The sequence below is a fragment of the Sphingopyxis sp. GW821-FHT02C12 genome, assembly GCF_059421785.1.
Genome location: NZ_JBWKVQ010000001.1, coordinates 1253144 through 1310512, shown reverse-complemented (window position 1 = coordinate 1310512; position 57369 = coordinate 1253144). Strand labels below are relative to the sequence as shown.

Genomic DNA, 57369 nt, shown 5'->3' with positions numbered 1-57369 from the left:
GGCGGTGCTCAACGGCGCCGGCGATATCCAATATGTCCCGCGCCAATGGTATATGAGCGACCGACGCTTCACGATCCTGGCGCGGTTTACCTTCTAGGGGCGCATCCCGCCTCGCTTGGGGGCCGCCGCTTTCTGTGAAAGCGGCGGCCCTTCTTATGTCCGCGACAGCGAATCCGGCCGATAGGCGATGAACATCGTCGCGGTGAGCCGGCCGGCGCGCGGATCGCCCGGATGGTTGATCGCCGGATCGATGATGCCGGCATGCAGCGCGTTGCTGCGATAGAGGATCAACCGGTCGAACGCCGCCGCAATCGCGGCAACGCGGACATGGCCGGGCGTATCGGGGGAAGGATAAGCGGGACTCCCGGGCGCGGGCATCGCGGCGTCGCGCGCGTGGTCCCACGCCGCCTCGCGGGTCGGCGATATCGTCTCGAACCCCGTCGACAGCTGGCGAAAAAAGGCGGTGCCGCCGAAATGCGGCGGGCAGAGATAATGGACGGTCGCAAAATGCAGCGGGTCGCAGGTGTCGATATGCGGCACCGTCTGGAGCGGGACGAGCTCGGTCGCCGGGGTGGTGACGATCGAGAAGAAACATTCGGCGCGGACCAGCCGCACAGGCCCCAGCCGATGGACGCGGCGGATCAGCGGATCCAGCCGCGCCACCATCGCGCGCACATAGGCGAGCGGCATCGGCGCGCGCAGGCCGGGGTAGAGATTGCCCGTGACCGGCGCGAAAGCCACCGCGTCGGCGGCGAAAGCGACGAGCGCCTGCGGATCGGTGGTCACGCCGTCGATGCGGATCAGCGGCACCTGTTCGGCCCCGATCGCGAGGATGTCGATGACCGCGGCGTCGGCGGGCCTGCAATCGGGCGCGGCGTTCATGCGCCCGTTGTCGCGGTTATCGCGGCCGGGTCAAGCGCGCGGCGCGGCACCGGCGAGCAGATCGGCGAGCGCGGCGCGCATCGGATGCGGCCGGTAATCGTCGCCATAGGGGCAACAGCGCTGCGGCAGGCCGTCGGCGCGCGGGGCAAAACCCTGCAGCCAGCTGAACTTGTCGACCATGCCCCAGGCCAATATGTCGCGAAGCTGCGGATAGGACAGCATCACCTCCAGATAGGCGCGGGTGTAATTGGCGACCCCGGCGTCGCGCGCGGCATGGTCGGCGGGCAGGCCATTGTCCTTGACGTCGAATTCGGTGAGCAAAAGGCGGTAGCCCATGCCGGTGACGTCGTCGCAGAAGGCGCGCCATTCTTTCAGGTCATAGGGGCCGATACCCGTCGCGCGGTCGATCGTCCGCATCTCGATATGCGACTGGATGCCGAGCGCGTCGCACGGCACGCCGCGCTTGCGGAATCCTTCGAGGAGGCGGAGCACCGCGGCGCGATGGTTCGCATGGCCCGGCTCCCAGCTCATATAGTCGTTATAGACGAGTTCGGCGTCGGGCAGCTCGCGCCGCGCGGTGTGGAAGGCAAGGTCGACCACCGCCTCATGGCCGCCCATCGCGGTCGACATCGAGGTGTCGACGAAGGCGCCGCTCTGGTCGTCGAACAATTCGTTGACGACGTCATAGCTGTGGATGGTGCCGCGATAGCGCCGCGTCACGGTTTCGATATGACTGGTCACCAGCCGCGCCGCCTCGGTCGCGGGGCGGGTGCCATAGTCGTAAGTGTTGACCCACTCGGGCATCCATTTCGGGCGATGCCAGAGCAGGGTGTGACCACGGATATCGAGGCCCTTCGATTTCGCGTAGCGGACGATCGCGTCGAACGCGGCGAAGTCATAAGCGTCCGGCCCTGGGCGGATCGCCTGCCACTTCATCTCGTTCTCGGCGACGACCAGCCCGCACTCGCGCTCGACGACCGCTCGGTACGCCGGATTGCCGATCGAACCACTGTCCGACCCTTCCACCCCATAGCCGATCGCCGAACCGAACAGCAGTCCCTTGCGCGCCGCGATCCGGTGCAGGCCTTCGCCGGTGGCCGGCGGCGCGGCGGTGGTCAGCCCGGCGGCGCCCACGCAGGCGGTCAGCGACAACGCCGACAGGCCCGCCAACGCCTCGCGCCGACTAAACGCCGCATCGATCACGGCGTGACCACCAGCTTGACGCTCTGTACCTCGGCCGAATTGGGGCCGACCATGATTTCGAAATCGCCGGGTTCGATGACGCGCTTCATGGCGCCGTTCCACATCTGGAAGGCGGCGGGCGGCAGCGTGATCGCCACCGCCTTCGTCTCGCCGGGCTTGAGCGTGACGCGCCGGAAGCCCTTGAGCTCCTTGACCGGCCGGGTGACCGAGCTGATGCTGTCGCGGACATACACCTGCACCACCTCGTCGCCCGCGCGCGCGCCGCTGTTGGCGACGTCGACTGTCACCGTCACCGGCTGCCCCGCGGCGATCGACGGGGCCGACAGGCGCGGCGCGCCGATGGTGAATTTGGTGTAGCTGAGGCCGTAACCGAACGGGAACAGCGGCGCCTTGTCGTCGAACAGATAGCCGCGCCGCGCGGTCGGCTTGTGGTTGTAGAAAAAGGGCAGCTGTCCGACGTTGCGTGCGACCGTCACCGGCAGTTTGCCGCCGGGATTGCTACGCCCGAACAGCGCGTCGGCGATCGCATGCCCCTGCTGCTCGCCGCCATACCAGGTTTCGAGGATCGCATCGGCCTTGGCGACGACGCCGGGATAGGAGGGCGGGCGGCCGTTAACGAGGACGACGATCACCGGCTTGCCGAGCGCCTTCAGCGCGTCGAGCAACTCCTCCTGCTCGCCGACGATATCGATGTCCGACCGGTCGCCGAGATGGCTGTCGGCCCAGCCTTCGCGGCTCGTCTGTTCGGTGTCGCCGATGAACAGCAATATATGATCGGCGCCGCGCGCCGCCTCGACCGCCGCGGCGATGCGCTGGCGGTTGGCGGCGGGATCGGCGAGCTTGACCTCGTCAGCCCACCAATCGTCATTCTCGGTGATCTTGACGCCTTCGTTGTAGACGATCGTCGCCTTGTCGCCGACGAGCGCCTTGATGCCGTCGAGCGGCGAGACCGTCTTGGGCGGGATGCCGTAATAGCCGCCGAGCCGTGCCACCGCGGCATTGGGACCTATGACCGCGATGGTCGGCCTGGCGGCTGCGCCCGCCGTCGGCAGGGCGAGCGGAAGGACTCCGTCATTCTTGAGCAGCACCAGCGACTTGTCTGCGGTGCGCCGCGCCAGGGCGATCGCCTCGGCATCGTTGGTGACCGTCGTCGCCTTCATCGTCGCGAAGGGATTTTCGAACAATCCGGCGAGGAATTTGATCCGCAGCATCCGCGTCACCGCGGCGTCGATGTCGGCCTCCTTGACCTTGCCCGCGCGCACCGAGTCGACGAGCGTCGTGTACGCCGCACCGTTGGGCAGGTCGCTGTCGACCCCGGCGGCGAGCGCCTGGCGCGCGGCATCGGGCAAATCGACCGCGATCTTGTGCAGCTTGACCAGATCGTCGATCGCATAATAGTCGCTGACCACCGCGCCCCCGAAGCCCCATTCGCCGCGCAGCACGTCGCCGAGCAGCCATTTGTTGACGTGGCTGGGGACGCCGTCGATCTCGTTATAGCTCGCCATCACCGCCTCGATGCCGGTGCGCTTGACCACCGCCTCGAACGGCGGGAAAAAATCCTCGCGCAGCGTGCGTTCGGCGATCGGCGCCGGGCCGACGTTGGTGCCGCTTTCGGGCTGGCCATGGCCGGTCATATGCTTGAGCGTCGCGAACACCTTGCCCGGTGCGAGGGGGCCGGGGCCGCCCTTGCCCTGCAGTCCCTCCACCGCCGCGACCCCCATTTCGCTGACCAGATAGGGATCCTCGCCGAAGGTCTCCTCGATCCGCCCCCAGCGCGGGTCGCGCGCGACGTCGACGACCGGCGACAGCACGAACGGCACGCCGCGCGCGCGGACCTCGCGCGCGATGACACTGTTCACCTCGCGGATCAGGTCGGGGTCCCAGGTCGAGGCCATGGCGATCGATTGGGGAAAGCTTGTCGCGTCGCGCGCCGCGAGGCCGTGGAGCGCCTCTTCGTGGAACAGCACCGGGATGCCGAGCCGCGTATTCTTGGTCGCCCATGTCTGGACCGCATTCACATAGTCGACGCTTTCAGGGATCGAGCGCAATTTGTTGGTGCGCGGGCTGCTCGGCCCGCTGCGATCCGACGGGCGGGCGATCTGGCCGAGGCCGTTGGGATATTTCCGCGACGCCTTTGCCGGGTTCCACGTCGTGTCGGCGTCCTGCACCTCGGCCTTGCTGTCCCACAGCGTGATGATCTGCCCGACCTTTTCCTCGAGCGTCATCCGCGCCAGCAGGTCGGCGACGCGCGCATCGACGGGCAGGCTGGCGTCGCGATAGGGAGCGTTGGCGGGAGGCCTGGCGGTCGAGGCGGCCGATGCGGGGGCGGCCTGCTGGCCCATGACCTGCGCCAGCGGCAGCGTCATCGTCGTGGCCAACAGCGCGGCCGCCAAAGTCATGCGCATGATCGTCTCTCTCCCATTTTTGCTTGCGCGGATCGATTCCCCACGCCTATTGTTAGCGCTACCATGAAAGAAAGCGGCAGTGGCTGTCAAGCCATGGCAAAACGTCAGGGAGGGTGAACAACAAGGATGCGGAGCGTCGGGGCGACCCTGTCTGCGGCATGCGCGCTGCTGTTGCTCGCGGCGCCTTCCGCGCGGGCCGAGGACGGCTATGAGCTGTGGCTGCGCTATCGCCCGCTCACCCCATCCTATGCGACCAAGGTTGCCGCCATCGCGCCCGCACTTGTGGTCGATGCGCCACCCAGCCCAACAGTCGACGCCGGGACCGCCGAACTCGGCCGCGCCTTCGGCGTCTGGGCGGGCCACCCGCTCGCGATCGCCAGCGAGGATGACGCGGCGTTGCTCCTGTGCCGGCTCGACCAGCCCTGCGCCGCAGCACTGCCGCAGCGCAGCGTGCCCCCCCTGCCCGGTGCCTATCGCATCGACCGCGACGGTGGCCGCGTCGTCATTTCGGCCAACGACGACATCGGCCTGCTCTACGGCAGCTTCGCGCTGCTCCGCCACATCCAGCAACAGGCCCCGCTCGCCGAGCTGCCGCAGTCCGACGCCCCGCGCGTCGCGATCCGCATGCTCGACCATTGGGACAATGTCGATGGCAGCGTCGAGCGCGGCTATGCGGGGCGCTCGATCTTTCAATGGTGGCGCCTGCCGGGGTATGTCGATCCGCGGCTGACCGACTATGCGCGTGCCAACGCCTCGATCGGGATCAACGCGGTCGCGGTGAACAATGTCAACGCGCCCGCGACCTTCCTGACCCCGCGCTTCATCGCCAAGACCGCAGCGCTCGCCGATACGCTGCGCCCCTATGGCATCCGCGTCTTCCTGTCGGCACGCTTTTCGGCGCCGCGTGATCTGGGCGGGCTGGGCACCGCCGACCCGCTCGACCCCGACGTCCAGCGCTGGTGGCGGGCGAAGGCCGACGAGATTTACACCGCCATCCCCGATTTCGGCGGCTTTCTGGTCAAGGCCAACAGCGAAGGCCAGCCGGGGCCGCAGGATTATGGCCGCACCCACGCCGACGGCGCCAATATGCTGGCGCGCGCGGTGGGCCAGCGCGGCGTCGTGATCTGGCGCGCCTTCGTCTACGATCCCGACCCGGCGGTCGAACGCACGATGCAGGCCTATCGCGCTTTTCAGCCGCTCGACGGGCAGTTCGATGCCAATGTTGTCGTGCAGGTCAAGAACGGCCCGCTCGATTTCCAGCCGCGCGAGCCGGTGAGCCCGTTGTTCGGTGCGATGCCGCGAACCCGGCTCGGGCTCGAGCTGCAGATCACCAAGGAATATCTCGGCTTCTCGACCCACCTCGCCTATCTGGCGCCGCTGTTCGAAGAGGCGCTCGATACCGAAGGGCTGGGAGCGGACGGGCGCATGACGCTGGCGGACCTCGTCGCCGAACAGGGGCGGTCGGCGACCAGCCTGATCGCAGGGGTCGCCAATATCGGGTCCGACCGCAACTGGAGCGGGTCGCATTTCGACCAGGCCAACTGGTATGCCTTTGGCCGGCTGGCATGGAACCCCACCCTGTCGTCCGACGCCATCGCCCGCGAATGGGCGGCGCAGACTTTCGCCGCCGACCCGCAACTGGTCGACGCCGTCGCGGCGATGATGATGCCGAGCCGCCAGGCGGTGGTCGACACTATGACCCCGCTCGGCCTCGCGCATCTGATGGGCAGCGACCATCATTATGGACCCGCGCCGTGGGTCGACGATCTGGCCCGCCCCGACTGGAACCCGATCTATTACCACCGCGCCGATGCCGACGGGATCGGGTTCGATCGCACCGCGACCGGCAGCAACGCGCTCGCCCAATATCGCGCCCCGCTGGCGAAGCGCTACGCCGATCAGCGCGACCCTGCCCTGCCCTGGTTGCTGTGGTTTCACCGCAAGCGCTGGGACGACCGGCTGAGCACCGGGCGGACGGTATGGGACGAACTCGTCACGCGCTATGACCGCGGCGTCGCCGGGGTCGATGCGATGGCGGCGCGGTGGGACGGCCTGCACGGACTGGTGGACGCGCGGCGCCATTCCGAGGTCGCCGCACTGCTCGCAGTGCAGCAGGCCGAAGCGCGCTGGTGGCGCGACGCCTCGATCGCCTATTTCCAGTCGCTGTCGCGGCGTCCGCTGCCCGCGGGCCATGCCGCGCCGGCGCATTCGCTCGATTGGTACCGCGCCCAACGCTTCCCCGAGGCGCCCGGCATATGAGCGCGCCGCACCCCGCCCGATATTCGCCTAGCGCGGGCGGAAAAGAAGATTTAGGGACGCTGGCATGAGCCAAAAGAGCGCTACCATGCCCCGTCAGGGCCGCCGCCAGGGCAAGGCCCCGACCATTTCCGACGTCGCCGCCGCGGCGGGCTGTTCGCCGATGACGGTGAGCCGCGTGATCAACGGCGATTCCAACGTCCGCGCCGCGACGCGGCAGCAGGTGATGGAGGCGATCACCGCGCTGCGTTACATGCCGAACCGCGCCGCGCGCAGCCTCGCTGGCGGCGAGCAATTGCGGATCGCGCTGCTCTTCGACAATCCGTCGGCGTCGTACCTCAGCGAATTTCTGATGGGCGCGCTCGAAGAAGCGACGCGCAGCGATATCCACCTGATCGTGCAAAGCTGCCTCGACGTCGCCGACGCGCAGGCGCTGATGCGCAACCTGACGCAGGGCGGCATCAAGGGCTTCATCCTGCCGCCGCCCTTGTGCGACGACCAGAGCGTGCTCGACCTGGTCAGCGAACTCGATGCGATCGCGATCGCGGTCGGGCCGGGCAAGGCGACGGGGTCGCACGGCGCGGTGATGATCGACGATTTCCAGGCCGCGTACGACATGACCAAGCATATCATCGACCTGGGGCATGAACGCATCGGTTTCATCATCGGCAATCCCGAACAGGTCGCCAGCGGTCGCCGCTTGAACGGATATCGCGCCGCGATGACCGACGCGGGACTCGCCGTCCTCGACGAACTGATCGTGCAGGGGCGTTTCAGCTATCGGTCGGGAATGGATGGCGCCGAGCGGCTGCTCGCGGTCGATCCGCGACCGACCGCCATTTTCGCCTCGAACGACGATATGGCGGCGGCGACCGTCGCGGTCGCGCACCGGCGCCACCTCGACGTGCCGAACGACATCACCGTCTGCGGCTTCGACGATACCGCGATGGCGAGCACGATCTGGCCCGAACTGACGACGATCCGCCAGCCGATCCGCGAGATGACCGCCTGGGCGGTCGCCGCGATCGCCACCATCATGCGCGCGCGCAAGGCGGGCGAGCGCGCCGAGGAACAGCAGATGACCCTGCCCTATGCGTTGATCCGCCGCGAATCCGACGCGGCGCCGAGCCTCGCGACGCGCGCGGCAAAGGGTGTGGAGCGGCGGTGACGGCGCCCGACCAGCCCCCCCGATTGCGGTCACGCGACTGGTTCGACAATCCCGACCGCTGGGACATGACCGCGCTCTATCTCGAGCGCTTCATGAATTACGGCACGACCCCCGAGGAATTGCAGTCGGGCAAGCCGATCATCGGCATCGCGCAATCGGGCAGCGACCTGTCCCCGTGCAACCGCGTCCATGTCGACCTCGCCAGGCGTGTCCGCGACGGGATTCGCGATGCGGGGGGTATCCCGATCGAATTCCCGGTCCACCCGATCTTCGAAAACTGCCGCCGCCCGACCGCGGCGCTCGACCGGAACCTCGCCTATCTGGGACTCGTCGAGATTTTGAACGGCTATCCGCTCGACGCCGTCGTGCTCACCACCGGATGCGACAAGACGACGCCGTCGCAAGTGATGGCGGCGACCACGGTCGACATCCCGGCAATCGTGCTGTCGGGCGGGCCGATGCTCGACGGCTGGCACGACGGCGAACTCGTCGGATCGGGGACGGTGATCTGGCGCAGCCGCCGCGCGCTGTCGGCGGGGCTGATCGACGAGGCCGAATTCCTCGATCGCGCGACGTCGAGCGCGCCGTCATTGGGCCATTGCAATTCGATGGGCACCGCGTCGACGATGAACGCGGTCGCCGAGGCGCTGGGGCTGTCGCTCACCGGCTGCGCCGCGATCCCGGCGCCGTACCGCGAGCGCGGCCAATATGCCTATCGCACCGGGCGCCGCATCGTCGAAATGGTGCATGAGGATCTGCGCCCGTCGCGCATCTTGACGCGCGAGGCGTTCCTCAACGCGATCGCCACCGTCAGCGTGTGCGGCGGGTCGAGCAATGCCCAGCCGCATATCGTCGCGATGGCGCGGCACGCCGGGGTCGAGCTGGAGCCCGAGGTCTGGACCGACCATGGTTACGACCTGCCGCTGCTGGTCAACATGCAGCCAGCGGGGCAATATCTGGGCGAACGCTTCCACCGCGCCGGCGGGGTCCCCGCCGCGATGTGGGAATTGCTGAACGCGGGCAAGCTGATCGGCGACTGCCTGACGGTGACGGGGCGCAGCATCGCCGACAATCTGGCGGGGCACGAAAGCGGCGACCGCGAGATGATCCGCCCCTTCGCCGATCCCTTGCAGGCCAAGGCGGGATTCCTGACCCTCAAGGGCAATCTGTTCGATTTCGCGGTGATGAAGACGTCGGTGATCTCGGATGAGTTTCGTACCCGCTACCTGTCGCGCCCCGGTGCCGAAGGCGTGTTCGAGGCACGCGCGGTCGTGTTCGACGGGTCGGACGACTATCATCACCGGATCAACGACCCGGCGCTCGCCATCGACGAACATTGCATCCTGGTGATGCGCTCGTCGGGCATCCTCGGCTGGCCGGGGTCGGCCGAGGTGGTCAACATGCAACCGCCCGACGCGCTGATCCAGCGCGGCATATTATGGCTTCCCACCTTGGGCGACGGGCGCCAGTCGGGAACGTCAGACAGCCCGTCGATCCTCAACGCCTCGCCCGAAAGCGCGGCGGGGGGCGGGCTGGCGTGGCTGCGCGATGGCGATATGATCCGGGTCGATCTGAACGCCGGCACCTGCGACATGCTGGTCGACGCCGACGAGATCGAACGGCGCAAGGCCGACGGTCTGCCCGACATCCCGCCGAGCAATACGCCGTGGGAAGAGCTGTTCCGCGAAAAGACCGGCCAGCTTGGCGAGGGCGGGGTGATGGAATTCGCGCTCAAATATCGCCAGACGTCGAAGACGCTGCCGCGCCACAATCACTGACGCGCGGTCAGCGGATCGGGATCTCGAAGCTGGTGACGGGCAGGTTCGCGCCGTCGAACAGGTTGACGATCGGCGTATCGGCCCAGGCATAGCGGACACGCGTCGCCGGCTGGCCGTCGGCGGCGACCCGCACCGTCGCGCCGTCGGCAACGGCGGCGGCGAAGCGGCAGCTGCCCGCGGCGGCGTCGCACAGCTCGAAGCCGATCGCCCCGTCGCTACTCCAGCTGGCCAGCGCCCCGGTCACCTCGTCGAACCGCACAACCACCGCATCGCCCTGCCGCGACGCACCGGTGACGCGCGGCAAGGGCAGGCCGCCCGCCGCGCGGGCGAGCCGGTGTCCGAGTTCGATCTTGTTCGCGGGGTGGATATCGAGCCGTTCGCCGAGGTCGAGCGCCGGGACCAGCGTCACCGTCGTATCGGCATCGGCGGCGCGGCGCTGTTCGTCGCGGAGCAGCGCCCAGCCGCTCTCGGTCGGTTTCGCCGCCGGCGCGCCGAAATTAGCCAGGCCGACGACCAGCACGGGCAGGTCGGCGCGACCGAACTGCTGGCGCCAGCCGCCGATCAACGCCGCGAGGCGTGCGTCATATTTCGGTATGCCGACATCGGCCTCGCCCTGATACCAGGCGATGCCGTCGAGGCGGATCGCGCCGAGCGGCGCGACCATCGCATTGTGGATCAGGCCCAGCCCGGCGATCTGGTCCCAAGGCGGGCGCGGAGCGCCGCCCGCCTGCATCGTCGCGATCGCGTAGGACCAGCCGTCGCCGATCGGGATGGTGCTGCCATCGGCGAAGCTCAGCTTGAGCACGTCGGCGGGTCCCCGGAACCCGCCATTGCCCCAGCTGTCGCCGACGAGCACGACGATCTCGTTGACGCCCGCGCGCCAGTGTCCGGCGGGAACGGCATAATGGCGTGCGTCGGACCAGCTGAATGTATTGGCGACCACTTTGCCGTTGATGAAAGTCTCGTCGCTGTCGTCGATGACGCCGAGCGAGAGCGTCGCGCCTTGGGCGGCCTGTGCGGCGGTCAACGTGACGCTGCGCCGCGCCCAGACATAACCGTTGAAGGCCTTGAAGTCGGTCCCCTTCCATTCGTCCCAATAGGACATCGATGGAAAGGGCGTCCATGTCAGGCGATCGGGCTGGTTCCACGGTTCGTTCCCCGCCGCATCGCCGCTGAGTTTTCGCCACCAGTCGGCCCAGCGCGGAAAAAACGCCTGGTTCGCCGCAAGCGGATCGCGCGTGTAGAGTGCCAGCAAGTCGGCTTCGCCTTCACCATAGATGGCGCGCGTCGCCGCGGGGGCGAGCCAGGCCCGGATCTGCGTGCCGCCCCAGGTCGCGTCGATCGCGCCGATCGCGACCCCACGCGCCGCGCGCAGGTCACGCGCCATATAGTAACAGGCGGCGGAAAAATCGGGGACGCTGTCGGCCGACGCCGGCAGCCACGACGGCGCGGCGGAAAAGCGGGTTTGCGGCACCGTCGCCGTCGCCTTTTCGACCGTCAGCAGCCGCAGGCCGGAGTCGACAAAACCGCCCGCCTGGTTGTCGAAATCGAGCGCGCGGCGCACCGGCAATTCCATGTTCGACTGGCCCGAACAGAGCCAGACGTCGCCGAGCATGACGTCTTTCGCCGTCGCGACCGCGCGTCCGTCGGCGCCGCGAACGGTTAGATCATAGGGGCCGCCCGCCGAAAGCGCGGCCAGGCGCGCCTGCCACGCCCCGTCGCGGTCGGCGGTCGCGGTTGCCCTGTTACCGGCCAGTTCGACGGTCAGCTTTTCGCCCGGCGCCGCGGTGCCTGCGACCGCGATCGGCTGGCCGCGCTGGATCACGGCGTGGTCGGCAAAAGCGGGCGCCAGCGCGACTTGTGCCGCTGAAGGAAAAGCCACGAAGGCCGCGACCAAAGCGATCAGCGCGCGGCCGATCACGACGCGCGCACCAGCGGTAGCGGATGGCCACCGACCTTTGGACGGAATGCGAACAAGGCGCCCGCGAGCGGCTGCGCGGCGCGGTCGGCGTCGATCATTTCCTGATGCGCCGAGGTCGCATAGAGCGTCGCGAGGCCGGCGCCGCCAAAGGCGAGCTTGGTGATGTTGGCGGTCGGGAAATCAACCTTCGCAATCTCCTCGCCCGCCGGGTTGAAACAGCGCGCCGCCCAGCCGGCGTAGCAGCCGACCCAGAGATTGCCCGCGGCGTCGGTGATCGATCCGTCGGGGTGACCCATATCGCCGCTGAAGGTCACAAATGGTCGCAGCGCGCCGGGCATCCCGTCCGCCCCGATCGTCGCGGCCCAGATTTTCCCGGCCATCGTGTCGGTGAAATAGATCGTCGCCCCGTCGGGCGCGATGGCGGGGCCGTTGGTGATCGCGACCTTGCTCGGCCCGGCTTGCTCGACATGCCCCGCCGCCAGGCGATAGAAGCTGCCGGTTTCGGCAACGCACGCGTTATCCATCGACCCGAACCAGACCGCACCGGTGGCATCGGTGCACGCGTCGTTGAGGCGGTTGCCCGGCATGTCGGGCTCGACCGCGAGCCAGGCGGCGAATGCGCCGCTCGCGGGGTCGAACCAGTGCAGCCCGTCCTGCAATCCGCAGAGCAGCCGCCCGTCCTCCGCCGGCAGCGCCCAGCCGATTTCGCCCGGTGCGTCCCATTGGTCGAGTGTCGACGACGCGGGATCGAAACGGAAAAGCCGGCGCAGCTTGATGTCGACGAACCACAGGCGCTGGCGCGCGGCGTCCCAGACCGGCCCCTCGCCCAGCGACGTCGAGGGAAAGGCGACCGGTTCGGGCACGATCGCCATCAGCGCCAGCCCGCGTCGACCCAATAATCGTGACCGGTGCACATACGCGCGTCGTCGGAGGCGAGGAACAGCGCCATCGCCGCGATATCGGCAGGCTGGATGCGCGCCTTCAGACATTGCGCCGCAATAATTTCCGCCTCGCCCTCGGGAGTGTACCATTGCGCCTGGCGCGGGGTTTCGACATTGCCGGGGATGATCGTGTTGACGCGGATATTGTCGGCGCCGAGTTCGCGCGCCATCGACCGCGTCATGCCCTCGATCGCGGCCTTGGCGGTCTGGTAGAGGACAAGGTCGGGCAGCGCGAGATGCCAGCTGATCGACCCGAAATTGACGATCGATCCGCCCCCGGCGGCCTTCATCCCCGGGATCACCGCCTGCGCCGCAAAGAAGAGGTGGCGCAGGTTGACCGCGATCCTTTCGTCCCAATAGGCCGGCGTCACGTCGCCAATCGCATGGCGGTCGTCGCTCGCCGCATTGTTGAGCAATATGTCGAAATCGCCCATTTCGGCGGAAAGATCGGCGATATTGCGCCCGAGGCTGGCAAGGTCGGTGAGGTCGCACAGCGCGAAGCGCGGCGCCACCGCGACCGCGCCCGACAGCCGTTCGACCAGCACGGCGCCCGCGTCGCCCTGCATATCGAGGAAGGCGACATGCGCGCCCTGTTCCGCAAAGCCGGTCACCAGCGCTTCGCCTATCCCGGTCGCGCCGCCGGTCACCAGCACGCGCTTACCGGCGAGGCTGGGATATTTCGCCGCCGATGTGTCGATCATGGTCGCCCGAGTCAGCACGCTCAATCCCCCGTGTAGACCGTTTTGATCTGGGTGTAGAATTCGACCGCGGCAAAGCCCTGTTCGCGCGCACCATAGCTCGATTTTCGCGTCCCGCCGAACGGCACATGATAATCGACCCCGGCGGTCGGCAGATTGACCATCACCATGCCGGCGCGGACATGTTTGCGGAAATGGCGGGCGTGTTTCTGGCTGTTGGTGACGATGCCCGACGACAGCCCGAATTCGCCGGCGTTGGCGAGTTCGAGCGCGGCGTCATAATCTTTGACCCGCACCGTCGAGACCACCGGGCCGAACACCTCTTCGTTGTTGATCCGCATGTCGGGATCGGTATCGGCGATCAGCGTCGGCGCCATATAATAGCCCGGCGTCGCGCCCTTCACCGCATCGCCGCCGGTGACACAGCGCCCGCCTTCGTCAACGGCGATCTTCGCATAGCGCAGATTCTGTTCGAACTGCGCTTCGCTCGCGGCGGGACCGACCTGCGTTTCGGGGTCGAGCGCCGCGCCGACGCGCAGCCCCTTGGCCTTTTCCGCCAGCGCCGCGACGAAGCGGTCGTGGATCGCGTCCTCGACGATCACCCGCGACGAAGCGGTGCAGCGCTGCCCGGTCTGGAAAAAGCCGCCGTCGAGGGCGATTCCCACCGCCTTGTCGAGGTCGGCATCGGCGAGGATGACGAGCGGGTTCTTGCCGCCCATCTCCAGCTGCACCCGCGCCTGCCGCATCATCGCGGCCATGCCGACCTTGGCGCCGACCCCCTGCGAGCCGGTGAAGGAGATGGCGTCGACATCGGGATGATCGGCGATCGCTGCGCCGACCTGGCCCTGCCCCAGAACGAGGTTGAACACTCCCGGCGGCGCGCCGCATTCCATGATGATGTCGGCGAGCGCGCTTGCGGTCGCCGGCGTGACATTGGCGGGCTTCATCACCACCGCATTGCCGAAGGCGAGTGCGGGAGCGGCCTTCCACGCCGGGATCGCGATCGGAAAATTCCACGGCGTGATAAGGCCATAGACGCCGACCGCCTCGCGATAGGTCGCGACGTCGAGCCCGGGGCGCGTCGATTCGAGCGTCTGGCCGTGACGGCGCAGCGCCTCGCCGCCGAAATAGCGGAAGATGCGCGCGGCGCGCATCACTTCGCCCATGCCCTCGGCGCTGGTCTTCCCTTCCTCGCGCGCGAGCAGTTCGCCAAGCTCGGCGGCACGCGCCATGATCGTCGCCGCGACCTTGTCGAGCAGGTCGGCGCGGACTTCGGGTGAGGCATAGGCCCAGCCCGGCTGCGCGGCGCGCGCGGCGGCGACCGCGGCATCGACCGCGGCGGCGTCACCCGCCGGGAACAGCGCCACGACCTCGTCGGTATTCGACGGGTTCAGGCTTTCCAGCGCGGCGCTGTCGGCGCCGATGCGTTCGCCGTTTATCAAATGGCCAAGCTTCAAAGTCATTGTGCAGTCGGATCCTTCAGATGCGATCGATGAGCCCGCGGCTCGCCAGATTGCGGAACAGGGCCGCGATGCCCAGCGTCCAGGCGGGGGCATCGCGCGATGTGGTGACAATATTCTCCAGCGTCCCTAGTCGTTCGGCCGAGATCGTCACCCGGTCGCCGACCTTGTGGGTGAAACCGCCGCCGACGACGTCGCGGTCTTGGGTCGGTGCGAACAAGGTGCCGAGATAGAGCGCATAGCCGTCGGGATAATGATGCTCGCTGCGCGCCTGCGCCGCGAGGTCGAGCGGATCGCGGCTGATCTGCCCCATATGATTGTGGCCGGTCAGCACATAGCCGTCGGCGCCCTCGATACGCAGGTCGACCTCGGCACCCCGGACATCGTCGATGGTGAAGCCATCGTCGAACAGGCGGATGAAGGGGCCGAGCGCGGCCGAGGCATTATTGTCCTTCGCCTTGCCGAGCAGCAACGCCGAGCGACCCTCGAAATCGCGCAGGTTCACGTCGTTGCCGAGCGTCGCACCGACCGCCTGACCCGCGCCGTCCATGATCAGCGCGACCTCGGGTTCGGGGTTGTTCCAGCTCGAATCCGACCGCACGCCGATCGGCGCGCCATAACCGACCGACGATAGCACCGCCGATTTGGTGAAGACCTCGGCATCGGGGCCGATCGCGACCTCGAGATATTGCGACCACATGCCCTCGGCGATCAGCGCCGCCTTGAGCGCCGCAGCCTCCGGCGAGCCCGGAACCACCGATCTTATGCCCTGCCCGACATGCTGTTCCAGCCCGGCGCGGATGGTCGCCGCCTGCGAGGCGTCGCCGCGCGCGCGTTCCTCGATCACCCGTTCGATCGCCGAGACGGCGAAGGTCACCCCCGCCGCCTTGATGCACTGCAGGTCGATGGGGCTGAGCAAGGTCGCGCCATCGGGCAGCGTCGGGGCGTCCGCGTCGAGTTCGGCCAACACATTTCCATGTTCGGGCAGCCATTGTCGCCGCGCGATCGCCGCCGATACCGTCGCGGCGCTGGGGGTGAGGTCATGGAGCGTGCCGCCGTCGATCAGCACGGGGGTCGGCCCCGCACCAAAATCGACTCGCCCGAGCAGGCGCGCGGTGCGCCAATCGGACGGCAAAACGGCCTTCAACGCAAAACCCATTGACCTGAAACCTCCCCGCAGCCATTGTTGTGATAGCGCTACCATCACGCTCTAGGGGATCGTGTCAAGGTTGGCGATAGAAAATCATGCGCCGCGAGGAAGGGATACCCGACCGGACGCATGGGGCGGGAGGAACGGGTTGCCAGGTTGGCGCAATATTGCTTGGCCGGCGCCAGCGCTGGTGTTGGCGCTGGCGACCGCACCGGTCGCCGCGCAGGGTGCCGCCGCGCCGGTCGCTCGCTTCGACTATGTCGCCTATTCGGGCACGCCCGATGCCGAATCATCTGCCCTGAAACCCGGCGAATTCGCCAATCCGGTGCTCCCGGGGTTCCAGCCCGACCCGTCGGTCGTCCGGGTCGGCGACGATTTTTATCTGGTCAATTCGACCTTCAGCTGGTTCCCGGGCCTGCCGGTCTATCACAGCCGCGACCTCGTCCACTGGCGCCAGATCGGCAATGCGATCGACCGGCCCGGCCAGCTGACGATCGGCAAGGTCGGGGTGACGCGCGGCCTGTTCGCGCCGGCGATCAGCCACCACGGCGACCGTTTCTATATCGTCAACACCTGCATCGACTGCGACGGCAATTTCATCATCACCGCCGACGATCCCGCCGGACCCTGGTCCGACCCGCATTGGCTCGAATTCGGCGGGATCGACCCGTCGCTGTTCGTCGATGACGATGGCCGCGCGTGGATCGCCTATAATGACGCGCCGCCCGGCGAGCCCGAATATGACGGCCACCGGGCGCTGTGGATCCAGCAGATCGACCTTGCCGCGATGAAGATGGCCACGACGCGCACCCTGCTTGTCGACAAGGGCGTCGTGGCCGCCGACAAGCCGGTTTGGGCCGAGGGGCCGCATATCTACAAGGTCGGGCGCTTTTATTATCTGACCGCGGCCGAGGGCGGCACCGCCGACCGGCACAGCCAGACGATCTACCGCGCCGAGACGGTGACCGGGCCCTATGTCGCGGGTCCGCACAATCCGATCCTGACCCAGCGCGACCTGCCCGAGAGCCGCGCGTGGCCGGTGCAGGCGACCGGCCATGCCGACTTCGTGCAGATCGCTGACGGCAGCTGGTGGGCGGTGTTCCTCGCGACGCGCCCCTATACGGGCCAGCAGACCAATTTGGGGCGCGAGACGTTCCTGTTGCCGGTGACATGGCAGGACGGCTGGCCGGAGATATTGCCGCCGGGGGCGGCGATACCGCCGACCGCCAGGCGCCCCGCCCTGCCGGCGTTCGCGGGCGACAGCCTCGACGACTGGCGCGACGAATTCGACGACAGCCGGCTGGCGCTCGAATGGATGATGCTGCGCACGCCGCGCGGGCGAAACTGGTGGAGCCTGTCGGACCAGCGCGGCGCGCTGCACCTGACCGCGCGGCCGGTCGCCGCGGGATCGCTCGACCAGCCGAGTTTCGTCGGCAAAAGATTGCGCCACCATGACGCGGTGATCGAGACCAGCGTCGCGTTCGCGCCGCAGGCGGTCGGCGACCGTGCCGGGCTGCTCGCGCTCACCGACGAGAATCATTTCCTCTTCCTCGGCCGCGAGCGGCTGGCGGACGGCGACGCGATCGTCGCGCGCCGCCGCGCCAGCGCCGGCGAACCGGCGGACGGCGTGATGACGAGCCGCGTCGCGCTCGCCGACAAGGCGCCAGCGGCGATCGACCTGCAGGTCCGCATCAGACGCGACAAGGCCGACCTGCGGTGGCGCGTGCACGGCGGCGCCGACTGGCAGCAACTCGCGACCGGGGTCGACGCGTCGATCCTCGCGACCGTCGGCGCCGGCCTGTTCACCGGCGCGGTGATCGGCCCGCACGCCGCGCGCGCGGACGCGGCGCCTTGAACGCCCCCGCCCCCGTCCGCGTCGTCATATTGGGCGGCGGCACCGCCGGCTGGATGACCGCCGCCGCGCTCGCCAAATTGCTGCCCGGACAGGCCGACATCGAGCTGATCGAGTCCGAGGAAATCGGCATCGTCGGGGTCGGCGAAGCGACCCTGCCGCATCTGCGCGAATTCATCCGCCGCCTCGGCCTCGACGAGATGGAATTCATGCGCACCACCCGCGCGACCTTCAAGCTCGGCATCGACTTCGTCGATTTCGGTGCAATCGGCGAGCGTTATATCCACCCCTTCGGCGCTTATGGTACCGACATAGCGGGGGTCGGTTTCCACCATTATTGGCTGCGGATGCAGGCCGCGGGCGCGGTCCCGCCGATCGACGATTTCTCGCTGCCGATCGTCGCGGCGCGCGGCAAACGCTTCGCCCCGGTCCCGGAGGGCGGCGACCTCCTCGATAGCAGCTACAGCTATGCCTATCAGTTCGACGCCACCCGCATGGCGCCGATGCTGCGCCGCTTCGCCGAGGCGCATGGCACCCGGCGCACCGAGGGCAAGGTCGTCGCGGTCGAACGCGACGCGGCGAGCGGCGATGTCGCGCGGCTGCGCACCGATCGCGGCGATGTGATCGAAGGCGACCTGTTCATCGACTGCTCGGGATTTCGCGCGCTGCTGATCGGTGAAACCCTGCAATCGCCATGGGAGGATTGGTCCGAATGGTTGCCGTGCGACCGCGCCGCCGCCCTGCCCTGCGCCTCGCCCGACGGTCCGATCGAACCCTATACGCGCGCGACCGCGATGCCCGCCGGCTGGCGCTGGCGCATCCCGCTCCAGCACCGCGTCGGCAACGGCTATGTCTTTTCCAGCAATCATGTGTCGGAGGATGAGGCGTGCGCCGCGATCCTCGGCGCGGTCGAGGGCGAGCCGCTCGCCGACCCGCGCGTGCTGCGCTTTCGCGCCGGGCGGCGGACGAAAAGCTGGGATCGCAACGTCGTCGCGATCGGGCTCGCCAGCGGCTTCCTCGAACCGCTCGAATCGACGAGCATTCACCTCGTCCAGCAAGCGGTCACGCGGCTGGTCGAGCTGTTTCCGCAGCGCCGGATCGACGCGTGCGATCGCGACAGTTTCAACGCGCTGGTCGACCGCGAATATGACCGCATCCGCGACTTCCTGATCCTCCACTATCATGCGACGCGGCGCGACGATTCGGACTTCTGGAACCATGTCCGCACGATGGCGCTGCCCCCCGAACTCGAACGCAAGATGGCGCTGTGGAAAGACAGCGGGCGGGTCGAACGCTATACCGAGGGCCTGTTCCTCGAGGCGAGCTGGGTCGCGGTGTACCTCGGCCAGGGGGTGATGCCGCGCGGATACGACCAGCGCGCCGACATCCCGCCGCAGAACCGCGTCGCGCAGTCGCTGGCGGACCTCGACGGCGCGATCCGGAGCCGCGTCGCGGCGTGGCCCGACCACGCCGAATATCTGCGAGCGGCGGGGGCGTGGGAGGCGGCATGACCGGCGCGCACGCCCAAACCCGGTCGGTGCTGGTCATCGGCGACGGTATCGTCGGCCTCGCGGCGGCGATCGCGCTGCGCCGGGCATTGCCGGGCGCGGCGGTCACGCTCGTCCAGCTGCCGGCCAATCGGGAAAGCTGGATCGACCGGCTCGGCGCGGCCACGCCGGTCATCCACAAATTCCATCGCCAGGTCGGGCTCGACCCCCGGCTGTTCGCCCGGCGCGCCAAGGCCGAACCGGTTCATCTGCGACGCTATGTCGCGGCGGATGGCACCGCGGTTCGCGAGGCGGCCACCGCCGCGATTCCCTTCGTCGAGGGCGTCGCGCTCCATCAGATCTGGCTCCGCCACCGCGCCGAAACCACCGACGCCACCCCCGATTTCGCCGCGATGCTGCTCGCGCTTCGCGACGCGCGCGGCGACGAGGGCGGTTTCGGCGCGCGTTTCGATGCCGCCGCTTATGCCGCCCTGCTCGGCGACATGGCGGCGACGCTGAACATCGTCCGGCGCGACGCCGCCGGCATTCGGGTCGAAACCGACGGCGAGGCCATCCAGGGCATCGTCATTCCGGCGGGCGAAACGCTGACCGCCGATCTTTACATCGACGCCGCCGGTCCATGCTCGCGCCTGCTGTCGGCGCTGGACATCGGCTGGCACGGCTGGTCGCCATGGCTTCCGGCGCTGACGCTTGCCGTCGCGCCCGGAGGCGGCGGGGCGGTCGGCGAGGAGGTGCTGGCGACGACGCCCGACGGACTCGACTGGCAAACGCGCCGCTGGCGCGCGACGATCGCACCCGGCGGCGGCCCCGCGCCCGGTCGTCTCGTGCAAAGCTGGCAAGGCAATGCCGTCGCGATCGGCGAGGCCGCGGTCCGCGTCCCGGTCGTCGACGGCAGCCTGCTGGGCAACGCGATCGAGGACATATTGCGCGTCATCGCGCTGCTGCCGCGCCCCGACGGCCAAGGCCGCGACACGCGCGAATATGTCAGGCGGACCGCCATCGCGCAGGATGCGCTCGGCGACTGGAGCAGCCTGTGCCTCGCCCCCGACGGTACCGCGCGATCCGACAGCCTGATCGCGATGCTGACGGCGTTCGACGCGCGCGGTCGCATCGCAACCGCCGAACTCGACCCGATCGCCCCCGGCCAGTGGCTGGCACGCCTGATGGCGCTGCGCCCGCCGCCGCGCCGCATCGACCCAACCGCGCTGGCGCTGTCCGAGGACATCGTCCGAACGACCATCGCCCGCGCGGCACCCCAATGAGAGGATCATGATGCGCAAGCATGTCTGGCTGCTCCCCCTGCTTTCATCCGCCTGCGCGGTGCAGGGGGCCGCACGGGAAAAGCCGTTGCTGCTCGCCCCGACGCCGCCCGAGGCGACGGCGCACCCCGAAAAATGGCCCGCGCCGAAATGGCCTTTGCCGCGCGATGCCGCGACCGAGGCGCGCATCGCGGCGCTGATCGCGCGCATGACGATCGAGGAGAAGGTCGGCCAGATCGTCCAGGCCGATATCGGCAGCGCGACACCGGAAGACGCGCGCACCTATCATCTGGGATCGATCCTCAACGGCGGCAGCAGTGGGCCTTGGGGCGACGATCTGGCACCACCCGAAAAATGGCTCGCGCTCGCCGACGAATTTTACGCGGCGTCGGTGGACACAAGCCGCGGCGGGGTCGCGATCCCGATCATCTGGGGCACCGACGCGGTCCACGGCCACAGCAATATCGTCGGCGCGACCCTGTTCCCGCACAATGTCGGGCTGGGCGCGGCGCGCGATCCCGACCTGATCGAACGGATCGCGAAGGCGACCGCGCTCGAGATCCGCACCACCGGCATGGAATGGACCTTTGCCCCGACGGTGACGGTGCCGCAGGATTATCGCTGGGGCCGCGCCTATGAGGGCTATTCGTCGGATCCCGCGCTGGTCAGCGACTATGTCGGGCGCATGGTGCGCGGGCTGCAGGGCCCCGCCGATGGCAAGGATTTGCTCAAGGGTCCCTATGTCATCGCCTCGACCAAGCATTTCCTCGCCGACGGCGGCACGCTCGACGGGCGCGACCAGGGCGATGCGCGGATCAGCGAAGAGCAATTGCGCGACGTTCATGGTGCGCCCTATGTGCCCGCCCTCGGCGAGGGCGTCGCGACGATCATGGTCAGCTTCTCGGGCTGGAACGGGGTCAAGAACACCGGCAACAAGTCGCTGCTCACCGACCTGCTGAAAGACCATATGGGCTTTGACGGCTTCCTCGTCAGCGACTGGAACGCGCATGGCCAGGTCGCCGGATGCACCAATGCGTCGTGTCCGCAGGTAATCAACGCCGGACTCGACATGGTGATGGCGCCCGACAGCTGGAAGGCGATGTGGACCTCGCTCGTCGCGCAGGCGAAGGACGGCACGGTGCCGATGGCGCGGCTCGACGATGCGGTCGCGCGCATCCTGCGCGTCAAGATGCGGCTCGGGCTGTTCGAGGCCGGCAAGCCGTCGAGCCGGCGCTATGCCGGGCAATGGGATTTGCTCGGTGCGTCCGACCACCGCGCGATCGCGCGCGAGGCGGTGCGCAAGTCGCTGGTGCTGCTGAAGGATCAGGGCGGCGTTTTGCCGATCAAGCCGGGCAGCCACGTGCTGGTCGCGGGGGACGCCGCCGACGATATCGGGCGCCAGTCGGGCGGCTGGACGATCAGCTGGCAGGGCACCGACGTCACCAACGCCAACTTCCCCGGCGCGACATCGATCTGGAAAGGGATCGACGATGCGGTGACGGCGGCGGGCGGCAGCGCCGAGCTGGCCCCCGACGGCGCCTATCGGAAAAAGCCCGACGCCGCGATCGTCGTGTTCGGCGAGACCCCCTATGCCGAATTCCAGGGCGACCTGAAAACGCTCCAGCTCCGCCCCGAACTGCGCGCGCCGTTCGCGACGATGCAGAAACTGAAGGCGCAGGGCGTACCGGTCATCGCGGTGATGATCAGCGGGCGCCCGCTGTTCATGAACCCCGAACTCAACACGGCGGACGCCTTTGTCGCGGCGTGGCTTCCGGGCTCCGAAGGCGGGGGCGTCGCCGACCTGCTGATCGCGGGCAAGGACGGCAAAGCGCGCTTCGACTTTACCGGCAAATTGCCCACCGCCTGGCCCGCCACCGCGCGCGCCGACGGACCGGTGCTGTTCCCCTTCGGCTATGGGCTCGGACTGGCGGACGACAGGGCATGGACCCGATTGTCCGAAGACCCCGGGGTCGCGGACAGCGACAGCGGCACCAACTGGTTCGCGCGCGGCGTCCCCGCTGCGTCCTGGTCGCTACGCGTGATGGACGGCGCGAGCGACACGACACGGATCAGCAGCGTCCCGGCCAAGGCGCTCGGCGGCCGGGTCACCGTCACCGCGACCGACCATATCGTGCAGGAAGGCGCCCGGCAGTTCGCGATCGCGGGCGGCCCCGCGACGGTCGAAGTGTCGAGCCACGCGCCCGTTGAACTGACGCGCGAAAGCAATGGCGACTTGCTGCTGGTCGCGACGATGCGCGTCGACCAGCCCCCGGCAGAAACGGCGATGCTGGTCTTCAACCGGACCGCGATTCCCTTCGCCGCGCTGGCGACCGCGCCGCTCGGCGAATGGCGCAGCTATGGCGTGCCGCTCAAATGCTTTGCGGCCAAAGGCGCCGACATGACCAGGGTCGAGACTCCCTTCCGGCTGACCACCGACGGCGCGGCGCGCTTCAGCCTCGCCGACGTCCGGCTCGCCTCGACCGCGGATGTCATGATCCCCTGCCCATGAGCGACTGGCTGGCCAGCGCCGCGCCGGTCGCCGCGGTCGAGGCGCCCGATGCCGCGGCGGCGCTGGCCGAGGCGGGTGCGCGTCCGCTGGTGCTGCGCGGGCTGGCCGCCCACTGGCCCGCGGTCGCCGCGGGCCGCGCCGGACCCGATGCGATGGCGCAATTGCTCAAAGGCTATGGCGAGGGCGCGGCGATGAACGTCTTCACCGCGCCGCCGGGCATGGCCGGCCATTATTTCTATCGCGACGATATGGCGGGATTCAATTTCCGCACCGAACAGGCGCGCGTCGGGCCGCTGCTCGACCGGCTGCTGTGGGCACGCGAACAGGCCGCCCCGCCGAGCTTTTACGCCGGGTCGGTCGCCGCCGCCGACTTCATGCCGGGCTTCCTGGCCGACCACCGCCTTCCCCTCGACACCCCGGGGGCGACGCCGCGGATGTGGATCGGCAACGACAGCCATATCGCGACCCATTTCGACCAGTCGGACAATGTCGCCGTTGTCGTGTCGGGTGTCCGCCGCTTCGTCCTGTTTCCGCCCGAGCAGGTGGCGAACCTCTACCTCGGCCCGCTCAACAAGACCCCGGCGGGGCAGCCGGTGAGCATGGTCGCGGTCGACGACCCCGACCTCGCGCGTTACCCGCGCTTCGCCGGCGCGATGGAGGCGGCACAGGTCGCAACCCTCGGCCCCGGCGATGCGATCTTCATCCCGTCGCTGTGGTGGCACAATATCCGCGCCACCGGACCGCTCAACCTGATGATCAATTACTGGCTCGACGCGCGCGCGGGAAGCTCGCCGCTGCTCGCCTTTGCCCATGCGCTGCTCGCAATCCGCGACCTGCCCGCCGCCGAGCGCGCGGCGTGGCGTACCTGGTTCGACCATTATATTTTCGGCGACGACGGCGCGGCGGCCGCCGATCATCTGCCGCCGCATGCACGCGGCGTGCAGGGCGCGGCGTCGCCCGAGCGCGACGAGACGATCCGCAACTTCGTGCTGCGCGGGCTGGTGGGGCCGCGTTAACGCGCGATCAGCCGTGCGATATAGTCGGCGTGCGGCGGCATCGCGCGGGCCTGCTGGTCGAACACCGACGCGATCCGCTCCATCGCGGCGACGATCCGCTCATCGTCGGTCGCATCGACCAGCGGGTCATAGCCGTCGGGCACGATATTCTGCCCCAGCATCACCGCCGCCCAGTTGGCGACGCCGAACAGGTCGTGGTCGAAACGGCGGATGCGGCCCTTGGTGCGGAACAGCTCGATCTTCTGCGCCAGGCTGTCGGGGATCTCCATCGCCGCCATGTCGCGCCAGAAGGGCGTGTCGCGGCGCGCGGTCGCCTTGTAATGCAGCACGATGAAATCGCGGACATATTCATATTGATCGATCATCAGCCGGTTATATTCGTCGCGCTCGACCGCGCTGAAGCTCCTGTCGGGGAACAGCCAGAACAGCTTGTTGATCCCGGTCTGAATCAGGTGGATGCTCGTCGATTCGAGCGGCTCGATGAAGCCGCCGGCGAGGCCGAGCGCAACGACATTGCCCTCCCACAGGCGTTCGCGCACCCCCGCGGTGAAGCGCAGCCCGCGCGGTTCGGCGAGCGGCTCGCTGTCCAGATTCGCGAGCAGCGTGTCGCGCGCTTCGTCGTCGCCGGCATGGGCGCTCGACCAGACGATGCCGTTGCCGGTGCGGTGCTGGAGCGGGATGCGCCATTGCCAGCCGAAGCCATGCGCGGTGGCGCGCGTCGCCGGGGGCAGCGGATCGGTTCGCGCCGACGGCACCGCGAGCGCGCGGTCGCACGGCAGCCAGCGCGACCAGTCGCGATAGGCGACCCCCATTTCCTTGCCCAGAAGCAGGCTGACGAAACCCGAGCAGTCGATGAAGAAATCGCCCGCGACATCTCGCCCGTCGGCGAGGTGTAACGCCGCGACATGGCCGGTCCCGCCATCGCGCGCGACGCCGGTGATCCGCCCCTCGATGCGCTCGACCCCCTGCGCCTCGGCGCGGCGGCGCAGATAGGCCGCGTAAAGCGCGGCGTCGAAATGATAGGCCGCCGCCATCTGGTGGAGCGGCGAGCGCGGGTCGCCGCTTTGCGGCGCACAGCCGCGATGGCGCACCGCGGCGTCGGTGATGAAATAGTCGGTGAACGGCCCGATGCGCGGATCGTGGCGGTGCTTCAGCCAATATTGGTGAAAGGCGATGCCCTCGAAATTATGCCCCGGATCGCCGAAGGGGTGCAGATAGCGCTCGCCGAGCGCGCCCCAGTCGACGAATTCGATCCCCAGTTTGAAAGTCGCGCCGGTTTCGCGGATGAACTCGGCCTCGTCGATGCCGAGCATGCGGTTGAAATCGCGGATCGGCGGGATCGTCGCCTCGCCGACCCCGACGGTGCCGATCGCATCGGATTCGACGAGCAGGATGCGCCGCTGGCCGTCGTTCAAAAAGCGCGCCGCGGCGACGGCGGCCATCCAGCCGGCGGTGCCGCCGCCGACGATGACGATGGTGCGGATGGGATCGGTCATTGGACGGCCTCGCGGGGCAGGACTTCGAAGCGGACATGGGCGGAAAAGGCCTCGCCGGGCGTCACGACCGGCATCGCGCGGCCTTCGCCCGCGAGGTTCAGCGCATTGTTGCTGTGCGGCACCGGCTCGAAGCAGAAGAAGTCCGCCGATGCCGGGGTATAGACGACGGCGCACGGCAGGTCGGAGGTGATGCGCAGCGCATAGGGGCGACCGGCCCACCATATCGCGGCGCGCCCGTCCCAGCCGTCATAACCATTGTCGAGGTCGGTCGCCGCCACCGCCAGGCCCGCGCGAAAATCGCTGTCCGCCCCGGGCGGCTCGGACCGCGCGGGCAAGCCGTCGATGCCCGACCGCCAGATCGGCGACGCGGCAAATCGCAGATGCGCGCCCGCCGCGTCGAAATAGGGGTGCAGACCGAACGCCAGCGGCACCGGGCGATCGGCGGCGTTGGTCGCGGTCATCGCGATCTCCAGCCCGAACGCGGTCAGCCGAAACCGCTGCTCGGCGGCATAGGGCCATGGCCAGTCGACACTGGCGTCATGGTCATGACGCAGCAGCGCGCGGTCGGCGGCGCTTTCGACCACCCGCCACGCCCGCCGCCAGCCGACGCCGTGGATCGCATGACGGTCGGGCAAGGCGCTTGGCGGCAGTTGGTGACGGACGCCATCCCACAGAAAGGCGCCGCTGCCGATGCGGTTCGAGAAAGGCACGAGCGGGAAACTCGCCATGTCGAGCGGGCTCCACCCCGGTGCCGCCGCCGCCCGCGCGTCGTGGAGCATCGGCTGGCCGTCGACCCGCCAAGACAGGATGGCGCCGCCGGCGGCGGGGGCCAGCACCAGCTCCGCCGCGCCCGCCGTCAATCGGAATGTGTCGAACGGCGGCGCTGGCGTCATTCCCCCATTCCAGCCGAAGGCGTCCCTTCGCGCAAGACATAGACGGGGCCGATCTCGATCGCCTGCGCCGCCCCGGCGGTGTGCAGCGCGAGCTGCCCCTTGCCCGCGGCGAGCGCCAGCGATGCCGTGGTCCCGATCTGGTAAAGCCGCCAGTTCGGCCCGACGACCAATATATTGTCGGCAAAGCCATCGTAAGGCGCCCCATTCTGCTGCAGCCGGATCGCCAGCTTGCCCTGCCCGTCGGGGGTCGATGCCGACACGGTGCGCGCGAGGATCGCTATGCGCAGCCGGTCGCCGACCGCGATTCCATCGCGCAGCGGGACGGCGGCACCCGCGTCATAGGCGTTGGCCCCCGCCGCGCTGACCGTCAGCAAGGTCGCGACGCGGCCATAGACGTTGGTCGTCGTCGCCTTCGCCACCTGTTTCTCACCATAGAGCAGCCAGTCGCGGTTCGCCGGATCGTTGAGCAGGGCGCCCTTGCCCACCAGTTGCGGCGGCAGTTCGGGGTCAGCGGCGGGCGCCGCCGGTGCCGCGGCCTGACGGATCGATTTGGCGCCCTCGACGATGATCACCTGGCCGATCTCGACCGTCTGTCGCGCACCCGCCAACTGGAGTCCGAGCACCGCCTGCCCCCTGGGCACATCGCGATCGGCCGTCGCGGCGATTTCGTAGAGCTGCCATTCGGACCCGACGGTCAGGACGGTGTCGCCGAACCCCGCATAGGGCGCGACATTCTGCTGAAAGCGGACGCCGATCCGCCCCTTGCCGTCGGGCGCGTCGGACTTGACCGTGCGCGCCCAGAAGGCCGCGACATAATCGCCCTTGCCGCGCAACGCGGTGCGGATCGGAACATTGGCGCCGGCGTCATAGGCCGCGACGCCCAGCGACTGCAGCGTGAATTGCATCGCCGCGCCGCCGCCGGGGATGTCCGCCGATTTGACGGCCTTCGCCTTCATGATCGTGCCAAAGGTCGACCAGTCGAGCGCCGACGGGTCGTTGATCAGGGTGCCCGGCAGACTGTCGTCGAGCGCCTGCAGTTCGGCTGTGGGTTGCCGCTCGCCGGCCGCGACAGGGGCCGGCGACGCGGCGGTGGATGCCGGCGCGGTGGTCGCATCGGGAAGCCCGATCGCGCCGCGCAGTCCCGGCAGCCACGCCTTCTTGTCGCTGTCATAAAAGGGAAAGGTGTTGGTATAGGCCCACATGCACATGCCGACGCCGAGCGGGGCGAAGGCCTTGGTCACCGCGGCATGATATTGCACGCGCTGGTCGAGCGGCACCGTCGTATGCGCGCCCGTCTCGCCCATGAACGGTAGCAGTCCGGTGCGCGCGGTGTAATCGCGAATCTTCTGGACATCGCGCACCAGCCGTTCGGCATCGTCACCAATGCCATAGGCGCGACCGAGCGGCGGCGACGGATCGACCCATTCGGCGCCCTGATGGGTGAACTGGAACGGCTCATAATAGTGAAAAGTCGGATAGACGTTCGGATCGTCGGGCAGCGTGAGCGTGGCGAGGGAATCGATCCCGCTCCAATATTCGCCGCCGATGATCACCGGTCGGTCGGGATTGGTCGCGCGCACCGTGGCGAGCGCCGGCGACAAGGCTTCGAGCAGGTTGGCGTTGGTGAATTTGTCGTGCGGTTCATTCTCGAGTTCGAACCACAGGGTCGCGGTCGGTTCCCTGGCAAAGGCGACCCCGATCTGTTTCCAGATGCCTGCGAAGCGGGGGGCGCTGCCGATCGGGTCGCTGTGCATCGATTCGAAATTATGGCTGTCGAGTATGACGTTCAGCCCCGCCGCCTGCGCCGCGCCGACGACATGCTTCACGCGCGCGAGGAAGGCGGGCTCGATCGTATAGGGCGCGTCCTTCGCGGCATGGCTGTCCCACCGCACCGGCAGGCGGATCGTCTTGAAACCCGCCCCGGCGATATTGGCGAAATCCGCATCGGCGATCGCATGCCCGCCCCATCCCGTTTCGGTCGGCGGCTCGAGGCTGTTGCCCATGTTGATGCACTGGCCGACCGGCAGGCCGCGCGGCGCCGCCAGACCGGCGGCGGGCAACGACAGGCACGTCATCGCCGCGATCAGGACCATCGCCTTCTTCATCCCCGTTTCTCCCTTCGACTGTCATATCGTTCGCAGTTCGCACATATTTGGTAGCGCTACCAGCACGCGAGGTCAAAGCGATACTGCCACGATCCGATCGCGGCATCGTTAGGGGCGCGCCGCACCGCGGCCGCCGATATTCCGCTGGCGCGGGAAGGAAATCGTGTGCGCGATTTTTGCGATGGGGAGAAATGGCGCACCCGAAGGGATTCGAACCCCTGGCCTCTGCCTTCGGAGGGCAGCGCTCTATCCAGCTGAGCTACGGGTGCGCAGACGGCGGCCTCTAGCAAGGGAGCGGCACGCCAGCAATGGCCTATCGACGCTGCGCCGCGGATGTGCGAAGCGAACCCAAGATGGCGCAGGGGAGCGCAGGTGAAAGCATCCGAGCATAATTGGCCGATGGCCGCCGACCTTTATGGCGAAATGCAGCTCGAGGCGCATCCGCCGGCGCGGCACAGCGCGCGCGACTATCTGCACGGCGTCCTCGTCACCGCGATCGCCGCCCTCGCCGCCGCTTGGCTCGCCGACCATTATGCCGTACCGCTGGTGCTGATGGGGCTGCTGATCGGGCTGGCACTGAGCTTCCTGTCGCAGGACAAGCGCACCCACGCCGGACTCGACCTGATGTCGCAGACCGCGCTTCGTATCGGCATCGTCCTCGTCGGCGCCCGCATCACCGCCGCGCAGCTCGTCGATCTCGGGCCGCTGCCCTTCGCGCTGCTGGTCGCGATCATGATCGCGGTGATCGTCATCACCGTCGCCAGCGCGCGACTGTTCCGGCAGGACCGCCACGCCGCGCTTCTCGCGGGCGGCGCGACCGCGATCTGCGGCGCCTCGGCGGCGCTCGCGCTCTATTCGCTGATCGGCGACAAGCGCGTCGACCAGGCGCGCTTCACTTTGACCCTCGTCGGCATCACGGTCGCCAGCGCGCTCGCGATGACGCTCTATCCGGTGCTCGCGGCGCAACTCGGGCTGACCGACGCGCAGGCGGGATTCCTGATCGGCGCGTCGATCCATGACGTCGCGCAGGCGATCGGCGGCGGATTTTCCTTCTCGGCGCCCGCCGGCGAGGTCGCGACGATCGTCAAGCTGACCCGCGTCGCGCTGCTCGCGCCGATGCTGATGCTTGTCGGGCTGTGGCTGGCGCGCAGCAAGGATGATGCGGCGGGCAAGGCGCGCATCCCGCTGCGCCTGCCCTGGTTCATCCTCGGTTTCCTCGCCATCGCCGCGATCAATTCACTCGTCGCGATTCCCAAGCCGGTCACCGACGGCGCGGCCACCGCGGCGCAGGCGCTGTTGCTGCTCGCGATCGTCGCGACCGCGATGAAGGCGCGGTTGCATTTGCTGCTCGACCAGGGCTGGCGCAGCTTCGCGCCGATCATCGTCGCGACGGTGACGAGTTTCCTGCTGTCGTTGGGGGGCGCACTGTTGCTGTGACGGCGTGACGCCAACGTAAGATACTGAGATATAACCTTCGTCATTGCGAGGAGCCGACGGCGACGCGGCAATCCAGAGCAGGCGGTAACCGCCATGGATTGCTTCGCTACGCTCTTAATGACGACGTTTGTCAGTTCTTCGGCAGCGCCCAGCTGACCGTCAGCTGCGACGCGCGGCGCGGGATGTCGAGCTTGGCCTCGCTGAAATTGACCTTCTCGTTCGGGGGCAGCATCCGCACCGGCGGCTTGATCGTCCAGCTGTAAACGATTGTCCCCTGCGCATCGCGCAGCTCGGCGAGGATCGGCGGCACGCGCTGTTCGCGGTCGGTCGGGTTGATGATCACCCCCGACGCGGCGAAATAGATCGTCCCGTCGGCCAGTTCGCGATGATCCTGGTTCGGCGGCAATTCGATGACGAGGTCGGGTTCGTCGGCGAGGCCGGGAATGCCCAGCCCCTGCGCCCAGCTCGGCAGCCCGAAATAATAAAGGCCCGCGGTCGCGGCGACCATCAGCGCGGCGGCGCCCGCGGCGATCAGCGTCCAGCGCTTTGCCGGGTTGCGGCGCGGGCGGCGGAAAGGCAGCGGCGCCTCGGCGTCGGTGACCGTAACCTTCTGCTCGACCGGGGGCGCGGCGAACGCGGCGGACGGCGGGGTTTCGGCTGGCGCGCGCGCGATCGCGGGTGTCGGCGGCGGCGAGGCGGGCGGCGGCGGCACCGCGACGGGGGCCTCGGGCACCGCCGGTGCGGCGGGCGCATCGGGTGCCGCAACCGCCGCGTCGGTCAACAGCATCTCGCCCGGCGCCGCGGGTTCCTGGAACCAGCTATGACGGCAATTGGCGCAGCGCACGGTGCGGCCGTTGGCGCCGATCGCCGTATCGGGAACGACATAGCGGGTGTGACAGGACGGGCAGGCGAGGATCATGAATCCCTCTAAACACGCCGATTCGCGGGTTGCAAGCGCCGCGTCATTCCGGGCGGCCTACTCGGCGCTTGTCACTGTGGGAAAGCCATGTAACAGGCGGCATCATGGACGCCGACGCTGCACCTTTGCCTAGCGCGGATCGGGGCGCGCGCCGCCCCGGGGTGACGCCATGACGGACAGCGCCGGCCCGCGCCCCGGCGGCGCGATGGTCGAATTCGACCGCGTCGGGCTGCGCTACGGCCCCGACGCCGAGGTCCTCGCCGACATCAGCTTCAACCTGCAACCCGGCAGCTTCTATTTCCTCACCGGCCCGTCGGGTGCGGGCAAGACCTCGCTTTTGAAGATGCTCTATCTGGCGCAGCGCCCGAGCCGTGGCCTGGTGCGGCTGTTCGGCGAGGATCTGGTGTCGATGCCGCGCCAGCGCCTGCCCGGTTTTCGCCGCCGCATCGGGGTGGTGTTTCAGGACTTCCGGCTGATCCCGCATTTGAGCGCCCGCGACAATATCGCGCTGCCGCTGCGCATCGCCGGGGTCAGCGAAGAGGATCTGTCGGGTCCGGTCGGCGAAATGCTGAGCTGGATCGGACTCGACGACCGTGCCCATGCGCGCCCGGCGACGCTGTCGGGCGGCGAGCAGCAGCGCGTTGCGATCGCGCGCGCGGTGATCGCCCGCCCGCAACTGCTCGTCGCCGACGAACCGACGGGCAACGTCGACCCTGAAATGGCGATGCGCCTGCTCGGATTGTTCGAGGCGCTCAACCGGCTCGGCACAACCGTCGTCGTCGCGACCCACGACATCCACCTGATCAGCCGCATCGACAATGCCCAGATGATGCGGCTGGAAAAGGGGCGGCTCGCCGACCCGACCGGGGCGCTGCGCTATCCGCCGGCGAACAAGGTGTGACGTCTTGATCATTCCGCGCGTTCCCGTCCAGCACCGCCGCCTGCTGCCCGACCGCCGCCTGTCGGGGCCGACGCCGTGGGTGATCGCGATCCTGATGATGCTCACCCTGCTCGCGGCGGGTGCGGGGGTCGGGCTGGCGCGCGCCGCGAACAACATCGGGGACGCGATCGCGGGGCGGGTGACGGTGCAGATCGTTACCGCCAACCCCGTCACCCGCGCCGAGCAGGCCGCCGAACTGCGCCGGCAGGCGCTTGCCGCACCCTATGTCCGCACCGCGCGCAACGTCGGGCAGGACGAATTGCTCGCGACGCTAAGCCAATGGCTCGGTAGCGCCGGCGGCGACGACCCGGTGCTGCGCTCGCTCCCCCTGCCCGCGCTGGTCGATATCGACTTCGTCGGCGGCGAGCGCGCGGGCCAGCTCGCGCAGCTCCGCGCGCTCGTCGCGCGCGCCGCCCCCGGTGCTCGCGTCATCCCGCACGCCGAATGGCTCGGCCCCGTCGCGCGGTTGATCCGCAGCCTCGCCTGGATCGCGGCTGGCATGGTGCTGCTCATGACCCTCGCCAGCGGCGCGGTGGTGATCATGACCGCTCGCGCCGCGCTTGGCACCCATTATGCGACGATCGAGATGCTCCACCTGATCGGCGCCACCGACCGCCAGATCACCCGCCTGTTCCAGCGTCGCATCGCGATCGACACCGCCTACGGCATCGCGCTCGGCACCGTCGTCGCCGCGGCGATCATGCTGCTGATCGGCTGGCAATGGTCAGGGGTGACATCGGGGCTGGCGGCGACCGCCTCGCTGGGGCCGATGGGCTGGGCGCTCTTGCTGGCGCTGCCGCTATTGGCTATCGCGCTCGCAGCCCTGACCGCGCGGTTGACCCTGCTCTCCGCGCTCAAGAAGATTTTATGATCAAGCGCCTCATTTCCCTCCTGTTCCTGGCCTGGGTGCTCGGCTTCGCGTGGTTCGCGCTGCTGCCGCCGCTGCCCGCCGGCGACCAGAAGACCGACGCGATCGTTGTGCTGACCGGCGGCCCGGGGCGCATCGACCGCGCGCTCGAACGGCTCGAAGCCGGGGACGCCAAGCGCCTGTTGATCAGCGGCGTCGCGCGCGAGGTGAAGCCGCGCGAGCTTGCCGCCGAGTATAAACGGCCGCAGGAACTGTTCGATTGCTGCATCGCGCTGGGCTTCGAGGCCGAGGATACGCGCTCGAACGCCACCGAGGTCGCGACCTGGGTTGCGCGGCGCAACTACAAGAGCGTGCGGTTGATCACCACCGACTGGCATATGCGCCGCGCCGAATATGAACTCGGCCGCGCGGTCGGCGACAAGGTGACGATCGTCCCCGACGCGGTGCGCAGCCAGCCGAGCTTCGCGACCCTGTTCCGCGAATATCATAAATATCTCGCCGGGCTGGCGGGCGGGCTCCTGGGCCTTTAAGAGCGGCGCCGATGCGCTACACCGTCGCCCTCTTCCGCTCGATCCTCTTCTGGATGCTGTTCTTCCTGATCAGCAGCTTCAGCTCGATCGGCGCGGTCATCTCGCTGCCGATCTCGCACAAGGCGACGATCTGGTTCGTGCGCGTCTGGGCGAAGGGGCACCGCCTCTTCTGCCGCTTCGTCCTCGGCCACCGCATCGTCGTCGAGGGCGCGATGCCCGACATCCCCGTCCTCTACGTCTTCAAGCATGAGGGCGCGTTCGAAACGATCGAACAGCCCGGGCTGTTCAAGCACCCCGCGGTCTTCGCCAAGGAACAGCTGTTCAACATCCCCGTCTGGGGCAAGGCGGCGCAGTTTTACGGCCTGATCCCCGTCGACCGCGACGGCGGCGGCAAGGCGATGCGCGCGATGCTCGGTGCGGCCAAGGCTGCGCTCGCCGCGGAACGCCCGCTGGTGCTGTTCGCCGAGGGAACACGCGTCCCGCACGGCGAAGCACCGCCGCTGCGCCCCGGTTTCGCCGGCATGTACCGCCTGCTCGGTATCGACGTCATCCCCGTCGCGGTGAACAGCGGCCTCGTCTATCCGCCGCGCCGCTGGGTCAAATGGCCGGGCACGATCACCTACAAGATCGGCGAGACGATTCCCGCCGGCCTGCCGCGCGAGGAAGCCGAGGAGCGCGTCTGGCGCGCGATCAACGCGTTGAACCCGCCAGAAGCATTGTTGGCAGGCTACAAAGCCCCCTGATTGCCGTTCGGAGGCTGAGCGCTTGGCCTAGTGCCGCCGCCCAAAGTCAGGCGCCGCATCATCCTGGCCCTGTGCGATAATCGACCGCCGTATCGCGCGCGTCCGCGTGAACCACTCCTCGAGCTTCGCGCCGTCGCCGCGGCGGATCGCCTGTTGCAGCACGGTCAGATCCTCGTTGAAGCGCTGCAAGGTCGCGAGCACCGCATCCTTGTTGGCGAGGAAGACGTCGCGCCACATCACCGGATCGCTCGCCGCGATGCGGGTGAAGTCACGAAAACCGCCTGCCGAATATTTGATCACCTCGCTCTCGGTAACCTCCTCGAGCTCGCTCGCGGTGCCGACGATCGTATAGGCGATCAGGTGGGGCAGATGACTGGTCACCGCGAGCACCAGATCATGGTGCGCGGCGTCCATGACGTCGACCCTGGCGCCGAGCGCTTCCCAGAAAGTCGTGAGCGCAGCCACCGCATCGGCGGGGGCGTCGGCGCCGGGAGTGACGATGCACCAGCGTCCGTCGAACAGGCTCGCGAAACCCGCCGCCGGGCCGCTGTTCTCGGTTCCCGCGACCGGATGCGCCGGAATGACGGCATGATCGGGCAGCGCCTTTGCCAGCGCCTCGGCAACGCTCGCCTTCGACGATCCGACGTCGGAGATGATCGCCTCGGCCTTCAGCCCCGGCGCGATCGCGGCTGCCGCGTCGGCCATCCGCCCCACCGGCACCGCCAGAATGACCAGGTCGGCGCCGGCAACCGCCGCGTCGGCGGCATCGGCGATATGGTCGCACAGGCCAAGCGTCCGCGCCTGGTCGCACACATCGGCACTGGCGTCATGGCCGGTCGCCATCACGCCCGGCAGCCGGTCCTTGATCGCGCGCGCGATCGACGAGCCGATCAGCCCCAGTCCGACGATCGCGACCCGCTCGACGCTGCGCGCCATGCGCGTCAGCCTTCGACCGCGGCGCGGATCGCCGCCGCGAGTCCGCGCGTCTCGTCTTCGGTACCGATCGTCATGCGCAGCGCCCCCGGCAACCCCTGCCCCGGCAGCCAGCGGACGATATAACCCGCGTCCATCAACCGGTTGTACACCGTCTCGGCGCTGACATCGCCTTCGAACAGAACGAGCAGGAAGTTGCATGCCGAGGGCACGACACGCAGGCCATGGTTGCCGAGGCTTTCGATCTCGCCCGCCAGCCAGGCGCGCCATTCGGCATTATGCTCGCGGCTATGGCGCACAAATTCCTCGTCACCGAGCGCCGCGACCGCCGCCGCCTGTCCCGCACGCGTGACGTTGAACGGGAGGCGAATGCGGTGCAGCGCCGAAATCACGTCGGCAGCAGCATAGCCCCAGCCGATCCGCTCGGCCGCCAGCCCGTGAATCTTCGAAAAGGTGCGCGTCACGAAAACATTGGGCTCGCTCTTCGCCAGCTCGAGCCCGCCATCGTCCTCTTCGGCCGACAGATATTCGCTATAGGCCTGGTCGATCACGAACAGCACATCTTTCGGCAGCCCTGCGTAGAGCCGTGCGACCTCTTCGCGCGTCGCGAGCGTACCCGTCGGATTGTTCGGGTTGGCGAGATAGACGACGCGCGTCTTGTCGGTCACCGCCGCGAGCAAAGCATCGACATCGGTCGCATAGTCGCGGTCGTCGGCCTCTACCGGCACCGCCCCGACGCGCCGCGCGGCGATCTCGTAGACCGCGAAACCATAACGCACATAGAGGATCTCGTCGCCCACCCCGGCATAGGTGCCCGCCGCGAGGTGGAGCAATTCGTCCGACCCGTTGCCGCAGATGATCCGCGCCGGATCGAGCCCGAACTTCGCCGCGATCGTCTCGCGCAACACCATCGACCCCGGATCGGGATAGCGGGACAGCGCATCGGCATCGGTCTGCGCGGCGGCGAAGGCTTCGCGCGCCTTGGCGCCGGTACCGAGCGGATTTTCGTTCGCGCTGAGCTTGATCAGCGGGCGACCGTCGGCGCCGGCCGACTTGCCGGGCACATAGGGGGCGATGCCGCTGATCCACGGCTTGGGGGTGAGGGTCGGGGTCGTGTCGGTCATGCCGCGGCGTTTAACGTCTGAGCGTCGCGAGTCCAGCACGTTGACAGCCCCCGCACACCCGCTTAGCCCCGCGCGCATCATGGCGAGCGCGCTCCACCAGATATCGCACCAGAGCGTGACGATCCCGACCCCGCTGCCGCTCGACAGCGGCCAGTCACTGCCGTCGGTGACGATCGCCTGGCAAAGCTATGGCGCGCTGAACGCCGACAAGTCGAACGCGGTCCTGCTGTGTCACGCGCTGACCGGCGACCAATATGTTGCGAGCGACCATCCCGCGACGGGCAAGCCCGGCTGGTGGGCGCGGATGGTCGGCCCCGGCAAGCCCATCGACACCGACCGTTTCCACGTCATCTGCGCCAATGTGCTCGGCAGCTGCATGGGGTCGAGCGGTCCCGCGACCCCCGATCCGGTGACCGGCGCGCCGCTCGGCATGGCGTTCCCGGTGATCACCATCGGCGACATGGTGCGCGCGCAGGCGATGCTGCTCGATCATCTCGGGATCGACCGGCTCCATGCGGTGGTCGGCGGCTCGATGGGCGGCATGCAGACGCTCGCCTGGGCGGCCCACTATCCCGAACGGCTCGAACGCGCGCTGGTGATCGCCAGCGCGGCGCGCCATTCGGCGCAGAATATCGCGTTCCACGAGGTCGGGCGGCAGGCGATCATGGCCGACCCCGACTGGCAGGACGGCAATTATTACGACAAATTCTGCATGCCCACGAAAGGCCTCGCGGTCGCGCGCATGGCGGCGCACATCACCTATTTGTCCGAAGAAGGGCTGACCGAGAAATTCGGCCGCCGGCTGCAGGCGCGCGACATCAAGAGCTTCGGCTTCGACGCCGATTTCCAGATCGAATCCTACCTGCGGCATCAGGGGCTGGCCTTCACCGATCGCTTCGACGCCAACGCCTATCTCTACATCACCCGCGCGATGGATTATTTCGACCTCGCCGATCCGCACGACGGCCGCCTCGCGGGCGCCTTTGCCAAGGCGAAGGATGTGCGCTTCACCCTCGTCAGCTTCGATACCGACTGGCTCTATCCGACCGCCGAATCGCGCCGCATCGTCCAGGCGCTGCAAAGCGTCGGCGCCGCCGCGAGCTTCGTCGAGCTGTCGGCGCCCTATGGCCATGACTCGTTTCTGCTCGACGTGCCCGCGCTCGACCGTATCGTCGCGGGCACGCTGGGAGCCGGCTTCTGATGGCGCTGCGTCCCGACCTCGCGATCATTGCCGACGCCGTGCCGTCATCGGCGCGCGTGCTCGACGTCGGCTGCGGCGATGGCGAGCTGATGGAGGCGCTGCGCGACAAGGGCGTCGATGCGCGCGGGCTGGAGATCGACCCCGCCAACGTCACCGCGGCGATCGCGCGCGGCCAGTCGGTGGTGCAGGGCGACGCCAACCGCGACCTTGCCGACTATCCCGACAACGCTTTCGACTATGCGATCCTCTCGCAAACGCTGCAGACCACCGAGCGCCCCGACCTCGTCGTTGGCGAGCTACTGCGCATCGCGCCGCGTGCCTTTGTCAGCTTCCCCAATTTCGCGCATTGGCGGGTGCGGCTCGCACTTTTGTGGGGTGGCCGGATGCCGGTGACGCGGCTGCTGCCCGTCGCCTGGTACGAGACGCCGAACATCCACCATGTCACGGTCAGCGATTTCCGCGACCTGATCGGCGCCAAGGGAATCGGCATCGAAGCCGCCTGGTATCTGTCGGGCGACAAGCCGACGAGCGACGCCGCCGCCAGCTGGCGCGCCGAACATGCGATCTTTTTGATCGCACGCTCGTGATCTTTCTGGCCGTCGCCCCCGCGAAGGCGGGGGGCCGCTATCGGCCTTGCACTGTCACGCAGGAATGAACCTCCAACGGCCCCCGCCTTCGCGGGGGCGACGATATCAATCCTTCTTCGCCAGCCCGTTCGCCAGCAGGTCGTTGGCGACGCGCGCGATTTCCTCGATATCGACGCCCTCGTCCCACAGCCCGTATCGCATGCCGAGAAAGACATTCATGCCGCCGATCGCCCAGGCGTGGATTTCGCCGACGTCGGCGCGAATCTCGCCGCGCGCCGCGCCGGCCTCGAGCCGCTGGCGGACGCGTGCGACGGTGGTTTCATAATGGCGGCGATAGCTGGCGTAATCGACGAATTCGGCCTCGTCGATGATGCGATAGATTTCCTTGTGGTCGCGCACGAAGCGCAGGAAGGATTCAAGCCCGATGCGTTCGGCGGCGATGCCGTCGGGCGCGGCCTGGACGATCGGGGTCACATAGTCGCGCAACTGCTCGCTCATATAGCGGACGAGCGCCTGGAAGATTTCATCCTTCGAATCGAAATAGGTGTAAAAACTGCCGAGCGCGGTGCCGGCGCGACGCGTGATGCCGCTGATCGACGCCTCATGGAATCCCCGCTCGCCGAACTCGATCGCCGCGGCGTCAAGCAGTTTGCGCAGCGTCCGCCGCCCGCGCTCGGTACGCGGGGTTTTGTCGGGATTGCCCGCCTCGCCACCCTTGCCGGGCGCGGAACCTCGCGGCTCGTCCATCATCTGCCTTCCCGTCCTCCCCCGCACCGTCCGTTCCGTCGCTCGAACCGCTCGGCAGCGTGGCTTTTTCGCATCACCCGCCGTCAAAAGACAGCCGATAAATTTTCCAAGTTGAAACTTGGTTCATGTTTCATTATTGGGTGAGGCGCGGCTTGGCAAGACCAGGCCCAAGAAAATCGAAAGGCGGCGATTGGCCGCCGCGACTGGGAGAGACTTCATGCGCCACACCGCCCGCGCCTTGCGCGCCGCCTGCCTTGCCACGAGCGCGCTGTCGCTGCTCGCCTTCACCCCCGCCGCCTTCGCGCAGGAGGAAGGCGCGAGCGCCGACACAGGCGACGGCGACATCGTCGTCACCGCGCGCCGCCGCGAAGAATCGCTGCTCGATGTGCCGATCGCGGTCACCGCCTATTCGGGCGCGGCGCTGGAACAGTCGGGTGCGTCCGATATCACCGCGATTTCCGACACAACGCCCAACGTCACGCTGGAAAATTCGCGCGCGACCAATTCGACGCTGACCGCCTTCATTCGCGGCGTCGGGCAGCAGGATCCGGTCGGCGGATTCGAGGCCGGCGTCGGCATCTATCTCGACGACGTCTATCTCAACCGCCCGCAGGCCGCGGTGCTCGACATCTATGACGTCGAGCGGATCGAGATTTTGCGTGGCCCGCAGGGCACGCTTTATGGGCGCAACACCATCGGCGGCGCGGTCAAATATGTCACCAAAACGCTGCCACAGGATTTTTCGCTGAAGCTGCGCGCGGCCTATGGCACCTATGATCAGGCCGAAGGCGTGATCACCGTCAGCGCGCCGGTTGGCGACCTGCTCCGTGTCGGCGGGTCGGTTGCGCGGTTGTCGCGCGGCGGGTTCGGCAAGAATCTGACGACCGGGCTCGACAATTATAACAAGGATGTCTGGGCCGGGCGGGGCACCGTCGAATTCGGCGGCTATGGCGAACCGGTCCTGATCCGCATTTCGGGCGACTACACCAAGGACAAGTCCGATCCGCGCGGCGGCCATCGCCTGATCCGCAGCCTTCAGACGGGCACGCCGGTGCTCGACGATGTCTATGACACGCGCGGCGGCCTCATCACGCCCAAGCAGGATATCGAGGCTTACGGCCTCGCGATGAATGTTTCGGCCAATCTGTCGGACACGGTCACGCTGCGTAGCATCAGCGCATGGCGCAAGGACACCACCTTCGGTCCGATCGATTTCGACGCGCTGCCCGCCGTCGACGTCGACGTCCCCGGTTTCTACAAGAACGAACAGCTCAGCCAGGAATTCCAGCTGCTCTATGAGAGCGACAGGCTGAACGGCCTCGTCGGCTTCTACTATCTCGACGCCAAGGCGATCACCAATTTCGACGTGCTGCTCTACACCACGGGCAACCTGCTCAGCCTCCCGCAATTCTCGTCCTACACCGGCGGCACGGTCAAGACCGCCACCTGGTCGGTGTTCGGCGATTTCACCTATGACGTCACCGATCAGCTTTCGGTCTCGCTGGGCGGGCGTTACACATCGGACGTGCGTAACGCGCGCATCCTGAAACAGCGCCGTATCTTTGGACCCGATCCGCTGCTCGGCGGCGTCGCGCCGGTGGCGCTGGTCACCGATTCCGATTTCAAGGGATCGCGCAAGTTCACCAAATTTACCCCGCGCGCCTCGGTCTCGTTCAAACCCACCGACGACCACATGATCTACGCGTCCTATTCGAGCGGCTTCAAGGGCGGCGGCTTCGACCCGCGCGGCAACTCCACGGGCGCACCCGACACCAATCGCGACGGGGTGCGCAGCTATCAGGAGATCTTCGATTTCCTGACCTTCGATCCCGAAACCGTCGACAGCTATGAACTGGGGTATAAGGGTTCACTGTTCGATCGCCGCCTGCGCCTGGCCGTCACCGCCTTCCGGGCCGATTACAAGGACGTCCAGATTCCCGGATCGGTCGGCGTCGACAATAATGGCGACGGCGTGTTCGAAACCTTTGCCGGCATCACCACCAACGCCTCGAAGGCCCGCCTGCAGGGCGTGGAAGTCGAAAGCTCCGCCACCCTGGCCCGCGATTTCGCGGGTGACGGATCGGCGATCAATCTGGCGGGGACGCTCGGCTATATCGACGGCAAATATCTGAAGTTCATCAATAATCTCGGCGTCGATGTCGCCGATTTCCGGCGCATCCAGAACACCCCCGAATGGACGGCGTCGGGCACGCTGTCGGGGCAGTTCCCGGGCTTTTTCGGCTCGATCAATGCGTCGACCACGCTGTCCTACCGCAGCAAGACCACCCAGTTCGAAACCCCCAGCCCCTTCCTCGACCAGAAAGGCTATGCCCTGTGGGATGCGAATCTGGTCTGGTCGTCGAGCGACGACGGCTTTTCGATCGGTCTCCACGCCAAGAACATCCTGGACAAACAATATAAGACCTCTGGCTATCAGTTCGTCGCCGTCAACCCGACGACGGGCGTGCCGATCCTGACAGCAGCCGGCAATGTGACACCCAGCCTGGGCCAGGAGGGCGTCGTCACCGCCTTCTACGGCAACCCGCGGCAGGTGTTCGTCACCGGCACGGTCAAATTCTGACCGGCGGTTTCAAGCGAAAAAGGGGGAAAGGGGCGCCGGCGACGGCGCCCCTTTTTTTTATCGGGCGAGCACCGGCGCGCCGCCCGGCGCGACCATGCGTTCGCCGTCGATCACGATCGGGCTCGCGACGCCATCGACGAACGCGCCCTCGGGACGGAAACGCAGGCCGCGCGCCTGCACCTGCGGGTCGGCGAACACCCCCGCCAGGTCGTTGATCGGCCCTGCGGGCACATCCTCGGCCTCGAGCGCGAGCGACAGCGGCTGCGCCTCCCAGCCGGCGATCTTCGCCGCGAGCAGCGGAATCAGCGCCGCCCGGTTCGCCAGTCGCGCCGCATTGGTCGCGAAACGCGCGTCGTCGGCCCAGCCCGGCTCGCCGAGCACCGCGCACAGCTTCCTGAACTGCCCGTCGTTGCCGACCGCGATCACCAGCTGGCCGTCGGCGGTGGCAAAGGCCTGATAGGGCACGACATTGGCATGGCCATTGCCCATGCGCTTCGGCGACACCCCGCTCGCGAGATAATTGGCTGCCTGATTGGCGAGCACCCCGACCTGGCAATCGAGCAGCGCCATGTCGATATGCGCGCCCGCCCCTGTGACGTCACGGCGTCGCAGGGCGGCGAGGATAGCCACCGTCGAATACATGCCGGTGAAGATGTCGGCATAGGCGATCCCCGCCTTTTGCGGCGGGCCGTCGGGCTCGCCGGTCAGCGACATCGCGCCGCCCATCGCCTGGATGATGAAATCATAGCCCGCGCGGTGCGCATAGGGTCCGGTCTGGCCGAAACCGGTGATCGAGCAGACGATCAACTCGGGGAAATCGGTCCGGAGCGTCGCCGGATCGAGCCCATATTTGGCGAGCCCGCCGAGCTTGTAATTCTCGATCACGACATCGGCATCGGCGATCAGCGCGCGCACCGCGGCCTGCCCTTCGGCGGTCGCGATGTCGATCGCCACCCCCGACTTGCCGCGGTTGGTGCTGTGATAATAAGCGGCGCCGAGATTCTCGCCTGCGGCGCCGGCGATGAAGGGCGGCCCCCACAGCCGCGTGTCGTCGCCGGCGCCCGGGCGCTCGACCTTGACCACCTCGGCACCCAGATCGGCGAGCAATTGCCCGCACCACGGCCCCGCGAGCACCCGCGCCAGTTCGACGACGCGGATGCCCTCCAGCGGCTTAGGCAAAGGCCGAAATGCCAGTGATCGCGCGCCCCAGGATCAGCGCATGGACGTCGTGCGTGCCCTCATAGGTGTTGACCGTCTCGAGGTTCACCGCGTGGCGGATGACATGATAGTCGGCCGAAATGCCGTTGCCGCCGTGCATATCGCGGGCGACGCGCGCGATATCGAGCGCCTTGCCGCAATTGTTGCGCTTGAGCAGGCTGATCATGTCGGGGGCGACATGCCCCTCGTCGATCAGCCGCCCGACGCGCAGCGCGGTCTGCAGGCCAAGCGCGATTTCGGTGAGCATGTTCGCGAGTTTCAATTGCACGATCTGGTTCGCCGCGAGCGGGCGACCGAATTGCTTGCGTTCGCCGGTGTAATTGCGTGCCGCTTCGTAGCAGAATTCGGCCGCACCCATCGCGCCCCAACCGATGCCGTAGCGCGCGCGGTTGAGGCAGCCGAACGGGCCTTTGAGGCCCGACACATGCGGCAGCAGCGCATCCTCGCCGACCTCGACGCTATCCATCACGATCTCGCCGGTGACCGAGGCGCGCAGGCTCACCTTGCCCTCGATCTTCGGCGCCGACAGGCCCTTCATGCCCTTTTCGAGGACGAAGCCGCGAATCGCTCCGTCGTGCGCGTCGGACTTCGCCCAGACGACGAAGACGTCGGCGATCGGCGAATTGGTGATCCACATCTTCGCGCCCTTGAGGCGGTAGCCGCCCGCGATCTTTTCGGCGCGGGTACGCATGCCGCCGGGGTCGCTGCCGGCATCGGGCTCGGTCAACCCGAAGCAACCGACAAGCTCGCCCGAGGTCAGCCCGGGCAGATATTTGCGCTTCTGCTCCTCGCTGCCATAGGCGTTGATCGGGTGGATCACGAGGCTGCTCTGCACCGAGCAGGCAGACCGGTATCCCGAATCGATGCGTTCGACCTCGCGCGCGATCAGGCCGTAGCTGACATAGCTCAGGCCAGCGCCGCCATATTCGGGGTCGATCGTCGCGCCGAGCAGGCCGAGCGCACCCATTTCCGACATGATCTCGCGGTCGAAGCGCTCGTCGAGGAAGGCCGAGGTCACGCGCGGCAACAACTCGCCCTCGGCATAGGCGCGCGCAGTGTCGCGCACCATGCGCTCCTCGTCGCTGAGCTGCGCGTCGAGCAGCAGGGGATCGAGCGGGTCGAGCGCGACGACGCGCTGCGGATCGGCGAGGGCCATGGGACGGGGCTTTCTCTCTAACGGCGAGCGCCCCTGTCGGGACGCGCGCTAGGGGGCGGTGGCGGCCGGGGCTTTTCCGGCCATCGCGGCAGCCGGGCTGTCGCGCGGTTCCAATATCGCCGCGGTCTCGATCAGGTCAAGCGCGCGCCGCGCTTCGTGATAGCGCCGCGCGTCGATGAGCCACGCGTTGGCATTGGCGGCGCCAGGCATCGCCTCGACCTCGGCGATCGCCTTGTCGGCCATGCCGCTCGCCAGATAGCGCCGCGCCCGTTCGAGCCGTTCGGCGGCGCGCGGCGACTGGGTCCCGGCCTCGCGGACGACGAACAATTCATTGAGTTCGCGGCGGAAACCGGTCCACAGGCTGCCGCTATCGCCGCTGCGCCCGACCAGTTCGGGGGCGATCGCGTCGAGTTCGGCGCGCAATTGTTCGAGCGTGATCGGGTCGCGCGAGGTTTCGATAATCGTCTTCACCGCATTGGGCTGGTCGTCGCCGAAGCGTAGCCGCAGCTGCGCATCGAGATAACCGAGCGACAGCCCGCGATCGAGCGCGCGGCGCACCGCAAAGGCGACGAGCAGCCCCTCGGCGCGCGACGCATTGCCCGACGCCGAGGCGGCTTCGAGCGTGATGCGCGATAGGCGCTGTTCGAGTTCGGCGACGCGTGTGGTCAGCGGGCTGGCCCCGTCGACCGGAGCGACCATCATCGGCGCGGCCGCACCGCCGGTCGGAGCGGCCGCCTCACCGGCGCCGACCACCGCGAGCACCCCTCCGGGGGTCGCGGTATCGATGACTTTGGTCGTCGGCGCGCTATCGCCACCAGCCAGCCAGCGGTTCATCGCCCAGCCACCACCGCCGACCCCGATCAGGAGCAGGATCAGTCCGGAGATCGCCAGACTGCGCAAGGACGGCCCTTTTCTCGCGCCTTCCTCGCCCGGGCGGACGGGGGTATCGCTGCTGTCGATTGCCATAAACCTCTTTCGAACGACCCTATTTTTGCGCCTTTTGGCACAAAGCATAAGCCGCTGTCACCATTGCCGCGTCTTCGGGACGGTCCGTAACGGTAACAGCCGCCCAGCCTTCGCCCGCGGCTTCGGCCACCGCCGGGCCGATCGCGACGAGCGACAGGCGCCCGCGCCGCCCCTCGGTCAGCGTCGCGATCCGCGCCGCGCCGCGCGCCGAATGGGCCAGAATCACCGCCGAATCGCCGGTCAGCCGATCCCAGCCGGCGGGCGGCGCGACCGGATCGACGGCATAGCAGGGCAGGGCGTCGAGCCGCGCACCGCGCGCGTCGAAATCGGACCGCTCGCGCCCGCAAAGCCACAGGATCCGGGGCTTTCCTGATGACGTCATGGCGTCGATCAAGGCCTGTGCGTCGCGGGTTCCCGTCGCCGCGACGCGCAACCCGGCCGCCTCGGCCGCCGCCGCGCTCGCCGCGCCGACGGCATGGACCGGCAGCGACACGAGCCGGTCCAGTCCAGACCCCGCCAGCCGCACCGCCTGCGCGCTGGTCAGCAGCAGCGCGTCATATTCGCCCGCGTCGGGCGGACGCCACTCGATCGGCACCGCCGCGAACAAGGGCATCGCAAAGGCGTTGAGGCCGGCCGCCCGCGCCCGCGCCACCGTCGCCGCATTGCCCGGTTCGGGACGCGTGACGATGACGGGCAGCATCATACCCCGAACAGGCGCCGCACCGCATCGGGCGCGCGGCCGAGCAGGTCGCGCGCCAGTTCGGCCGCGGCGTCGGGACCCGCGACCGCCGCATGCCCGACGACATGCTCGGCGCCATCCTCCGAATAGAGCTCGGCGTCGAGCTGCAGCGTGCCATCATCCAGGAAACGCGCATGCGCCGCGACCGGCGAGCGGCAATCGCCGCCGAGCGCCGCGAGAAATTCGCGCTCGGCCATCACCGCGCGGTGCGTCGGAACATGATCGACCGCCGCGAGCAGCGCGCGCACCCGATCGTCGTCGCTGCGGCATTCGATCCCGATCGCGCCCTGCGACGCGGCGGGCAGCAGGGTCGCGGCGTCCTGCACCACACCGATATCGAACATCGCCAGCCGGTCGAGCCCCGCCGCCGCGAGCAAGGTCGCATCGACATCGCCCGCCGCGAGCTTGGCGAGCCGGGTCTGGACATTGCCGCGCAGCAACAGCGTTTCGATGTCGCTCCGGCGCCGCTTGACCTGCGCCGCGCGGCGCGGGCTGCTCGTCCCCAGCCTGGCGCCCGTCGGCAACGCGTCGATGGTCGCCGCCATGATTCCCTCGCGCACCACCAGCCGATCGCGCGGGTCGGCGCGTTCGAGCATCGCGACGAGCGCGAAGCGCGGATCGCGAAGCGTCTCGACATCCTTCAGACTGTGCACCGCGATGTCGATCGTCCCCGCATCGAGCGCCGCATCGAGCTCACGCGTCCACAGCGCCTTGCCCCCGACCTCGGCGAGCGCCCGGTCCTGGATGCGGTCGCCGGTCGCGGTCATCGGCACCAGGAAGAGCGAATCTTCGGTCAGGCCATGCGCCTGCGCGAGCGCCGCCGCCGCCATATGCGCCTGCGCCATCGCCAGCGGCGAGGCGCGGGTGCCGATCCGCAGCGGAGCGTCGGGAGTGGGAAGCCTGTTCATCGGCTTGCTGCTAGCCTCCCTTGCCCTGCCCGCCAAGGGGCGCGTAAAGGGGCGCGCAACAATATGACTCTGATCCTCGGCCTCGAATCGAGCTGCGACGAAACCGCGGCAGCGCTCGTCGACAGCGACAGGCGCGTCCTCGCGCACCGCGTCGCCGGGCAGGAGGAGGATCACGCCCCCTTCGGCGGGGTCGTGCCCGAGATCGCGGCGCGCGCGCATGTCGACCGCCTCGCGCCGATCGTCGAACGCGTACTCGCCGATGCCGGAAAGACGCTCGCCGACGTCGACGCGATCGCCGCCACCGCCGGCCCGGGGCTGATCGGCGGCGTCATGGTCGGGCTCGTCACCGGCAAGGCGCTCGCCCACGCCGCGGGCAAGCCGCTGATCGCGGTCAACCATCTCGAGGGCCACGCGCTCAGCCCGCGCCTCGCCGATCCGTCGCTGCAATTTCCCTATCTGCTGCTGCTCGTGTCGGGCGGCCATTGCCAGCTGCTGCTTGTGCGCGGGGTCGGCGACTATCGCCGCCTTGCCACCACGATCGACGATGCCGCGGGCGAAGCCTTCGACAAGACCGCCAAATTGCTCGGCCTCGGTTACCCGGGCGGACCCGCGGTCGAGCGCATCGCGAAAAACGGCGACCCCAAGGCCGTGCCGCTACCGCGCCCGCTCGTCGGCAGCGCCGAACCGCATTTCTCCTTTGCCGGGCTCAAGAGCGCGGTGTCGCGCGCGGCGGCGTCGGGCCAGCACAGCGTCCCCGATCTCGCCGCTTCCTTCCAGCAGGCGGTGGTCGACTGCCTGGTCGACCGCAGCCGCATCGCGCTTTCCGCCTGCCCCGAGGCGACGGCGTTCGTCGTCGCGGGCGGGGTCGCCGCGAACGGCGCGATCCGCGCCGCGCTGACCGATCTGGCGGCACGCCACGACAGGCCCTTCGTCGCTCCGCCCTTGTGGCTGTGTACCGACAATGGCGCGATGATCGCCTGGGCGGGCGCCGAACGCTTCGCCGCGGGGCTCACCGATCCGCTCGACACCGCCGCCCGCCCGCGCTGGCCGCTCGATCCCGAGGCCGAAGCCGTGCGCGGCGCCGGAGTAAAAGCATGACTCGTGAAAGCATGACGTCATATCAAAGCTTCGGCGTGGTCGGTGGCGGCGCCTGGGGCACCGCACTCGCGCAACTGCTCGCCGCCGATGGCGCCCCGGTCCGGCTCTGGGCACGCGAGGCCGAGGTCGTCGCGGCGGTCAACATCGAACATCGCAACACGCTGTTCCTGCCCGGCGCGGCGCTGTCACCCTCGCTCAGTGCCACCGGCACCCTAGCCGACCTGGCGGTATGCGACGCGCTGCTGATCGTTGTCCCCGTTCCCTATCTGCGTTCCGTGCTCGCCGCGCTGCCGCCGGGCGATGCACCGCTGATCCTGTGCAGCAAGGGCATGGAGGCCGAAAGCTTCGCCTTCCCGGTCGACATCGCACGCGACGTGGCGCCGGGCCGCGCGGTCGCGGTCTTGTCGGGGCCGACCTTCGCGCACGAGGTCGCCGCCGGGCTGCCGACCGCGATCACCCTCGCCGCCGCCGACCCCGCGGTCGCCGACGACCTCGCCCGCGCGCTCGCGCGCCCGCATTTCCGGCCCTATGTCTCAGCCGACGTCATCGGGGCCGAGATCGGCGGCGCGGTGAAGAATATCCTCGCGATCGCCTGCGGCATCGTCGACGGCGCCGGGCTCGGCCTCAACGCCCGCGCCGCGCTGATCAGCCGCGGCTTCGCCGAAATGACCCGTTTCGGCCTTGCGCGCGGCGCGCGGGCCGAAACCCTCGCCGGGCTCGCCGGACTCGGCGACCTCGTGCTCACCTGCACCTCGAGCAATTCGCGCAACTTCTCGCTCGGCCAGGGCCTCGGGCGCGGCGACGAGGCGCAGGCGCTGATGGCCGATCGCCGCACCGTCGCCGAGGGCGCGTTCAGCGCCCCGGTGGTCGCCGCCGCGGCGCGCGCCGACGGCATCGACATGCCGATCACCGACGCGGTGGCGCGGCTCGTCGCGGGCGAAATCCGCGCCGGCGAAGCCATTCAGGCGCTGCTCAGCCGCCCGCTGCGACGCGAGGGCCGGTGAGCCAGCGACGACATTTGCCACTCCCCCCCTGCCGCGCTAGAAAGCGGCAGGGCGAGGAGCAAGGGGGACCGCAGGTTTGACCCAGACGGACAGCGCGGCCGCGCCCGCCCCCGACAGCGCGTCGCCTTCCCCTTCACCCGGCGATCCGCCGCGCGACGCCGATACCGCTGCGCTCGCCAAGGGCGGTCGCACCAATTTCTTCGGCTTCATCCTCCGCCTCGTCGCGCGCCTGCCCTTCCTCTACGTCGCGGGCCGCTGGTATGGCGCCGAAGCGGTCGGGCGCTTCGCCTTCGCGGTGCTCGTCATCGAACTCGTCGCCCAACTCGCCACCCTCGGCCTCAAGCGCGGCCTCGCCGAACAGCTGAGCGCGCCCGATGCCGACCATCGCATGGTCGTGTGGGACGGCATGTTCGTCGCGCTGCTCGCCTCGGCCGCAGGGTCGGCGCTGCTCCTCGCCTTTCCGCAACTGATGTTCCCCGCCGGCGGCATCGACAGCACCGACCGCTGGATGGCCGGGCTCGTCTTCGCGATCGCCGGCACCGACATCGCGCTCGCCGCCTGCGCCTATAAATTCGACATCGGCGCGACGGTCCGCGCCCGCGCGGTCGTCGAACCCTGGGTGATCAGCATCGCCGCCGCCGGTTTCTGGTTCGTGTCGGTGCGCGACGGGCTGATGCTGTCCTACGCCGCCGCGATGATCGGCGCCTTTTTGACCGCGCTCTACCCGATGCTGCGCCACTATGGCGGACCGCGCGGGTGGCAGCCGCATCCGGTGCATCTGATGGCGGTCGCGCGCCGCAATGCGCCGCTCGCCGCCGCCGACGCAATCGAATGGGGCACCCGCCGCCTCGACCTGTTCATCCTCGGCCAGTTCACCTCGCCGACGATCTACGGCATCTATTATATGGCGCAGCAGGTCGCCTCGCTGCCGCAGAAGCTCAAGACCAGTTTCGAACCGATCCTCGGCCCCGTCATCACCCGCAACCTTGCCGAGAATCGCCTTGGCGCCGTGGCGGCACAGGTCAGCCAGGTCGGTTTCTGGATCATCGCGGCGCAGGCGGGCGTCGCGCTCGCGCTCGGCATCCCGGGCGAGGCGGTAATGGGCCTCGTCGGCCCCGCCTTCGTCGGTGGCAGTACCGCGCTCGCCTTCCTGCTCGCTGCCGAGGTTGTCGCCGCGACCGCGGTGGTGAGCGAGGCGGCGCTCGTCTATGTCGCGCGCCACCGCAACCTGCTGATCAGCCTCGCCACCCTCGCGCTGCAGGCGGCGCTCAGCATCCTCTTCATCAAGACCGCCGAGGCGATGGGCTGGCCGCCGCTCTACTACGCCGCGGCTGTCGCGCTCGCGCTGATGATCGCGCTGGGCTTCGCGTCGGTGGCCAAGGCCTGGCTGCTCGGGCGCATCCTCGGCACCCCGGTCAACAGCCTGCGCTGGGCGCTGGTGTGGGCGACCGCGGGCGCCGCGGTGCTCGGCTGGGGCGCGACGCAGCTCCCCGAATGGGCCGAACTGCTGATCGGGGTCCCCGTCATCCTGGGAATCTATAGCTGGCTGATCTGGACTCGCGGTTTCGGCCCCGCCGATCGCGCCTTGTTCAAGAAGCATCCCGAACCGGCAACGGCCGAAACCGTCGCCGGCTGAAGATCAGTCGACGGCCTTCTGCGCCGCGTCGCCGACATCCTGCGCGGCATCGCCGACCTTTTGCGCGGCCTCGGTGATCGCGCCGGTTTCGGCCTTTTCATTGCCGAGGAACTGGAAGGCGACGAAGCCCGCGACCGCGAGCGCGACGAGCAGGATCAGCATCATGCCCATCCCGCCGCCGCGGCGCGGTTCGCGATCGACGATCGTCGTGGTGTGCGTCGTCCCGTCGGGATCGCGCGTGGTATGGATTTCATCGGCCATGTGAAGCCTCCTGTGCCAGTGATGGGGCATAGGACGCTTCAACGACCGCGAAGTTCCTAGCCGAGGCGTGCGGCTACCTTCGCCTTCAGGTCGGTCTGCGCGCGCGGGCCGACCTGCGCGATGATCTCGCACGCGCACACCGCGCCCATCGTCAGGCAGTCCGAAATGCTGCGGCCGTCGGCGAGGCCCGCGAGGAAACCGGCGGCGAACAGGTCGCCCGCACCGGTGGTGTCGACGACGGTCTCGATCGGCTCGGCGCCGACTTCGGTACGCGTCCCGCCCTGCAGCGCGATCGCGCCATGCGCCCCGCGCGTGACGATCAGCAGCGGCACCTGCGGCGCGATCTTGGCGACCGCCGCCTCGAAATCCTCGGTCTCGGCGAGCGCGCAGATCTCGACCTCGTTCGCGAACAGGATGTCGAACAGCCCCTCGGCGATCAGGTTGCGGAAATCCTCGCCATGGCGGTCGATGATGAAGGCGTCGGACAGGGTGAAGGCGACCTTGCGCCCCGCCGCGCGCGACACGTCGATCGCGCGGCGCATCGCGGCGCGCGACAGCTCGGGATCCCACAGATAACCCTCGAGATAGAGGATTTCCGAATCGGCGATCCACGCCTCGTCGATCATCGCCTGTTCGAGCAGGTGGCTGGCGCCGAGGAAGGTGTTCATCGTCCGCTGGCCGTCGGGGGTGACGAGGATCAGGCAGCGCGCGGTCGGCGCGCCCTCGGCGAGCGGCGGGGTTTCATAAGCGACGCCCAATGCGCGCAGGTCATGGGTGAAGACATGGCCGAGCTGGTCGTCGGCGACCTGGCCGATGAAGGCGCAGCGTTCGCCGAGCGCCGCCATGCCCGCCAGCGTATTCGCCGCGCTGCCGCCCGACATCTCGATCGCCGGCCCCATCGCCGCGTAGAGCCGTTCGGCCTCGTCGGCATCGATCAGCCGCATCGAGCCCTTGGTCAGTCCTTCGGCGGTAATCAGCGCATCGTCGGCGCGGGCGATGACATCGACGATGGCATTGCCGATGGCAACGACGTCGAAACGGGCGGTGGAGGCCATGAAAATTCCAGTCGGTGATGGGAAAAGATTGCGCGCGGCTTTAGGGATGGCGACGCGCCAAGGCAAGCGCGACGCTTGACGCCGCCCCCGTCGCCGCGCCATCGCGTGTCATGGCCCGCGCCGTCCACGCCCTGCTCCTCGCGTTTCGCGACCTGCCGCAGCCGCGCGTGCTTCGCGTCCTCGCGCAAAGCCTCGCGCTGACGCTGCTGATCTTCGTGGCCGTGGGTGCCGCGATCTTCTTTGCGGCGCGCTGGGCGCTCTATCACTGGCAATGGCTCGGCGAGGTCGAGCTCGACATGGCGGGCCTGTTGATCGCCCTCGCGCTGCTCGGCGCGAGCTGGCTGCTGTTCCGCGCCGTCGCGATCGCCGTCGTCGGCCTGTTCGCCGACGGCATCGTCGCCGACGTCGAGGGGCGCCGCTATCCCGAGGCGGCGCGGCGCGCGGTGCCGGTCAGCCTGGCCAAGAGCCTGCGCCTCGGCCTCGTCTCGGTCGTCCGGCTGATCTTGGTGAACATGGTCGCGCTGCCACTCTATATCCCCTTGTTGTTCACCGCGATCGGCGCGCCCCTGCTCGCCTTTGCGATCAACGCCGCGCTGCTCGGCCGCGATCTAGAGGCGATGGTGCTCGCCCGCCATCCCGACGCGCCGCGGCTCGCGCGCGGCGACCGCTGGGCGCTCGGCATTCTGTCCGCCGCAGCCTTTGTGGTACCCGTCGTCAACCTGTTGGCGCCCATCCTCGGCGCGGCTATGGCCGTCCACCTCATTCACCTGCGAAACAGGGACCATCCATGACCCGCCTTTCCGCCGTCCTGCTGTTCGCCCTGCTCGGCGGCTGCACCGCCGCCGTCCCCTCGCCGCGCAACGTCCCGCCGCCGGTCGCCGCGGCGCCGCCGCCGACCATCGTGCGCCCCGTCCAGACCAACAGCCTGATCGGCCAAAGCGCCGATGCCATCGGCCGGATGTTCGGCAAACCGCGCCTCGACGTCACCGAAGGCGCCGCGCGCAAGCTGCAGTTCGAAGGGTCGGCCTGCGTCATCGATATCTATTTCTACGCCCCGCGCGCCGGCGCCGCGCCGGTCGCGACCCATGTCGACGCGCGCACCCCCGACGGGCGCAATGCCGAATTGGGCAGCTGCGCGGAGACGCTGCGCCGCTAAGGTGACGTCAGGACGCCAGCTCGGAGAGCGCCCACGCCGCCGCCTCGGCAACCACAGCGGACTCGTCGCTTTTTAACCGTTCGAGCGCGGGCCGGAAGCGCTGGTCGCCGCTGTTCCCCGCCGCGATCGCCGCGTTGCGAACCATGCGGCCGCGTCCGATGCGCTTGATCGGCGATCCCGCGAAGACCTGGCGGAACTCGGCATCGTCCAGCGCCAGCAGGTCGCCCAGCGACGGCGCGGCCAGCTCGGCGCGCGGCAGGAAGGCGCGGTGGCGCGCCGCGCTTTCGGCGAATTTGTTCCACGGGCAGACCGCGAGGCAGTCGTCGCAACCATAGATGCGGTTGCCCAGCGCGCGGCGGAATTCGACCGGGATCGGCCCCGCATGTTCGATCGTGAAATAGGAGATGCAGCGCCGCGCATCGAGCCGGTACGGTGCCGGAAAGGCCTGTGTCGGGCAGGCATCCTGGCACGCCGAACAACTGCCGCAGCTATCGCGCCCCGGCACCGCCGGCACCAGGTCGAGCGTGGTGTAGATCGCCCCCAGGAACAGCCAGCTGCCGTGTTGGCGGCTCACCAAATTGGTGTGCTTGCCCTGCCAGCCGAGCCCCGCCGCCGCCGACAGCGGCTTTTCCATCACCGGCGCGGTGTCGACGAACACCTTGACCTCGGCGTCCGCCGCTTCGGCGACCAGCCAGCGCGCGACATGCTTCAGCGCTTTCTTGACGACGTCATGATAATCGCCGCCCTGCGCATAGACCGAGATCCGCCCGCGCTCGGGGTGCGCCGCGAGCGCCAGCGGATCGACATCGGGCGCATAGCTCATCCCCAGCGCGATCACCGAGCGGACCTCGGGCCACAGCCCCTGCGGCGATCCGCGCTGCGTGGCGCGGCTTTCCATCCAGATCATCTCGCCGTGACACCCCTCGGCCAGCCACCGGGTCAACCGCGCCGCGGTCTGCGGCGCGGCATCGGCGCGCGCGATGCCGAACGCGACGAAGCCATGCTCGCGCGCCACCGCTTCGAGCCGCTGTTCGAGAGAGGGCAAGGCTTCGGCAACCATTGGCGCCCTATACGCGAGCGGCCTTCGCATGTCATAGGGGGCGGTGCCGACATTTCGCAGGACCAGCATTTGACCGATCTCAGTGTCGAGGCCGTCGGCCTCACCAAATATTTCGAGGCCTATAAGGCGGTCGACCATGTGTCGCTGCAGGTCCCCGCGGGCAGCATCTATGGCGTGCTCGGCCCCAATGGCGCGGGCAAGACCACCAGCCTGCGCATGATGCTCGGCATCATCGACCCCGACGAGGGCACCAGCCGGCTGCTCGGCGGTCACAAGCCGCAGTCGGTGCGCCACCGCATCGGTTACCTGCCCGAGGAACGCGGACTTTATCCCGGCATGAAGGCGCGCGAGGCGATCGCCTTCATGGGCGCGCTGCGCGGACTCGACTGGTCGGAGGGGCGCCGCCGCGCCGCGACCTTCATGACCGAACTCGGGCTCGAACGCGTCATCGACGAAAAAATCCGCAAGATGTCGAAGGGCATGGCGCAGATGATCCAGCTGATCGGCTCGATCGTCCACGCCCCCGACCTCATCGTGCTCGACGAGCCTTTCTCGGGGCTCGACCCGGTCAATCAGGAACGGCTGGAGATGCTCGTGCGGCGCGAACGCGACCGCGGGGCGACGATCCTCTTTTCGACCCATGTCATGGCGCATGCCGAACGGCTGTGCGACCGGCTCGCGATCATCGCGCGCTCGCAACGCCGTTTCGAAGGCACCGTCGACGACGCGCGCGCGCTGCTGCCGATGCAGGTCCGCTACACCCCGCGGAGCGAGGCCGGCCGCGACGCCGTCGCCGCGCTGCTCCCCGCCGGCGCCGAATTGCGCGGCGAGGCCTGGCATTTCGCGATCGAGGACGGGGACGTCGAGCCGCTGCTGTCGCGGATCACGACGAGCCATCTTGGCGTCACGGGCCTCTCGATCAGCCGCCCGGCGCTCCACGACGCCTTTGTCCATATCGTCCGCCAGGTCGACGCGAGCTTCGACGCCGACGCGGCCGGAGACATCGGCGAGGAGGCCGGCGCATGAACGCCTTTATCAAGAATATGCTCGTCGTTGCGCGGCGCGACTTTCTCGCGATCGTCGCCACCCCGACCTTCCTGCTCTTCCTGCTCGCGCCTTTGTTCATGGTCGGCATGGGACTCGTCGGCGGCATGGGTGCGTCGCAGCTCGCCGACAGCGCGCGCGGCGCCGGCCGCATCGTCGCGGTCGCCGACGCCGCCGATGTCGAGGCGCTGCGCGCCGCCGACACAAGGCTGCGCGCTGCGATGCCGCGCGAACCCGCGCTGCTCGAACTGCGCGTCGCAAGCCCCGCGAACCGCGACTCGCTGATGATCGCGCGCGAAAAGGGCAGCGACACCTATGCTGTGCTCAGCGGCCCGCTGGCGTCGCCGCGCATCGTCGAGCGCGAACCGGGCAGCAGTTCGGGGCGCTATCTCGCGCTGCTCGCGGGCGAAGTGCTGCGCGCCCGCGCCGCCGGCCCGCTGCCGCCGGTAACCCCGACCTATGAAAATCTGTCGAGCGGCGGCACCAGCATTGCGGCCCAGCAATCGCTCGGGTTCGGCGCGGTGTTCGCCATCTTCCTGCTCACCCTGCTCCTCGCCGGGCAGACGGTGAGTTCGCTCGCCGAGGAAAAGGGCAACAAGGTCATCGAAATCCTCGCCGCCGCGGTGCCGCTCGAAAGCGTCTTCCTTGGCAAATTGCTCGGCTTCCTCGGCGTCGCGGTGCTGTTCATCGCCTTCTGGATGGTGATGGCGGTTGGCGGCGGGCTGGTCGCGATGACCCAGATGGACCCGGCGGCGATCGCCGCCGCAGGCGGCGCCAGCAAGGCCGCGGCGACCCTCACCGCCGCGCCCGCCGTCGGCTGGCCCTTCTTCCTCGGCATCGGTTTCGCCTATTTCGTGATGTCCTTCCTGCTCCTCGGCGCGGTCTTCCTCGGGGTCGGCGCGCAGGCGGCGACGGTGCGCGAAATCCAGATGCTCAGCCTGCCAATCACCATCTTCCAGGTCGGCATGTTCAGCCTGTGCGCCGCCTCGGCGAGCGCGCCGGGCAGCAATCTTGCAACCTTTGCGCAGATATTCCCCTTCTCCTCGCCGCTCGCGATGGCGGCCCGCGCCGCGACCGACGACTCGATCGGCGTCCACTTGGCTGCGCTCGGCTGGCAGGCGATCTGGGTCGCACTCGTCATCTTCCTCTCGGTCCGCCTGTTCCGCGCCGGCGTCCTCAGCGGCCGCAGCGACTGGCGCTTCTGGCGCCGGGCCGGTCGGGCCGCGGCGGTGGCGGCACAGGCCACGTCGCTCGACCGCCATTGACAGAATTGTAAATAGTGGCATTCTGCAACTGAATCGGCCGCGTCAGACGGCCCTCCAGAGGAGCAGCCCATGGCCACCCAAGTCCGTATCGCCCCCGAAATCGCCAATCCGCTCGACGTCTCCCGCGCCGAATTGTGGAGCGAGGACCGCTGGCAGGAACCGATGCGCCAGCTGCGCGCCGAATCGCCGATCTATCGCTGCGAGGATTCGAAATTCGGCCCCTATTGGTCGGTGACCACCTACAAGCCGATCCAGCATATCGAGGCTTTGCCGAAAATCTTCTCCTCTTCCTGGGAATATGGCGGCATCACCGTCGCCGGCGACGGCATCGAACATCTGCAGGAGGGCGAGATCCCGATGCCGATGTTCATCGCGATGGATCCGCCGCAACATACCGCGCAGCGCCGCACCGTCGCTCCCGCCTTCGGCCCGTCGGAAATCGAGCGCATGCGCGCCGACACCCAGGCGCGCACCGCGGCGCTGATCGACACGCTGCCGATCGGCGAGACCTTCGACTGGGTCGAACGGCTGTCGATCGAACTCACCACCGACATGCTCGCGATCCTGTTCGATTTTCCGTGGGAAGAACGCCACCGGCTCACCGGCTGGTCTGACGCACTCGGCGATATCGAAAGCTTCGACACGCTCGAAAAGCGCCAGGTCCGGCTCGGCAAGGCGTTCGAAATGGGCGCCGCCTTCAAACAGTTATGGGACGCCAAGGCGCAGAATCCAGGCAAGCACGACCTGATCTCGATCATGCTCCAGTCCGACGCGATGAAGCATATGAGCGAGAATGAGTTCATGGGGAATCTCATCCTGCTGATCGTCGGCGGCAACGACACGACGCGCAATTCGATGTCGGCCTATGCCTATGGCCTGCACAGCTTCCCCGAGGAGCGCGCGAAGCTCGAGAAGAATCACGACCCCGAACTCGCGGTCAACGCGATGCACGAAATCCTGCGCTGGCAGACCCCGCTCGCGCATATGCGCCGCACCGCGACCGAGGATGCCGAGCTGTTCGGCCACCAGATCAAGGCGCGCGACAAGATCGCGCTCTGGTATGCCTCGGCGAACCGCGACGAGAGCGTCTTCCCCGACGGCGACCGCATCATCGTCGACCGCGAAAACGCGCGCCGTCACCTCGCCTTCGGTTACGGCATCCACCGCTGCGTCGGCGCGCGTGTCGCCGAGCTGCAGCTGACGACGCTGATCAGCGAAATGCAGAAGCGCCGCCTGCGCGTGAACGTCCTCGCCGAGCCCGAACGCGTCCACGCCAGCTTCGTCCACGGCTATCGCCATATGCCGGTGCAGCTCGAAAAATATTGATGGGGGTTGAAACCTCCGCACCGGCGCCAACGTATTCAGGGTAGAGGAGCCCTGCCATGATCGAACGGCGTTACATTATCGGCGGCATCGCGCTCGGCGGCGCGCTCATTGGCGCGCCGATGCTCTTTGCCAAGGCCTCGCCGCGTCCGAAGGCGCAGCCGGGCTGGCAACTCAGCGAGGCCGAGTGGAAAAAGCGACTGACGCCCTTCCAGTACAGGATATTGCGCGAAGCGGGGACAGAGCGCCCCTTCACCAACGCGCTCAACAACGAGCATCGCGCCGGCACCTTCGGCTGCGCCGGTTGCGCGCTGCCGCTCTATTCGAGCAAGACCAAATATGACAGCAAGACCGGTTGGCCAAGCTTCTG

General features: G+C 68.4%; 49 protein-coding genes and 1 tRNA gene (2 of these 50 only partly in view). 26 read left to right on the top strand and 24 right to left on the bottom strand.

Going from position 1 to position 57369, the window contains the following annotated elements:
• On the top strand, window positions 1-97 hold the 3' end of the coding sequence (locus AC07U1_RS06175) for a TonB-dependent receptor (protein WP_495177136.1). Its footprint begins 3200 nt before the window's first position; 97 of the gene's 3297 nt are visible here — the last part of the coding sequence; its start codon lies beyond the left edge, outside the window; it ends in the stop codon at window positions 95-97.
• 56 nt (window positions 98-153) lie between these two features.
• Here the strand turns inward: AC07U1_RS06175 and AC07U1_RS06170 are convergent, their stop codons facing one another.
• The 3 genes from AC07U1_RS06170 to AC07U1_RS06160 are packed head-to-tail and all read right to left on the bottom strand — an operon-like array spanning window position 154 to window position 4451.
• Window positions 154-882 (bottom strand): DUF6445 family protein, encoded by a 729-nt coding sequence (locus AC07U1_RS06170; protein ID WP_495177137.1) that lies wholly within the window; start codon window positions 880-882, stop codon window positions 154-156.
• Window positions 883-912: 30 nt separating this feature from the next.
• Window positions 913-2052, bottom strand: a complete 1140-nt coding sequence (locus AC07U1_RS06165; RefSeq protein ID WP_495177138.1) for an endo-1,4-beta-xylanase — start codon at window positions 2050-2052, stop codon at window positions 913-915.
• Window positions 2053-2081: 29 nt separating this feature from the next.
• Window positions 2082-4451, bottom strand: a complete 2370-nt coding sequence (locus tag AC07U1_RS06160) for a glycoside hydrolase family 3 N-terminal domain-containing protein (RefSeq protein ID WP_495177478.1) — start codon at window positions 4449-4451, stop codon at window positions 2082-2084.
• A 165-nt stretch (window positions 4452-4616) separates the two neighbouring features.
• On the opposite strand from AC07U1_RS06160, the gene AC07U1_RS06155 reads away from it, so the two are divergent.
• The 3 genes from AC07U1_RS06155 to AC07U1_RS06145 all read left to right on the top strand — a co-directional run bounded on the left by AC07U1_RS06155 (window position 4617) and on the right by AC07U1_RS06145 (window position 9692).
• Window positions 4617-6749: an alpha-glucuronidase family glycosyl hydrolase gene (locus AC07U1_RS06155; protein ID WP_495177139.1), complete on the top strand. Its 2133-nt coding sequence runs from the start codon at window positions 4617-4619 to the stop codon at window positions 6747-6749.
• Between the two features lie 64 nt (window positions 6750-6813).
• On the top strand, window positions 6814-7914 hold the full coding sequence (locus AC07U1_RS06150) for a LacI family DNA-binding transcriptional regulator (RefSeq protein WP_492742953.1): 1101 nt from the start codon (window positions 6814-6816) through the stop codon (window positions 7912-7914).
• Window positions 7911-9692, top strand: a complete 1782-nt coding sequence (locus AC07U1_RS06145; protein ID WP_495177140.1) for an IlvD/Edd family dehydratase — start codon at window positions 7911-7913, stop codon at window positions 9690-9692. Before AC07U1_RS06150 ends, AC07U1_RS06145 begins: the two co-directional genes overlap by 4 nt.
• A 7-nt stretch (window positions 9693-9699) precedes the next feature.
• On the opposite strand, the gene AC07U1_RS06140 is transcribed toward AC07U1_RS06145, so the two are convergent.
• The 5 genes from AC07U1_RS06140 to AC07U1_RS06120 are packed head-to-tail and all read right to left on the bottom strand — an operon-like array spanning window position 9700 to window position 15871.
• Window positions 9700-11613, bottom strand: a complete 1914-nt coding sequence (locus tag AC07U1_RS06140; RefSeq protein ID WP_495177141.1) for a sialate O-acetylesterase — start codon at window positions 11611-11613, stop codon at window positions 9700-9702.
• Window positions 11610-12485: an SMP-30/gluconolactonase/LRE family protein gene (locus AC07U1_RS06135; RefSeq protein WP_495177142.1), complete on the bottom strand. Its 876-nt coding sequence runs from the start codon at window positions 12483-12485 to the stop codon at window positions 11610-11612. Before AC07U1_RS06135 ends, AC07U1_RS06140 begins: the two co-directional genes overlap by 4 nt.
• Window positions 12485-13255 carry a D-xylose 1-dehydrogenase gene (xylB, locus tag AC07U1_RS06130; RefSeq protein ID WP_495177143.1) on the bottom strand — a complete coding sequence of 257 codons (771 nt, stop codon included), beginning with the start codon at window positions 13253-13255 and terminating at the stop codon, window positions 12485-12487. The genes AC07U1_RS06135 and xylB overlap by 1 nt, the downstream gene beginning before the upstream one ends.
• A gap of 20 nt (window positions 13256-13275) precedes the next feature.
• Window positions 13276-14715, bottom strand: coding sequence for an aldehyde dehydrogenase family protein (locus AC07U1_RS06125; protein ID WP_495177144.1), 1440 nt, complete (start codon window positions 14713-14715; stop codon window positions 13276-13278).
• A 16-nt stretch (window positions 14716-14731) separates the two neighbouring features.
• Window positions 14732-15871, bottom strand: a complete 1140-nt coding sequence (locus tag AC07U1_RS06120; RefSeq protein WP_495177145.1) for a fumarylacetoacetate hydrolase family protein — start codon at window positions 15869-15871, stop codon at window positions 14732-14734.
• Between the two features lie 181 nt (window positions 15872-16052).
• Between AC07U1_RS06120 and AC07U1_RS06115 the strand changes: the two genes are divergently transcribed.
• From AC07U1_RS06115 to AC07U1_RS06095, 5 genes are read left to right on the top strand one after another with little or no spacing between them, the layout of a single operon-like run.
• Complete coding sequence (locus tag AC07U1_RS06115) at window positions 16053-17717, top strand: glycoside hydrolase family 43 protein (protein WP_495177146.1); 1665 nt, start codon at window positions 16053-16055, stop codon at window positions 17715-17717.
• Window positions 17714-19225, top strand: coding sequence for a tryptophan halogenase family protein (locus AC07U1_RS06110; RefSeq protein ID WP_495177147.1), 1512 nt, complete (start codon window positions 17714-17716; stop codon window positions 19223-19225). The genes AC07U1_RS06115 and AC07U1_RS06110 overlap by 4 nt, the downstream gene beginning before the upstream one ends.
• On the top strand, window positions 19222-20484 hold the full coding sequence (locus tag AC07U1_RS06105; RefSeq protein WP_495177148.1) for a tryptophan 7-halogenase: 1263 nt from the start codon (window positions 19222-19224) through the stop codon (window positions 20482-20484). Before AC07U1_RS06110 ends, AC07U1_RS06105 begins: the two co-directional genes overlap by 4 nt.
• Before the next feature lie 7 nt (window positions 20485-20491).
• The gene (locus tag AC07U1_RS06100; RefSeq protein ID WP_495177149.1) at window positions 20492-22990 is read left to right on the top strand and encodes a glycoside hydrolase family 3 protein; all 2499 of its coding nucleotides are present in this window, start codon (window positions 20492-20494) and stop codon (window positions 22988-22990) included.
• On the top strand, window positions 22987-24006 hold the full coding sequence (locus AC07U1_RS06095) for a cupin-like domain-containing protein (RefSeq protein WP_495177150.1): 1020 nt from the start codon (window positions 22987-22989) through the stop codon (window positions 24004-24006). The genes AC07U1_RS06100 and AC07U1_RS06095 overlap by 4 nt, the downstream gene beginning before the upstream one ends.
• Here the strand turns inward: AC07U1_RS06095 and AC07U1_RS06090 are convergent.
• From AC07U1_RS06090 to AC07U1_RS06075, 4 genes are all read right to left on the bottom strand, one after another.
• Window positions 24003-25502: a tryptophan halogenase family protein gene (locus AC07U1_RS06090; RefSeq protein ID WP_495177151.1), complete on the bottom strand. Its 1500-nt coding sequence runs from the start codon at window positions 25500-25502 to the stop codon at window positions 24003-24005. The two genes, AC07U1_RS06095 and AC07U1_RS06090, sit on opposite strands and share 4 nt — an antisense overlap.
• Window positions 25499-26395, bottom strand: coding sequence for an aldose 1-epimerase (locus AC07U1_RS06085; RefSeq protein WP_495177152.1), 897 nt, complete (start codon window positions 26393-26395; stop codon window positions 25499-25501). Before AC07U1_RS06085 ends, AC07U1_RS06090 begins: the two co-directional genes overlap by 4 nt.
• Entirely contained in the window at window positions 26392-28500 is a 2109-nt protein-coding gene (locus tag AC07U1_RS06080; RefSeq protein ID WP_495177153.1) for a glycoside hydrolase family 5 protein, read from the bottom strand. Before AC07U1_RS06080 ends, AC07U1_RS06085 begins: the two co-directional genes overlap by 4 nt.
• Before the next feature lie 192 nt (window positions 28501-28692).
• Window positions 28693-28769: transfer RNA gene (locus AC07U1_RS06075), tRNA-Arg, on the bottom strand.
• 130 nt (window positions 28770-28899) lie between these two features.
• Here AC07U1_RS06075 and AC07U1_RS06070 point away from each other — a divergent pair.
• Window positions 28900-29937 carry a YeiH family protein gene (locus AC07U1_RS06070; RefSeq protein WP_056342041.1) on the top strand — a complete coding sequence of 346 codons (1038 nt, stop codon included), beginning with the start codon at window positions 28900-28902 and terminating at the stop codon, window positions 29935-29937.
• A 130-nt stretch (window positions 29938-30067) separates the two neighbouring features.
• Here AC07U1_RS06070 and AC07U1_RS06065 read toward each other — a convergent pair whose 3' ends face one another.
• Window positions 30068-30856, bottom strand: coding sequence for a zinc-ribbon domain-containing protein (locus AC07U1_RS06065; protein WP_495177154.1), 789 nt, complete (start codon window positions 30854-30856; stop codon window positions 30068-30070).
• Between the two features lie 169 nt (window positions 30857-31025).
• Between AC07U1_RS06065 and ftsE the strand changes: the two genes are divergently transcribed.
• From ftsE to AC07U1_RS06045, 4 genes are read left to right on the top strand one after another with little or no spacing between them, the layout of a single operon-like run.
• The gene (gene ftsE / locus AC07U1_RS06060; protein ID WP_056342035.1) at window positions 31026-31757 is read left to right on the top strand and encodes a cell division ATP-binding protein FtsE; all 732 of its coding nucleotides are present in this window, start codon (window positions 31026-31028) and stop codon (window positions 31755-31757) included.
• 4 nt (window positions 31758-31761) lie between these two features.
• A complete protein-coding gene (locus tag AC07U1_RS06055; RefSeq protein ID WP_056342032.1) occupies window positions 31762-32667 on the top strand; it encodes a cell division protein FtsX in 906 nt (301 codons plus the stop codon).
• Complete coding sequence (locus AC07U1_RS06050; protein ID WP_056342029.1) at window positions 32664-33194, top strand: YdcF family protein; 531 nt, start codon at window positions 32664-32666, stop codon at window positions 33192-33194. Before AC07U1_RS06055 ends, AC07U1_RS06050 begins: the two co-directional genes overlap by 4 nt.
• 11 nt (window positions 33195-33205) lie before the next feature.
• Complete coding sequence (locus tag AC07U1_RS06045; protein ID WP_187139241.1) at window positions 33206-33937, top strand: lysophospholipid acyltransferase family protein; 732 nt, start codon at window positions 33206-33208, stop codon at window positions 33935-33937.
• Between the two features lie 27 nt (window positions 33938-33964).
• On the opposite strand, the gene AC07U1_RS06040 is transcribed toward AC07U1_RS06045, so the two are convergent.
• Window positions 33965-34873: a prephenate/arogenate dehydrogenase family protein gene (locus tag AC07U1_RS06040; RefSeq protein ID WP_495177155.1), complete on the bottom strand. Its 909-nt coding sequence runs from the start codon at window positions 34871-34873 to the stop codon at window positions 33965-33967.
• Window positions 34874-34878: 5 nt separating this feature from the next.
• Window positions 34879-35994: a histidinol-phosphate transaminase gene (gene hisC, locus AC07U1_RS06035; RefSeq protein WP_495177156.1), complete on the bottom strand. Its 1116-nt coding sequence runs from the start codon at window positions 35992-35994 to the stop codon at window positions 34879-34881.
• Window positions 35995-36073: 79 nt separating this feature from the next.
• On the opposite strand from hisC, the gene metX reads away from it, so the two are divergent.
• Together metX and metW are read left to right on the top strand one after the other, a co-directional pair.
• Window positions 36074-37195: a homoserine O-acetyltransferase MetX gene (metX, locus tag AC07U1_RS06030; RefSeq protein WP_495177157.1), complete on the top strand. Its 1122-nt coding sequence runs from the start codon at window positions 36074-36076 to the stop codon at window positions 37193-37195.
• Window positions 37195-37782, top strand: a complete 588-nt coding sequence (metW, locus tag AC07U1_RS06025; RefSeq protein ID WP_495177158.1) for a methionine biosynthesis protein MetW — start codon at window positions 37195-37197, stop codon at window positions 37780-37782. The genes metX and metW overlap by 1 nt, the downstream gene beginning before the upstream one ends.
• Before the next feature lie 105 nt (window positions 37783-37887).
• On the opposite strand, the gene AC07U1_RS06020 is transcribed toward metW, so the two are convergent.
• Window positions 37888-38529, bottom strand: coding sequence for a TetR/AcrR family transcriptional regulator (locus AC07U1_RS06020; RefSeq protein ID WP_495177479.1), 642 nt, complete (start codon window positions 38527-38529; stop codon window positions 37888-37890).
• A gap of 217 nt (window positions 38530-38746) precedes the next feature.
• Here AC07U1_RS06020 and AC07U1_RS06015 point away from each other — a divergent pair, with 217 nt between their 5' ends.
• Entirely contained in the window at window positions 38747-41110 is a 2364-nt protein-coding gene (locus AC07U1_RS06015; protein WP_495177159.1) for a TonB-dependent receptor, read from the top strand.
• 57 nt (window positions 41111-41167) lie between these two features.
• Here AC07U1_RS06015 and AC07U1_RS06010 read toward each other — a convergent pair whose 3' ends face one another.
• Genes AC07U1_RS06010 through hemC form a run of 5 tightly spaced genes read right to left on the bottom strand, consistent with a single transcriptional unit; the run spans window position 41168 to window position 46097 of the window.
• Window positions 41168-42289 carry a CaiB/BaiF CoA transferase family protein gene (locus AC07U1_RS06010; RefSeq protein ID WP_495177160.1) on the bottom strand — a complete coding sequence of 374 codons (1122 nt, stop codon included), beginning with the start codon at window positions 42287-42289 and terminating at the stop codon, window positions 41168-41170.
• Complete coding sequence (locus AC07U1_RS06005; RefSeq protein WP_492734991.1) at window positions 42282-43484, bottom strand: acyl-CoA dehydrogenase; 1203 nt, start codon at window positions 43482-43484, stop codon at window positions 42282-42284. The genes AC07U1_RS06010 and AC07U1_RS06005 overlap by 8 nt, the downstream gene beginning before the upstream one ends.
• A 48-nt stretch (window positions 43485-43532) precedes the next feature.
• Window positions 43533-44450 carry a hypothetical protein gene (locus tag AC07U1_RS06000; protein ID WP_495177161.1) on the bottom strand — a complete coding sequence of 306 codons (918 nt, stop codon included), beginning with the start codon at window positions 44448-44450 and terminating at the stop codon, window positions 43533-43535.
• A gap of 19 nt (window positions 44451-44469) precedes the next feature.
• Window positions 44470-45153 carry a uroporphyrinogen-III synthase gene (locus tag AC07U1_RS05995; protein ID WP_495177162.1) on the bottom strand — a complete coding sequence of 228 codons (684 nt, stop codon included), beginning with the start codon at window positions 45151-45153 and terminating at the stop codon, window positions 44470-44472.
• Entirely contained in the window at window positions 45150-46097 is a 948-nt protein-coding gene (hemC, locus tag AC07U1_RS05990) for a hydroxymethylbilane synthase (protein ID WP_495177163.1), read from the bottom strand. The genes AC07U1_RS05995 and hemC overlap by 4 nt, the downstream gene beginning before the upstream one ends.
• Before the next feature lie 63 nt (window positions 46098-46160).
• Between hemC and tsaD the strand changes: the two genes are divergently transcribed.
• The 3 genes from tsaD to AC07U1_RS05975 all read left to right on the top strand — a co-directional run bounded on the left by tsaD (window position 46161) and on the right by AC07U1_RS05975 (window position 49835).
• Window positions 46161-47195 carry a tRNA (adenosine(37)-N6)-threonylcarbamoyltransferase complex transferase subunit TsaD gene (gene tsaD, locus AC07U1_RS05985; protein WP_187139253.1) on the top strand — a complete coding sequence of 345 codons (1035 nt, stop codon included), beginning with the start codon at window positions 46161-46163 and terminating at the stop codon, window positions 47193-47195.
• 11 nt (window positions 47196-47206) lie between these two features.
• A complete protein-coding gene (locus tag AC07U1_RS05980) occupies window positions 47207-48199 on the top strand; it encodes an NAD(P)H-dependent glycerol-3-phosphate dehydrogenase (protein ID WP_495177164.1) in 993 nt (330 codons plus the stop codon).
• A gap of 76 nt (window positions 48200-48275) precedes the next feature.
• Window positions 48276-49835, top strand: coding sequence for a lipopolysaccharide biosynthesis protein (locus AC07U1_RS05975; protein ID WP_187139255.1), 1560 nt, complete (start codon window positions 48276-48278; stop codon window positions 49833-49835).
• Between the two features lie 3 nt (window positions 49836-49838).
• On the opposite strand, the gene AC07U1_RS05970 is transcribed toward AC07U1_RS05975, so the two are convergent.
• Together AC07U1_RS05970 and AC07U1_RS05965 are read right to left on the bottom strand one after the other, a co-directional pair.
• A complete protein-coding gene (locus AC07U1_RS05970; protein WP_056341981.1) occupies window positions 49839-50096 on the bottom strand; it encodes a hypothetical protein in 258 nt (85 codons plus the stop codon).
• Between the two features lie 56 nt (window positions 50097-50152).
• Window positions 50153-51151, bottom strand: coding sequence for an adenosine kinase (locus AC07U1_RS05965; protein ID WP_056341976.1), 999 nt, complete (start codon window positions 51149-51151; stop codon window positions 50153-50155).
• Between the two features lie 110 nt (window positions 51152-51261).
• Here AC07U1_RS05965 and AC07U1_RS05960 point away from each other — a divergent pair, with 110 nt between their 5' ends.
• A complete protein-coding gene (locus AC07U1_RS05960) occupies window positions 51262-51942 on the top strand; it encodes an EI24 domain-containing protein (RefSeq protein ID WP_495177165.1) in 681 nt (226 codons plus the stop codon).
• Window positions 51939-52307: a hypothetical protein gene (locus tag AC07U1_RS05955; protein ID WP_056341969.1), complete on the top strand. Its 369-nt coding sequence runs from the start codon at window positions 51939-51941 to the stop codon at window positions 52305-52307. Before AC07U1_RS05960 ends, AC07U1_RS05955 begins: the two co-directional genes overlap by 4 nt.
• Window positions 52308-52314: 7 nt before the next feature.
• Here AC07U1_RS05955 and queG read toward each other — a convergent pair whose 3' ends face one another.
• Window positions 52315-53367, bottom strand: a complete 1053-nt coding sequence (gene queG / locus AC07U1_RS05950; RefSeq protein ID WP_495177166.1) for a tRNA epoxyqueuosine(34) reductase QueG — start codon at window positions 53365-53367, stop codon at window positions 52315-52317.
• 69 nt (window positions 53368-53436) lie between these two features.
• Here queG and AC07U1_RS05945 point away from each other — a divergent pair, with 69 nt between their 5' ends.
• The 4 genes from AC07U1_RS05945 to msrB form a co-directional block, all read left to right on the top strand.
• A complete protein-coding gene (locus AC07U1_RS05945; protein WP_492735001.1) occupies window positions 53437-54393 on the top strand; it encodes an ABC transporter ATP-binding protein in 957 nt (318 codons plus the stop codon).
• Window positions 54390-55676 carry an ABC transporter permease gene (locus AC07U1_RS05940; RefSeq protein WP_495177167.1) on the top strand — a complete coding sequence of 429 codons (1287 nt, stop codon included), beginning with the start codon at window positions 54390-54392 and terminating at the stop codon, window positions 55674-55676. The genes AC07U1_RS05945 and AC07U1_RS05940 overlap by 4 nt, the downstream gene beginning before the upstream one ends.
• Window positions 55677-55745: 69 nt before the next feature.
• A complete protein-coding gene (locus tag AC07U1_RS05935; protein ID WP_056341960.1) occupies window positions 55746-57002 on the top strand; it encodes a cytochrome P450 in 1257 nt (418 codons plus the stop codon).
• Between the two features lie 56 nt (window positions 57003-57058).
• On the top strand, window positions 57059-57369 hold the 5' portion of the coding sequence (gene msrB, locus AC07U1_RS05930) for a peptide-methionine (R)-S-oxide reductase MsrB (RefSeq protein ID WP_495177168.1). 178 nt of this gene lie beyond the right edge of the window; 311 of the gene's 489 nt are visible here — the first part of the coding sequence; its start codon is at window positions 57059-57061; the stop codon falls past the right edge of the window.

Excerpts from the sequence above, each read along its gene's own strand:
- AC07U1_RS06105 (WP_495177148.1), top strand. The coding sequence starts at position 19,222 with ATGACCGGCGCGCACGCCCAAACCCGGTCGGTGCTGGTCATCGGCGAC.
- AC07U1_RS06015 (WP_495177159.1), top strand. The coding sequence starts at position 38,747 with ATGCGCCACACCGCCCGCGCCTTGCGCGCCGCCTGCCTTGCCACGAGC.
- AC07U1_RS05980 (WP_495177164.1), top strand. The coding sequence starts at position 47,207 with ATGACGTCATATCAAAGCTTCGGCGTGGTCGGTGGCGGCGCCTGGGGC.
- AC07U1_RS05955 (WP_056341969.1), top strand. The coding sequence starts at position 51,939 with ATGACCCGCCTTTCCGCCGTCCTGCTGTTCGCCCTGCTCGGCGGCTGC.
- AC07U1_RS06040 (WP_495177155.1), bottom strand. The coding sequence starts at position 34,873 with ATGGCGCGCAGCGTCGAGCGGGTCGCGATCGTCGGACTGGGGCTGATC.
- AC07U1_RS06150 (WP_492742953.1), top strand. The coding sequence starts at position 6,814 with ATGAGCCAAAAGAGCGCTACCATGCCCCGTCAGGGCCGCCGCCAGGGC.
- hemC (WP_495177163.1), bottom strand. The coding sequence starts at position 46,097 with ATGAACAGGCTTCCCACTCCCGACGCTCCGCTGCGGATCGGCACCCGC.
- AC07U1_RS06065 (WP_495177154.1), bottom strand. The coding sequence starts at position 30,856 with ATGATCCTCGCCTGCCCGTCCTGTCACACCCGCTATGTCGTTCCCGAT.
- AC07U1_RS06080 (WP_495177153.1), bottom strand. The coding sequence starts at position 28,500 with ATGAAGAAGGCGATGGTCCTGATCGCGGCGATGACGTGCCTGTCGTTG.
- AC07U1_RS05940 (WP_495177167.1), top strand. The coding sequence starts at position 54,390 with ATGAACGCCTTTATCAAGAATATGCTCGTCGTTGCGCGGCGCGACTTT.
- AC07U1_RS06095 (WP_495177150.1), top strand. The coding sequence starts at position 22,987 with ATGAGCGACTGGCTGGCCAGCGCCGCGCCGGTCGCCGCGGTCGAGGCG.
- AC07U1_RS05935 (WP_056341960.1), top strand. The coding sequence starts at position 55,746 with ATGGCCACCCAAGTCCGTATCGCCCCCGAAATCGCCAATCCGCTCGAC.
- AC07U1_RS06135 (WP_495177142.1), bottom strand. The coding sequence starts at position 12,485 with ATGGCGATCGTGCCCGAACCGGTCGCCTTTCCCTCGACGTCGCTGGGC.
- AC07U1_RS05965 (WP_056341976.1), bottom strand. The coding sequence starts at position 51,151 with ATGGCCTCCACCGCCCGTTTCGACGTCGTTGCCATCGGCAATGCCATC.
- AC07U1_RS06070 (WP_056342041.1), top strand. The coding sequence starts at position 28,900 with ATGGCCGCCGACCTTTATGGCGAAATGCAGCTCGAGGCGCATCCGCCG.
- queG (WP_495177166.1), bottom strand. The coding sequence starts at position 53,367 with ATGGTTGCCGAAGCCTTGCCCTCTCTCGAACAGCGGCTCGAAGCGGTG.
- AC07U1_RS06160 (WP_495177478.1), bottom strand. The coding sequence starts at position 4,451 with ATGACGCTGCCGCTGGCGCAGGTCATGGGCCAGCAGGCCGCCCCCGCA.
- tsaD (WP_187139253.1), top strand. The coding sequence starts at position 46,161 with ATGACTCTGATCCTCGGCCTCGAATCGAGCTGCGACGAAACCGCGGCA.
- AC07U1_RS06120 (WP_495177145.1), bottom strand. The coding sequence starts at position 15,871 with ATGGGTTTTGCGTTGAAGGCCGTTTTGCCGTCCGATTGGCGCACCGCG.
- xylB (WP_495177143.1), bottom strand. The coding sequence starts at position 13,255 with ATGATCGACACATCGGCGGCGAAATATCCCAGCCTCGCCGGTAAGCGC.
- AC07U1_RS06100 (WP_495177149.1), top strand. The coding sequence starts at position 20,492 with ATGATGCGCAAGCATGTCTGGCTGCTCCCCCTGCTTTCATCCGCCTGC.
- AC07U1_RS06085 (WP_495177152.1), bottom strand. The coding sequence starts at position 26,395 with ATGACGCCAGCGCCGCCGTTCGACACATTCCGATTGACGGCGGGCGCG.
- AC07U1_RS05995 (WP_495177162.1), bottom strand. The coding sequence starts at position 45,153 with ATGATGCTGCCCGTCATCGTCACGCGTCCCGAACCGGGCAATGCGGCG.
- metX (WP_495177157.1), top strand. The coding sequence starts at position 36,074 with ATGGCGAGCGCGCTCCACCAGATATCGCACCAGAGCGTGACGATCCCG.
- AC07U1_RS05970 (WP_056341981.1), bottom strand. The coding sequence starts at position 50,096 with ATGGCCGATGAAATCCATACCACGCGCGATCCCGACGGGACGACGCAC.
- AC07U1_RS06045 (WP_187139241.1), top strand. The coding sequence starts at position 33,206 with ATGCGCTACACCGTCGCCCTCTTCCGCTCGATCCTCTTCTGGATGCTG.
- AC07U1_RS06000 (WP_495177161.1), bottom strand. The coding sequence starts at position 44,450 with ATGGCAATCGACAGCAGCGATACCCCCGTCCGCCCGGGCGAGGAAGGC.
- hisC (WP_495177156.1), bottom strand. The coding sequence starts at position 35,994 with ATGACCGACACGACCCCGACCCTCACCCCCAAGCCGTGGATCAGCGGC.
- AC07U1_RS06050 (WP_056342029.1), top strand. The coding sequence starts at position 32,664 with ATGATCAAGCGCCTCATTTCCCTCCTGTTCCTGGCCTGGGTGCTCGGC.
- AC07U1_RS06090 (WP_495177151.1), bottom strand. The coding sequence starts at position 25,502 with ATGACCGATCCCATCCGCACCATCGTCATCGTCGGCGGCGGCACCGCC.
- AC07U1_RS06005 (WP_492734991.1), bottom strand. The coding sequence starts at position 43,484 with ATGGCCCTCGCCGATCCGCAGCGCGTCGTCGCGCTCGACCCGCTCGAT.
- AC07U1_RS06155 (WP_495177139.1), top strand. The coding sequence starts at position 4,617 with ATGCGGAGCGTCGGGGCGACCCTGTCTGCGGCATGCGCGCTGCTGTTG.
- ftsE (WP_056342035.1), top strand. The coding sequence starts at position 31,026 with ATGACGGACAGCGCCGGCCCGCGCCCCGGCGGCGCGATGGTCGAATTC.
- AC07U1_RS06125 (WP_495177144.1), bottom strand. The coding sequence starts at position 14,715 with ATGACTTTGAAGCTTGGCCATTTGATAAACGGCGAACGCATCGGCGCC.
- AC07U1_RS05960 (WP_495177165.1), top strand. The coding sequence starts at position 51,262 with ATGGCCCGCGCCGTCCACGCCCTGCTCCTCGCGTTTCGCGACCTGCCG.
- metW (WP_495177158.1), top strand. The coding sequence starts at position 37,195 with ATGGCGCTGCGTCCCGACCTCGCGATCATTGCCGACGCCGTGCCGTCA.
- AC07U1_RS06170 (WP_495177137.1), bottom strand. The coding sequence starts at position 882 with ATGAACGCCGCGCCCGATTGCAGGCCCGCCGACGCCGCGGTCATCGAC.
- AC07U1_RS06020 (WP_495177479.1), bottom strand. The coding sequence starts at position 38,529 with ATGGACGAGCCGCGAGGTTCCGCGCCCGGCAAGGGTGGCGAGGCGGGC.